This is a genomic window from Planococcus glaciei, from assembly GCF_900099655.1.
GTDB classification, from domain to species: domain Bacteria; phylum Bacillota; class Bacilli; order Bacillales_A; family Planococcaceae; genus Planococcus; species Planococcus glaciei.
On sequence record NZ_FNDC01000005.1, the window covers coordinates 115344 to 173014 of the forward strand.

At 48.7% G+C, this 57671-nt stretch carries 48 protein-coding genes (1 of these 48 only partly in view); 25 read left to right on the plus strand and 23 right to left on the minus strand.

The window, feature by feature from the left end:
- Positions 1-25: 25 nt before the first annotated feature.
- Complete coding sequence (locus BLQ32_RS08480) at positions 26-778, plus strand: class I SAM-dependent methyltransferase (protein ID WP_074510010.1); 753 nt, start codon at positions 26-28, stop codon at positions 776-778.
- A gap of 129 nt (positions 779-907) precedes the next feature.
- Here BLQ32_RS08480 and BLQ32_RS08485 read toward each other — a convergent pair whose 3' ends face one another.
- Both BLQ32_RS08485 and BLQ32_RS08490 read right to left on the minus strand, forming a co-directional pair.
- The gene (locus BLQ32_RS08485) at positions 908-1264 is read right to left on the minus strand and encodes a DUF1801 domain-containing protein (protein WP_074510011.1); all 357 of its coding nucleotides are present in this window, start codon (positions 1262-1264) and stop codon (positions 908-910) included.
- A gap of 12 nt (positions 1265-1276) precedes the next feature.
- On the minus strand, positions 1277-1798 hold the full coding sequence (locus BLQ32_RS08490) for a helix-turn-helix domain-containing protein (protein ID WP_074510012.1): 522 nt from the start codon (positions 1796-1798) through the stop codon (positions 1277-1279).
- Positions 1799-1999: 201 nt separating this feature from the next.
- Between BLQ32_RS08490 and BLQ32_RS08495 the strand changes: the two genes are divergently transcribed.
- The 4 genes from BLQ32_RS08495 (at position 2000) to BLQ32_RS08510 (ending at position 9452) form a co-directional block, all read left to right on the plus strand.
- On the plus strand, positions 2000-3304 hold the full coding sequence (locus BLQ32_RS08495) for an MFS transporter (RefSeq protein WP_074510013.1): 1305 nt from the start codon (positions 2000-2002) through the stop codon (positions 3302-3304).
- Between the two features lie 26 nt (positions 3305-3330).
- Positions 3331-4314, plus strand: a complete 984-nt coding sequence (locus tag BLQ32_RS08500; RefSeq protein ID WP_074510014.1) for an ornithine cyclodeaminase family protein — start codon at positions 3331-3333, stop codon at positions 4312-4314.
- 708 nt (positions 4315-5022) lie between these two features.
- Positions 5023-7800 carry a sensor domain-containing phosphodiesterase gene (locus BLQ32_RS08505; RefSeq protein ID WP_074510015.1) on the plus strand — a complete coding sequence of 926 codons (2778 nt, stop codon included), beginning with the start codon at positions 5023-5025 and terminating at the stop codon, positions 7798-7800.
- Positions 7801-7817: 17 nt separating this feature from the next.
- Entirely contained in the window at positions 7818-9452 is a 1635-nt protein-coding gene (locus BLQ32_RS08510) for a thiamine pyrophosphate-binding protein (protein ID WP_074510016.1), read from the plus strand.
- A gap of 90 nt (positions 9453-9542) precedes the next feature.
- On the opposite strand, the gene BLQ32_RS08515 is transcribed toward BLQ32_RS08510, so the two are convergent.
- Positions 9543-10196, minus strand: a complete 654-nt coding sequence (locus BLQ32_RS08515) for a hypothetical protein (RefSeq protein WP_074510017.1) — start codon at positions 10194-10196, stop codon at positions 9543-9545.
- Positions 10197-10470: 274 nt separating this feature from the next.
- Between BLQ32_RS08515 and BLQ32_RS08520 the strand changes: the two genes are divergently transcribed.
- A complete protein-coding gene (locus tag BLQ32_RS08520) occupies positions 10471-13008 on the plus strand; it encodes a bifunctional diguanylate cyclase/phosphodiesterase (RefSeq protein WP_074510018.1) in 2538 nt (845 codons plus the stop codon).
- A gap of 47 nt (positions 13009-13055) precedes the next feature.
- Here the strand turns inward: BLQ32_RS08520 and BLQ32_RS08525 are convergent, their stop codons facing one another.
- Positions 13056-14210: an endo-1,4-beta-xylanase gene (locus BLQ32_RS08525; protein ID WP_074510019.1), complete on the minus strand. Its 1155-nt coding sequence runs from the start codon at positions 14208-14210 to the stop codon at positions 13056-13058.
- A gap of 375 nt (positions 14211-14585) precedes the next feature.
- On the opposite strand from BLQ32_RS08525, the gene BLQ32_RS08530 reads away from it, so the two are divergent.
- Positions 14586-15032, plus strand: coding sequence for a DUF4385 domain-containing protein (locus tag BLQ32_RS08530; protein ID WP_036802264.1), 447 nt, complete (start codon positions 14586-14588; stop codon positions 15030-15032).
- 144 nt (positions 15033-15176) lie between these two features.
- Positions 15177-16064: a TIGR01777 family oxidoreductase gene (locus BLQ32_RS08535; protein WP_074510020.1), complete on the plus strand. Its 888-nt coding sequence runs from the start codon at positions 15177-15179 to the stop codon at positions 16062-16064.
- Positions 16065-16116: 52 nt separating this feature from the next.
- On the opposite strand, the gene BLQ32_RS08540 is transcribed toward BLQ32_RS08535, so the two are convergent.
- Positions 16117-16581, minus strand: coding sequence for a GNAT family N-acetyltransferase (locus BLQ32_RS08540; protein WP_175557093.1), 465 nt, complete (start codon positions 16579-16581; stop codon positions 16117-16119).
- Between the two features lie 84 nt (positions 16582-16665).
- Entirely contained in the window at positions 16666-17457 is a 792-nt protein-coding gene (locus BLQ32_RS08545) for a DUF817 domain-containing protein (protein ID WP_074510022.1), read from the minus strand.
- A 166-nt stretch (positions 17458-17623) separates the two neighbouring features.
- Here BLQ32_RS08545 and BLQ32_RS08550 point away from each other — a divergent pair, with 166 nt between their 5' ends.
- Positions 17624-18400 carry an alpha/beta fold hydrolase gene (locus tag BLQ32_RS08550; protein WP_074510023.1) on the plus strand — a complete coding sequence of 259 codons (777 nt, stop codon included), beginning with the start codon at positions 17624-17626 and terminating at the stop codon, positions 18398-18400.
- A gap of 221 nt (positions 18401-18621) precedes the next feature.
- Positions 18622-20988 (plus strand): M14 family zinc carboxypeptidase, encoded by a 2367-nt coding sequence (locus BLQ32_RS08555; protein ID WP_074510024.1) that lies wholly within the window; start codon positions 18622-18624, stop codon positions 20986-20988.
- A 479-nt stretch (positions 20989-21467) separates the two neighbouring features.
- Here the strand turns inward: BLQ32_RS08555 and BLQ32_RS08560 are convergent, their stop codons facing one another.
- Positions 21468-23399 carry a S9 family peptidase gene (locus tag BLQ32_RS08560; protein ID WP_074510025.1) on the minus strand — a complete coding sequence of 644 codons (1932 nt, stop codon included), beginning with the start codon at positions 23397-23399 and terminating at the stop codon, positions 21468-21470.
- A 174-nt stretch (positions 23400-23573) separates the two neighbouring features.
- On the opposite strand from BLQ32_RS08560, the gene BLQ32_RS08565 reads away from it, so the two are divergent.
- Positions 23574-24758 carry a CDP-glycerol glycerophosphotransferase family protein gene (locus tag BLQ32_RS08565; protein WP_074510026.1) on the plus strand — a complete coding sequence of 395 codons (1185 nt, stop codon included), beginning with the start codon at positions 23574-23576 and terminating at the stop codon, positions 24756-24758.
- 66 nt (positions 24759-24824) lie between these two features.
- Here BLQ32_RS08565 and ytvA read toward each other — a convergent pair whose 3' ends face one another.
- Together ytvA and BLQ32_RS08575 are read right to left on the minus strand one after the other, a co-directional pair.
- The gene (gene ytvA / locus BLQ32_RS08570) at positions 24825-25607 is read right to left on the minus strand and encodes a YtvA family blue-light photoreceptor (protein WP_074510027.1); all 783 of its coding nucleotides are present in this window, start codon (positions 25605-25607) and stop codon (positions 24825-24827) included.
- Between the two features lie 136 nt (positions 25608-25743).
- Positions 25744-26502, minus strand: coding sequence for an SDR family oxidoreductase (locus tag BLQ32_RS08575; RefSeq protein ID WP_074510028.1), 759 nt, complete (start codon positions 26500-26502; stop codon positions 25744-25746).
- A 141-nt stretch (positions 26503-26643) separates the two neighbouring features.
- Between BLQ32_RS08575 and BLQ32_RS08580 the strand changes: the two genes are divergently transcribed.
- Both BLQ32_RS08580 and BLQ32_RS08585 read left to right on the plus strand, forming a co-directional pair.
- The gene (locus BLQ32_RS08580) at positions 26644-27216 is read left to right on the plus strand and encodes a TetR/AcrR family transcriptional regulator (RefSeq protein ID WP_074510029.1); all 573 of its coding nucleotides are present in this window, start codon (positions 26644-26646) and stop codon (positions 27214-27216) included.
- 256 nt (positions 27217-27472) lie between these two features.
- The gene (locus BLQ32_RS08585; RefSeq protein ID WP_036802286.1) at positions 27473-28258 is read left to right on the plus strand and encodes a TerC family protein; all 786 of its coding nucleotides are present in this window, start codon (positions 27473-27475) and stop codon (positions 28256-28258) included.
- A gap of 119 nt (positions 28259-28377) precedes the next feature.
- Here the strand turns inward: BLQ32_RS08585 and BLQ32_RS08590 are convergent, their stop codons facing one another.
- Complete coding sequence (locus BLQ32_RS08590; protein WP_036802289.1) at positions 28378-28602, minus strand: hypothetical protein; 225 nt, start codon at positions 28600-28602, stop codon at positions 28378-28380.
- Between the two features lie 342 nt (positions 28603-28944).
- Between BLQ32_RS08590 and BLQ32_RS08595 the strand changes: the two genes are divergently transcribed.
- From BLQ32_RS08595 to BLQ32_RS08605, 3 genes are all read left to right on the plus strand, one after another.
- Positions 28945-29652: a Na-translocating system protein MpsC family protein gene (locus BLQ32_RS08595; protein WP_074510030.1), complete on the plus strand. Its 708-nt coding sequence runs from the start codon at positions 28945-28947 to the stop codon at positions 29650-29652.
- Positions 29653-29803: 151 nt separating this feature from the next.
- On the plus strand, positions 29804-30826 hold the full coding sequence (locus BLQ32_RS08600; RefSeq protein ID WP_074510031.1) for a potassium channel family protein: 1023 nt from the start codon (positions 29804-29806) through the stop codon (positions 30824-30826).
- Positions 30827-30968: 142 nt separating this feature from the next.
- A complete protein-coding gene (locus tag BLQ32_RS08605; RefSeq protein ID WP_074510032.1) occupies positions 30969-32444 on the plus strand; it encodes a protein adenylyltransferase SelO in 1476 nt (491 codons plus the stop codon).
- Between the two features lie 529 nt (positions 32445-32973).
- Here the strand turns inward: BLQ32_RS08605 and BLQ32_RS08610 are convergent.
- Positions 32974-33555: a biotin transporter BioY gene (locus BLQ32_RS08610; protein WP_074510033.1), complete on the minus strand. Its 582-nt coding sequence runs from the start codon at positions 33553-33555 to the stop codon at positions 32974-32976.
- Between the two features lie 633 nt (positions 33556-34188).
- Between BLQ32_RS08610 and BLQ32_RS08620 the strand changes: the two genes are divergently transcribed.
- Both BLQ32_RS08620 and BLQ32_RS08625 read left to right on the plus strand, forming a co-directional pair.
- On the plus strand, positions 34189-35814 hold the full coding sequence (locus BLQ32_RS08620) for a glycoside hydrolase family 13 protein (RefSeq protein ID WP_074510035.1): 1626 nt from the start codon (positions 34189-34191) through the stop codon (positions 35812-35814).
- Positions 35815-36032: 218 nt separating this feature from the next.
- The gene (locus BLQ32_RS08625; protein WP_074510036.1) at positions 36033-38015 is read left to right on the plus strand and encodes a penicillin-binding transpeptidase domain-containing protein; all 1983 of its coding nucleotides are present in this window, start codon (positions 36033-36035) and stop codon (positions 38013-38015) included.
- A gap of 292 nt (positions 38016-38307) precedes the next feature.
- Here BLQ32_RS08625 and BLQ32_RS08630 read toward each other — a convergent pair whose 3' ends face one another.
- Positions 38308-38742, minus strand: coding sequence for a WapI family immunity protein (locus BLQ32_RS08630; protein WP_074510037.1), 435 nt, complete (start codon positions 38740-38742; stop codon positions 38308-38310).
- Between the two features lie 226 nt (positions 38743-38968).
- Here BLQ32_RS08630 and BLQ32_RS08635 point away from each other — a divergent pair, with 226 nt between their 5' ends.
- From BLQ32_RS08635 to BLQ32_RS08645, 3 genes are read left to right on the plus strand one after another with little or no spacing between them, the layout of a single operon-like run.
- On the plus strand, positions 38969-39445 hold the full coding sequence (locus tag BLQ32_RS08635; protein ID WP_074510038.1) for a MarR family winged helix-turn-helix transcriptional regulator: 477 nt from the start codon (positions 38969-38971) through the stop codon (positions 39443-39445).
- Positions 39442-41166: an ABC transporter ATP-binding protein gene (locus BLQ32_RS08640; RefSeq protein WP_074510039.1), complete on the plus strand. Its 1725-nt coding sequence runs from the start codon at positions 39442-39444 to the stop codon at positions 41164-41166. Before BLQ32_RS08635 ends, BLQ32_RS08640 begins: the two co-directional genes overlap by 4 nt.
- A complete protein-coding gene (locus BLQ32_RS08645; protein WP_074510040.1) occupies positions 41163-43022 on the plus strand; it encodes an ABC transporter ATP-binding protein in 1860 nt (619 codons plus the stop codon). The genes BLQ32_RS08640 and BLQ32_RS08645 overlap by 4 nt, the downstream gene beginning before the upstream one ends.
- 45 nt (positions 43023-43067) lie before the next feature.
- Here the strand turns inward: BLQ32_RS08645 and BLQ32_RS08650 are convergent, their stop codons facing one another.
- From BLQ32_RS08650 to BLQ32_RS08685, 9 genes are all read right to left on the minus strand, one after another.
- A complete protein-coding gene (locus BLQ32_RS08650; RefSeq protein WP_074510041.1) occupies positions 43068-43907 on the minus strand; it encodes a CPBP family intramembrane glutamic endopeptidase in 840 nt (279 codons plus the stop codon).
- Between the two features lie 80 nt (positions 43908-43987).
- Positions 43988-44863, minus strand: coding sequence for a CPBP family intramembrane glutamic endopeptidase (locus tag BLQ32_RS08655; RefSeq protein WP_074510042.1), 876 nt, complete (start codon positions 44861-44863; stop codon positions 43988-43990).
- Between the two features lie 198 nt (positions 44864-45061).
- Positions 45062-45232 (minus strand): hypothetical protein, encoded by a 171-nt coding sequence (locus tag BLQ32_RS19825; protein WP_157833094.1) that lies wholly within the window; start codon positions 45230-45232, stop codon positions 45062-45064.
- A gap of 260 nt (positions 45233-45492) precedes the next feature.
- Positions 45493-46428, minus strand: coding sequence for a formimidoylglutamase (gene hutG, locus BLQ32_RS08660; RefSeq protein WP_074510078.1), 936 nt, complete (start codon positions 46426-46428; stop codon positions 45493-45495).
- A gap of 183 nt (positions 46429-46611) precedes the next feature.
- Positions 46612-46950, minus strand: coding sequence for a winged helix-turn-helix transcriptional regulator (locus BLQ32_RS08665; protein WP_036802321.1), 339 nt, complete (start codon positions 46948-46950; stop codon positions 46612-46614).
- A gap of 129 nt (positions 46951-47079) precedes the next feature.
- Entirely contained in the window at positions 47080-47469 is a 390-nt protein-coding gene (locus tag BLQ32_RS08670; protein ID WP_036802324.1) for a hypothetical protein, read from the minus strand.
- A gap of 19 nt (positions 47470-47488) precedes the next feature.
- Entirely contained in the window at positions 47489-48880 is a 1392-nt protein-coding gene (locus BLQ32_RS08675) for a sensor histidine kinase (protein WP_074510043.1), read from the minus strand.
- Positions 48877-49548 carry a response regulator transcription factor gene (locus BLQ32_RS08680; RefSeq protein ID WP_074510044.1) on the minus strand — a complete coding sequence of 224 codons (672 nt, stop codon included), beginning with the start codon at positions 49546-49548 and terminating at the stop codon, positions 48877-48879. Before BLQ32_RS08680 ends, BLQ32_RS08675 begins: the two co-directional genes overlap by 4 nt.
- A gap of 75 nt (positions 49549-49623) precedes the next feature.
- Positions 49624-51723 (minus strand): MMPL family transporter, encoded by a 2100-nt coding sequence (locus BLQ32_RS08685; protein WP_074510045.1) that lies wholly within the window; start codon positions 51721-51723, stop codon positions 49624-49626.
- A 389-nt stretch (positions 51724-52112) separates the two neighbouring features.
- On the opposite strand from BLQ32_RS08685, the gene BLQ32_RS08690 reads away from it, so the two are divergent.
- Both BLQ32_RS08690 and BLQ32_RS08695 read left to right on the plus strand, forming a co-directional pair.
- A complete protein-coding gene (locus BLQ32_RS08690) occupies positions 52113-52730 on the plus strand; it encodes a type 1 glutamine amidotransferase family protein (RefSeq protein ID WP_342342116.1) in 618 nt (205 codons plus the stop codon).
- A 145-nt stretch (positions 52731-52875) separates the two neighbouring features.
- Positions 52876-53616, plus strand: coding sequence for a hypothetical protein (locus BLQ32_RS08695; RefSeq protein ID WP_074510046.1), 741 nt, complete (start codon positions 52876-52878; stop codon positions 53614-53616).
- Positions 53617-53674: 58 nt separating this feature from the next.
- Here BLQ32_RS08695 and BLQ32_RS08700 read toward each other — a convergent pair whose 3' ends face one another.
- Together BLQ32_RS08700 and BLQ32_RS19830 are read right to left on the minus strand one after the other, a co-directional pair.
- Entirely contained in the window at positions 53675-53950 is a 276-nt protein-coding gene (locus BLQ32_RS08700) for a hypothetical protein (protein WP_074510047.1), read from the minus strand.
- Between the two features lie 25 nt (positions 53951-53975).
- Positions 53976-54137 (minus strand): hypothetical protein, encoded by a 162-nt coding sequence (locus BLQ32_RS19830; protein ID WP_175557094.1) that lies wholly within the window; start codon positions 54135-54137, stop codon positions 53976-53978.
- 312 nt (positions 54138-54449) lie between these two features.
- On the opposite strand from BLQ32_RS19830, the gene BLQ32_RS08705 reads away from it, so the two are divergent.
- Together BLQ32_RS08705 and BLQ32_RS08710 are read left to right on the plus strand one after the other, a co-directional pair.
- Positions 54450-56012: a response regulator transcription factor gene (locus BLQ32_RS08705; RefSeq protein WP_074510048.1), complete on the plus strand. Its 1563-nt coding sequence runs from the start codon at positions 54450-54452 to the stop codon at positions 56010-56012.
- A protein-coding gene (locus BLQ32_RS08710; protein WP_074510049.1) for a cache domain-containing sensor histidine kinase crosses the window boundary here: on the plus strand, positions 55972-57671 show its 5' portion. Its footprint extends 115 nt past the window's final position; only the first 1700 of its 1815 coding nucleotides appear in the window; its start codon is at positions 55972-55974; its stop codon lies off the right edge, out of view. Before BLQ32_RS08705 ends, BLQ32_RS08710 begins: the two co-directional genes overlap by 41 nt.

Here is a 57671-nt window from a genome sequence, read left to right on the forward strand (position 1 = left end):
GGAAAGAACAAGGGGGACATGTACATTGCTGAATTACTACAGTAAATTATCGACAGAAGTATACGATCTGGACAAACCGGTCGGCAGTTCGTTCGGCGATATCGAGTATTATCTGGAGCGGCTGAAAGGAACAGCTGGGCGGATTTTGGAACCGGCGGTTGGCACAGGGCGCATGATGATTCCGCTGCTCCAAGCCGGATTTGAAGTGGACGGCTTTGATGTATCGCCGGAAATGCTTGCGAAGTGCCGGGACAATTGCCATGTAAGAGGGCTCCGTCCCGAACTGATCGAAGAACGGATGGAGTCGTTTACTGCTGGCCGGAAATACGGGGCGATTATTATCCCAACGGGTACCTTTCTGCTGCTGCATGAACGGGAGCAATCGCTGCAAGCTTTACACAATTTCCATCAACACTTGGAAACCGGCGGCCGGTTCATCGTTGATTTGTATTTGCCGGGGCATATCGAGTTGGAGAAAAGCTCGACGCGCACTTGGACCCTTGAAAACGGGGACACTATGACGCTGGAAAGCAAAAAAGTCGAAGTGGATTGGGTCAACCAATACACCATTTCGCACAATCGCTACGAAAAGTGGCGGGACGGCAAGCTGATCGAAACTGAACTGGAGCGCTTTCCGATGCGCTGGTACGGTGTAGCGGAATTTAAACTGCTGCTGGAACAGACCGGATTTACGGATATCACGATTTCAACCGATTACCGGTACGGGGAGCCTCCGACTGGAGCGGGGCAATGCATCACGTTTGAAGCGGTGAAATAAATCGGCGATTTTGGGCGGCCTGGGCGTAACAGGGTAAAAGTTGGGCATAAACAGCTGCGACTTGGGCATATTCAACCCGAACATGGGCATAACCAACAAAAAAAGGATGGCTCCTGGGAGCCATCCTTTTTAGCGCTGATTAAAATCAATCGCTTCCCAAATCAAGTTTTTAAACGGTCCCGGCTGGATGTCGGCAAGCTTCCGGACGCGGATATGGCGCATCTTCGTGCCATCGCCTTCAAGCAGGCCTTCCCGGTCATCCAGTTGGGCGCCTTGGTAAAAGCCGAAATTGATATGGCTTTTAGCGGTTTGCAGGTAGCATACCAAACCGTCGCGTGAATAAGAAGGTTTGCCCCATTTGATTTCTTCGGTCATGCTCTCGGAAACTTCGAAAATCAAATGGCGCAATTCCATAGCCAGTTGCTGGACATGCTCTGGAAGTTCTTCGATGTATTGGTCGACTGCTGGATTAAGCTGTACGTTCATCGGGCACTCTCCTCATTTCTTTTTGGATGAAACCACCAGAAAGCGCACGTCGCGGTCGGTCAGATTAAACCAGTAATGCGTTTGGCGCGCATCGAACATCGTCGATTGCTGTTCGCCGAGTTCATATTGCCGGCCGTCCACTTCCACGGTCAATACGCCTTCCACGACGAAAATAAATTCATAGCCGTGATGGGCAAACGCGTTGCCTTCGTTTTCCCCGGGATGCAATGTGACAAGAATCGGAGAAAAGTCCGCTTCTTCCACGCCATTCGATAAGTCCTTATAATAAAACCGTTCCAGCCGCATGGCCAGCTCGTCCCGTTCAGTATCGCCTTCCGCAAAGAATGCACTGGGATCCACATTCAAGGCATCGGAAATCTTCCGCAACGATTCCAACGTGACGCTTGATTTTCCCCGTTCCACTTGAGACAGGAAACTGATGGACACACCGGTTTCATCAGCCAATTCTTTTAATGTCATTTTTCGCTTTTTGCGAAGATCTTTCAGCGTAAAGCCAATTGAACTCGTTGGCATAACCATTCCCCGCCTTACTCTAATCGTTCTATCCTTTTCATCAGTCTGCTTTCAAACTGAAGTTCCCTTTATCATAACGTACTTGCCAAAAGCCCACCACTGAAAAAAGTCGTTGACAGAAAATTTGGAACTGAATAAGATAGGAACATGGGAGAAATTGAAGTGCTACTTCAATTCAAACAAACACAAGGGGGAGTCAGTTTGGACAAGAAGCAAACACGGCGGGTATTGACGGCAAGTTTAGTGGGAAGTTCGATTGAATGGTTTGATTATTTTTTATATGGAACAATGGCAGCACTTGTATTTAACCAATTATTTTTCGTCAACGAGGACCCGACAGTCGGGCTGATGCTCGCTTACGCCTCATTTGCATTATCGTTCTTCATCCGTCCGTTTGGCGGCATCATCTTCAGCCATATCGGCGACCGCATTGGGCGCAAGAAAACCTTGGTCATTACGCTAAGCTTGATGGGGCTTGCCACATTCGGCATGGGTCTGCTGCCGACCTATCAGGCAATCGGCATTTGGGCACCCATCCTATTGATCACGCTGCGTTTGGTGCAAGGGCTTGGAATCGGCGGCGAATGGGGAGGCGCGCTATTGCTTGCAACGGAATACGCACCGCCTGAAAGACGCGGATTTTTCGGCAGCATTCCGCAAATGGGCGTTACGATCGGGATGGTCATGGGAACGCTGGCGCTTTGGATCATGACGTTGTTGCCGAACGGGGCATTCATGACATGGGGCTGGCGCGTGCCGTTCATTTTGAGTGCATTCCTGGTTATTTTCGGTTTATGGATCCGTAAAGGCATCGACGAAACACCGGAATTCAAGGCAGTTCAGGCATCAGGCGAAATTCCGAAATTGCCGATTGTCGATACGCTGAAATACCACTGGCGCGAAGTGCTGATTGCAATTGGAGCGAAAGTGGTGGAAACCGCCCCGTTCTATATTTTCGGGACGTTCGTAGTATCGTACGCGACAACGAATCTTGGCTTTTCGCAAACCGCAACACTGGGTTCGGTAATGATTGCGACAGTCATCACAACGATTTTGATTCCGATTATGGGCTCGCTGTCCGATAAAATCGGACGCAAGAAAATGTACATTGCCGGAGCAGTGGCGATGGCGCTTTACGCGTTCCCGTATTTCTGGATGCTGCACCAAGGCTCCGTCCTGCTGCTGGTCGTAGCGACCATTATCGGCCTTGGCATTATCTGGGCACCGATTACTGCCGTTCTCGGCACCATGTTCTCGGAAATTTTTGACGCTAAAGTCCGCTACACAGGTGTTACACTCGGCTACCAGATTGGTGCTGCTCTGGCAGGCGGAACAGCACCACTCGTAGCGACGGCATTGCTTGCAAACTTTGATAATTCTTATGTGCCAGTCGCGATTTACATCATCTTCACTGCACTGATCTCACTTGTTGCTATTTGGGCAGTGAAAGATTTGAGCGGCAAACAGGCAGCACCGAAAGCGGCGGCGAAAGAAAGCCGCGTATAAGCCGCTTTCTTCAAGGGAGGACAACCATGCTCATCATCAATGAACAACAGATTCAGGAATCGTATAATATGGCAGATGCCATCCAAGACGTCACGGCCATTTTGGCGGCAAAACAGCAAGGCAAAATCGACAATCCGCACCGCACCGTTTTGGATTTCCCGGAACGCCAGGCATCGTCCTTGTATATGCCGAGTGCCGATTTAGTGGGCGAAATTGCCGGCGTGAAAGTGGTCACCATCTTTCCGGAAAACCCGGCGCAAGGAAAACCGACGACACAAGGCATGATCCTGTTGTCGGATGCAGCGAACGGTGAACACGTGGCACTCATGACGGCGTCTTACCTGACGCGCTTGCGGACAGGTGCACTAAGCGCCATCGCAACAGAGCGCCTGGCGAGAACGGATAGCCGCGTCCTGACCGTCATCGGTACGGGAGCGATGGCGTTTGAGCAAGTGCTTGGCGTGCTGGAAGTCCGGGCAATCGAGCGCATCATCCTGGTGAATCGAACTCCTGAAAAAGCGGAGGCTTTCGGCGAAAAACTGAAAGCATTCGGCGTTGAAATTCCTTATGAAGTCGAAACGGACGTCCAGAAAGCTGTGAAACAGGCAGACATCCTCTGCTGCGCCACGCGTTCCGATAACCCTGTATTTGATGGAAGGGATTTAAAGCCCGGCACCCACATTAACGGCGTCGGCTCTTATTTGCCAAGCATGCGCGAAGTGGACGAACTCACCGTAGAGCGGGCTGATAAAATCATTGCCGATGATTTAGTTGGCGTAAAAGACGAAGCCGGTGAACTGATCCATTGTGCAGAAAGCAGCGATTGGTCGTTCGATAAGGTATATGCCGAACTTGGCGAACTGGCAGTCGGCGAAAAAGCCGGACGCCAGTCAGCTGAAGAAATCACGTTCTTTAAATCGGTCGGAGCCGCCTATTTTGATCTCGCTGTCGCAAAAGGGGTCTTTGCAAAAGCGAAAGCATCGGATTCCGGAATAGAAGTAGAAATGTAAGAGGCTGTCCGCAAAGTATAAATTAAATGAATAGAAATACATAAAACCAACCGGACCGGCCACTTCGCTTTCCGTGGGCTCAGCTTCAGCCTCCTCGCCGCTTCGCACCTCCGGGGTCTTCAGCTTTCGCTGTCCCACAGGAGTCTTCGTGGCCGAACCGGTTGGGGCGGCTCTCTTTGATATGAAAGTGAACGATAATCCGATTGAAGCCCAACCGTTTAGTTGGAGAAGAAAAGTGGCAACTCTGGATAGCCTTTACGCTGATTATCCAAAGTGGAAGCCGGCGACTCCTGCGGGATAGCGAAGTGCCGAAATCCACTCGGGACGCACGTTCCGAGTTAGTTCGGCGCGAGCCCGCGGAACGCGTCCGGCTGAAACGGAGGATCCGAGATGCCCTGTTGTATGTTCATTCATTTCTTATGCGTAAAAATTCTTTTGTCTACAAACTCAGGCTGTCCGCAAATGCGGACAGCCTTTCGTATTTGCAGGATAATTACTTTTTTATATAGACAAAATGAAATAATCAGTACATTAGGAGGATGTAATTTTCAGCCAAAATAACTATATTCAATGGTAGTATGTGTTAAAAACTTTACAATAAAACAGTAGATTCGTTGCATAAAAGTGTTAAAATAAAGAGATAAAATACATTTATTGGAACGGATTCTGAAATCGAACCGATTAATCATAGAACTGGGGAGCGTATGGATGCGAAAAGAACAGACACGATATTCTCGGCTGGCTCAAATCACCAAATTAATCAATACAAAACTTGAATTGAGAGAAGTGCTTGAACACGTCATCACTGCGATTTCCGAAGAAATTGTACAGTGTGATTCGGTCGGCATTTATTTGCCTGAAGAGAATGGGGATTTCCGCGGCTTTGTCGGCAAACCGGAAATCATAAATGGCATGACATTGGATATGCATTTCATCGATACGGAATATGATTTGTTGGCAAAAGAAGTGATCGAAACAAAGAAAACGATTTACATTCCGGACACCTCCAAAGATGATCGACCGGATCATCGGGCGGTTGCAGGTTTCCAAATTAAATCGTTGCTTGGATTGCCCATCACATATGAAGATGAATTATTTGGTCTGGTGTTTTTATTTGACTATGGAATCCCGATGAATTTAAAAGAAGATGAAATCCAGACGGTGGAAGCTTACGTCAATATGGCGGGCGTTGCCATCCGCAATGCCACCAACTTGACCCGCAAGGAAAACCTGCTGGCTGAAAAACAGGTGCTGCTGGACTTTACGCGGGAATTGTCGATGTGTTCGACAATGCCGCAAGCGCTGGACAAATGCTTTTCCTACGTCGGCGATGTGCTGAACAATTATAATGTCGCCGTCCATCTTTTGGATCCGTTAGCTGAAAAGAAAATTGAACCGGCGACATTGAGCAAAGACAGCGACTGGTCAGAAGAAGACTGGCTGGAAACCCACACCAAGGCTCCGCTAGATCCCGCCAATGACGGGGTGTTCCAGGAAGTGATCCGCACGAAAATGCCTTTGCTCATTCCGAATGTGTTCGAAGATGACCGGCCAAACCATGAAGTCTGCGCCAATTTTGGCATTAAAGGCATGTTCATGATGCCGTTGGTTGCCATGGGAGAAGTACTGGGGGCACTCGCGGTTCCGGAACTGGAAAAAGAGGAACTTTCATTTGCGGAAGCGGACATGCAGCTGGCTCAGTCTTTGGCAGATGCCACCGCGGCCACCTTATCGAATCTGCTGTATATGGAAAAGCAGGAAGTCATCATTGAAGAACGGACTTCGGAAATCCGGATCAAGAACAATGAATTGGAACGGGTAGTAGCCGAACTCGGGAATTTGAGCCGCGAACGGGAGTTGATTTTGAACTCCGCAGGAGACGGATTATTCGGTTTGGATTTGGAAGGGAAAATCACCTTCTGCAATCCTGCCAGCGAATCGATGCTTGGCTATGAATCCGGGGAACTGATCGGCAAAAGCTCCGACATCATTTTCGGCAAGAAAAAGCCGGCGATTTCCGAAACGGCTCTTTTTGAACCGAATCAGCAGTTTTTCAAAAAAGACAAAACGAGCTTTTCCGTGGAATATGTCATTTCTTCTATTAAAGATGGCAGCCGAGTGCTGGGCGAAGTTGTGTCGTTCAAAGACATCTCCGAACGGATGAAACTCGAAGAAGAGATCAAATACTTGGCTTATTATGACAGCTTGACCGATTTGCCGAACCGGGTGCTGCTGAATGACCGTCTGAAACAAATGCTGGATAAATCCAAGGCGAGAGGCAAAAAACTGGCGGTTCTTTATTTGGACCTGGACCGCTTTAAACTGATCAATGATAGCCTGGGGCACAGTTACGGCGACATTTTGCTGCGTGAATCCGCTGAACGCCTGCGGAGAAGCATTCCAAAAGACGCCATTGTATCACGCCAGGGGGGCGATGAGTTTACCATCATTTTGCCGGAAATAAACTGCAAAAAAGATGTGCTGCCGCTCCTCGAGCAAGTCATGGATTCTTTTTCGAAGCCCTACTCGCTTAAAGGGAACGAAGTCTACATCAAAACAAGCATCGGCATCAGCATGTATCCGCAAGACGGAGATACGGCTGAAGTCCTCATTAAAAACGCGGATGCGGCCATGTATAAGTCAAAAGAAAAATCAGGGACGTATTATCACTTTTTTGAAAGCGAAATGAGCAACCGAAACCTTGAAAGCATCAAGTTGGAAAATGCTTTGTATAAAGCCTTGGACAATGATGAGCTCGAGATTTACTACCAGCCTCAAATCGACAGCAAAACGAACACTTTGATCGGTGCCGAAGCGCTGCTCCGCTGGATTCATCCGACAGAAGGCATGGTTTCTCCAGTGAACTTCATTCCGCTGGCAGAAGAAACCGGGCTGATCATTCCAATCGGCAAATGGGTGCTGGAAAATGCGTGCCGGCAATTGACGGAATGGCATGCAGAGGGACATACCGGGCTCAGTATTTCGGTGAATTTGTCCGGACGCCAATTTGAAGAAGACAATTTGGTCTCCATGGTCGAGGCAATCATCAAAGAGCAGAAAATCGATCCGGAATGCCTTCATATCGAACTGACCGAAAATCAATTGATCCGCAACACCGGCGTGACGATCAAAAAAATGAAGGAATTAAAGAAGCTCGGCGTGAAAATTGCCATTGATGATTTTGGCACCGGCTATTCATCGTTGGGGTATTTGAAAAACTTCCCGATCGATGCACTCAAAATCGACCGGTCCTTTGTCCAGGATATCGAACATGACAGCGACAATGCGGCCATTACCGATACCATTATTACATTGGCACAGAACTTGAAACTGAATGTTATCGCAGAAGGGGTGGAGACTCAGGAGCAATTGGATTTCCTGATGTCCAAAGACTGCTATATCATGCAAGGGTTTTTCTTCAGCAAACCGGTCAAAGCATCGGATTTTGCCGAGAAATATTTTATCAACAACAGTACATTACATTAAATCAGGGGGCTTTAAAAATGAAAGCAGTTCGCTCAGTATTGGAGTATTTGCAAGGCATGGGAGTTAAACACGTATTCGGTATTCCAGCAGGTTCCGTCAATGGATTTTTCAATGAGCTTTACGATATGCCTGAAATTACACCAGTTGTCACAAAACACGAAGGCGCTGCCGGCTATATGGCCGCTTCTTATGCCAAATACAGCAATCAATTGAGCGTTTGCATCGGCAGCAGCGGCCCAGGAGGCACAAACCTCGTCACGGGCGCTGCGAATGCCATGCGTGAGCATTTGCCTGTCCTGTTCTTAACCGGTGCCGTCCCGGTGAGTACAATGGGCTTGAATGCGTCGCAGGAATTGGATGCAGATCCGGTATTCAAATCGGTCACCAAATACAGCGTAACGGTTACTGACAGCAAAGACTTGTTGGCTGAAATCGTCAAGGCAGTTGAAATTGCGATTTCCGGCGTACCGGGTCCAGTCCATGTGGCCATGCCGATCGACATCCAGCACAGCCCGGTAGGAGAAGTGAAGATTCCGGCTCCAATAAAGCGGGAAAGCATGACACCAGATCTCGAAGCGATTAAAAAAGCTGCAAAGGAAATGGCAGAACGTAAGAGCGGCTACATTTTTGCAGGGCAGGGCGCTCGAAATTCTACGGAAGCATTGATTGAACTGGCAGAATTGCTCGGCTGGCCGATTATGGTTTCGCCGCAGGCAAAAGGGATTATCCGCCACGACCATCCATTGTTTGCCGGGATTTTCGGTTTTGCCGGAAGCGAGAACGCCTCAACTTTGATGAACGAAGGCGAGGCCAAAACCCTTCTTGTGGTTGGTTCAAGCCTCGGAGAGACAGCGACAAACAATTACAACGCCAATATGGCGCAAGACCGCTTCCTTGTTCAACTCGATTTTGATGCATCGGTCTTTAACCGCAAATACGAAGTGGATGTGCCGGTTTTAGGGGATGTTCAATTAAGCCTGGTATTTTTGATTGAGGAATTGAAGGCGCTTGGGCTAACGGCGAAGCCGCTGAAGCCGCGTGAATTGGCGGAAAAAGAAGAGCTTGAAGAATACAGCACGAAAAACGTTTTGCTGAAGCTTCAGGAATACTTGCCAGCTTCAACGCGCTACACCATCGACATCGGCGAATTTATGGCGTACGTCATCCACCATATGAAAGTGCTCGATGAAGGGACGTTTGACATCAATGTCCATTTCGGAGCTATGGGAAGCGGGCTTAGCGCCGCCATCGGCTCGAAGTTCGCGGAACCGGAGCGCCCGACTGTCGCGATTACGGGAGATGGCTGTTTCTTTATGCACGGCATGGAGATTTTGACGGCAAAAGAATACAATTTGCCGATCCTGTTTGTGGTTATGAACAACGCCCGCCTCGGTATGGTTTACCACGGACACGCGCTGCAGTTTAAAAGGGTCCATGCTTCGTTCGAGCAGGAACCGATCGATATTTCAGCAATGGCAAAAGCGATGAACATCCCGAGCTACCGCATGGACGGCATGGGCGACTTGAATCCGGAAATTCTCGAAAACCTGATGAACATGAACGGCCCGGCAGTCCTGGAAGTGGCGCTTGTCGACAACAACACGCCGCCAATGGGCGACCGCGTAAAATTCTTGTCTTCGTTCGGAAAATAAAAGACACACCAATCAGCGGGCAGTTCTGCCTTTGGTTGTTAAATTGAGATAAAGTAAATCCCCTTTTCAAAAATTGAAAAGGGGATTTTTCTATAACTCGGTATAAGATGCCTGGATGGTCTGATGGATGGCGCCCATGGTTTGGCGCTTGAATTGGTCTGGTACCGAATGGCCGCTTGGGTTGGCGTAATAATAGGCGCCAATTTTTTCGTCATAAGTGAAGCCCAAATTGCTCAAAGCTTGCTGGAGTTCTTCCGGCAGCTGCTCTTTGCCGGTTTTTTCAATAAAATAAGGAGTCGGAATCACTTTTACATCGATGTCGTTTTTTCCAGTATGGACGATAAACAAGTCTTTCTTGTTTTGTACAATCCATTGGTCTTTGGAATAAAGTGAAATTCGCCGTTCATGCAATTGGGAAATGCCTTCAAGGTTGGTGCCGAATATATGGTTCAATACGGCGCGGACTTCTGCCCCTGTTGTCGGTTTGTGGTTTTCTGCTATGTACAGATCCACCGCAGCTGCAGAAAAATCGCTTGCACCTGGAAACGCGACGGCTACACGCTCGGCAAAGTTTTTATCCAGCAAAGGGGCTTTGGATAAATCCAAGCCGTATACTTCGCGGATGACAGCACATATTGCTGGTCCATCAATTTGTTCAGTGGATGCAATGCGCTGATCCATCAACGCTACCTTTGTTAATGCTTTTGCATCTTTTGGAGCTGATTCGGATGACATCTCTCTCATGTTTTATTCCTCCCTGTAAAAAAGAATGGATGCAGTTTCCTATTCATTCCATTATAGCGCAAACGTCCCAGTAAAAATATTCCTCTTTTCAAAAACTGAAGGATAGGCTAATGTAATCTGAAAAGGATATGATTTATACATTGGAACTGCAAAAACGAGCCGAACTTACCCGTAACTTTCACAAAAACCTAGAGACAGTAGATGTAAAATGAAAGCTAGGGAAATGATTTATCCGAACGGTCTCTTTAGTAAAAGAAAAGCGAGCTGAAACGAAATGGTAAACGACAATCGCAATCTTCCGGTTCATACGATCATCAATGCCAGTCCCCATATTATTATTTTGAAAGATCCGGAAGGCCGATGGCTGGAAGCCAGTGAAAAAACGATGCAAATCTTTGGGCTGGATAAAGAATGGGTGATCGGCAAAACGGACGTAGAATTAGGGGATATGTATCCGCATTATAAAGAAGCCGTCTCCTACTTTTTTGATTCCGATCAACGGGCATGGCAAGCGAAAAAACAGATTCAAGCGGTTGAAACCGTTGCCGTTGATGGCATAGATCGCATGTTTGACGTCGTCAAAATTCCGATATACGATTCGGAAGGCATGCCGGAGTCTCTGGTCGTAATGGGCAAGGATATTACGGAAATGCTGGAAAGTGAGCAGATGTATCAATCCTTTTTCACCGACCACCCGGACGGCGTCTATTCTCTTGATAAAGAAGGGCATATTCTGGACCTCAATAAAGAATCCGAAAACATCAGCGGCTACAATAAGAAGGAATTGATCGGCAAGGATTTCCGGATGGTGATTGCACCTGAAGTGCTTGAAGAAGTAAACCGCCGTTTTGAAGAAGTGCTGCAGGGATTGCCGCAATGGTACGAATCCAAAATTCGCAGCAAGGACGGAAAAACGCTGGATATCCAAATCACTACCCTTCCGGCAAAACTAAAAGGAAAAATCATTGGCATCCACGGCATGCTGAAAGACGTGACCGAGAAGAATCAGCTGGAGCAATTGCGAAATGAACAAACAGTGATTTTGTCCAAAATCGCGGCAGGAGAATCATTGGAAGAAATCATGGGGTACCTTACAGGGGCTGTCGAAAAAATTACTCGTGTTATTTGTTCAGTCATGTTTTATGAAAAAGAACACCATTGGCTCCGTTTCGCATATGGACCGAATTTGCCGAAAGCGTTCGCCAAAACAATTGATTACTTTCCAGTCGGCCCGAACTTCGCTTCGTGCGGACATGCCTCGCATACGAAAAAGCTGGCGGTTGCTGCAGATATTGAGGCAAATCTCTCCTGGAAGCCGTGGAGCAAAGAAGCTGCTGCACATGGACTCCGCGCTTGTTGGTCGATGCCCATTCTCTCCGCTGACGGAACGTTGCTTGGGACGTTCGGCGTTTACAGCGGGGAAGCACGGGGACCGCAGGCGATTGAAGTGGATATGTTGACGACATTCAGCTATTTATCGGGACTGGCCATTGAACGCAGCCGGCATGAGGAGAAAATCCAGTTTTTAGCCAATCATGACGCGTTAACGAATTTGCCGAACCTGCGTTATTTTAAAGAAGTTTTTTCAACTGTGCGGGAGCAAACTGATGAGCTGGCGGTCATGTTTATGGATCTTGACCAGTTCAAATCGCTGAACGATACATTCGGCCATAATTTCGGGGATATTTTGCTTCAGGAAATCGCCAAGCGAATTGAAGAAACAATTGGTGAAACCAATATGGTCGCACGGATGGGCGGCGATGAATTCATTCTGTTGATTCGGACGATCACCGACGCGCAGCAGGCGAAAGAAATGGCAGAGCAGATTTTAAAGGCCACAGAACAGCCGCTGATGATTGAAGGGCAGGAGTTTCAAGTGTCGGCCAGCATCGGCATCAGCTTATTCGGCCGGCACGGCACCACCATCGGGCAGCTGATGAAAAATGCGGACGTGGCGATGTACAATGCCAAAGAGACAGGCGGAAACGCCTGCAAAGTCTACGAAACGACAATGGACGATAAAGCCTATGAACTGTATATGTTGAGAGGGGAATTCCGAAAAGCCCTTGAACAGCAGCAGTTTGAGCTTCATTATCAGCCGAAAATCAGTTTGAACACCGGACGCATCACGGGTATGGAAGCATTGGCCCGTTGGCGCCATCCGGAAAAAGGGGATATCAGCCCAGGCGTTTTCATTCCGTTGGCAGAAGAAAGCGGCTTTATCCAGGAACTCGGCAATTGGGTCATCCAGACGGCTTGCCGGCAAGTGAAGGAATGGCGCAAAACAGCAGGGGACGACATCAAAATCGCTGTAAATGTTTCCGTGAAACAGTTTATCAAACAGGATGTAGCGGCTTTCGTGAAGGCCACATTGGAAGAAATGGAGCTGCCGCCGGATTGCCTGGAAATTGAAATCACCGAAAGCGTCCTAAGCAGCCATGAATCTGTCATTCAGCAAGCGGTGAAGAATCTGCAGAAGCTGGGCATCAAAGTATTGATTGATGATTTTGGAACGGGATATGCTTCCATGACTTATTTAAAGCAGTTCCGGGCGGATGCCATCAAAATCGATCAGTCGTTCATCCGGCATTTGCCGAACAACCAGGACGATGCCGCAATCGTTTCGGCGTTGATCACTTTGGCGCAGGCACTGGATATTTGCATTGTCGCAGAAGGCGTCGAAACGAAAGCACAGTTGGATTTCCTGCGGGAAAAGAAATGCTGCGAAGTCCAAGGCTATTATTTCAGCAAGCCGCTGCCAGCAGCGCAAATGTCCAAACTATTAAACCGGCAATTTTCATTTGAACAATAAAAGAGCAGAACCCGTCCGGAAATCCGGCTAGGTTCTGCTTTTCTGTTTTAATCGATGATGGCCCAGTAAGCCGGTTTTACGTTGTAGTACGGGTCAAAGACGAACGGTGCATCTTTTCCGACGCCGTCATTGTATTCTTCCGCACGGTCATCCAGCCACGTGTGGTTGTCTGTGATTCCCCAGAACGTAACATTGCTGATTTTATCATCCAATTCTTCGTACAGTTTGAACAATGCATCGTAGCGTTCCGCTTGAGCCTGGAACACTTCATCCGGAATTTCTTCGTAAGACTTGAACGCGGGACGCGGCGGCCATCCATATAGGCTGACATCCAGTTCTGTGATTTGGTTGTCTAAGCCGAGGCTTGCGAACATATTGATGGAATCTCTCGTTTCCTGAAGAGACGGCCAGCCAAGCTGGATATGCCCCTGGTGGCCTACACCATCAATCGGTACGCCTTGTGCCAGCAATTCTTTTACTAAGTTGTACAAGTGAGTCCGTTTAGATTCCACTTCGGTGTTGTAGTCATTGATGTAAAGCTTCGCGTCTTTTCCGGCAAATCGTCTTGCTGTTTCAAAAGCGACAGCGATGTAGTCGGTGCCTGTGATTTGGTACCAAGGAGATTCGCGCAGCCCTTTATCATTCGGAGCGTACTCGTCGATGACTTCGTTGACGACATCCCACGAATCGACATCATTTTTATAGCGTTTTACAATCGTCTTCACATGCGTTTCCACACGCTTCAGCAATAATTTTTTGTTTTTCTCACGCTGTTTTGGATCGGTTTCATCGACCATTTTCTTGCCTTCTTTATCAAGGAAGAACCATTCCGGCACTTGGCTGTGCCAAATAAGCGTATGGAAGCGAAGGTCCATATCGTTTTCTTTTGCAAACTTCACAATTTTATCGGCTTCTTTAAAGTTGAATTTGCCTTCTTCAGGCTGAATGTTGATCGGCTTCATGATGTTCTCGGCGACAAGGCTGTTGTAATGCTTTTTCAGCATCTCGCCGTCTTTCCCTTCCAGCTGCGAAGTTTCAACCGCAGCACCGATGGTAAAGGATTTTTCATAGCGCTCATCCAGCTCGGCAACATCAAAGGCACTGACAGGGTCCGTAACAGAAGCGGCTCCAGCCATGCCTGACGGAAGCAATAACGCAACAGCTAAACCGGATAAAAGGGGTTTACGTAGAACTTTTAGCATTTTTCGGTCTCCTTTAAACTTAAGTATTTTGTAAAAAAGGCCAATCTAAAAATTGCTATCCAAACCTCCTTTTTCAAAATTTTAGCTGAATGAGAAACGAGTAAGCGTTTTCATTTCAATTCAAAAAATAAAAAACTTACTTCATGTCTCGAAATATATTATAACCACAAAAAGTTAATTCAGTCACTATACAAACAAAGAATATTTAGTATTTTTAGAAAAATGGTTAAAAAGACATGTTTTACCAATGTGGTAAAATGAAATAACAGATGCAGTTCCGGCTTATGGTGGGAAAAGGGATGTTAAAAAGAGTTGGCTGTTCGGCTGCATTTTCTTTTGCAAAAAGGGTATAAAAAGCCAAAGGAGTGAATGTCCATGGCTTTTGATTACGACCTTGACTATGAAAATTTGGATCTCAGAAAACATCCCGAGCTGTACCGAGTGGGCAAAGGCGAGCAGGGCGTGCTGTTGGTGGAACCGTATAAAGGCGAGATTTTGCCGCATTGGCGATTCAAGACGCCTGAGATTGCGCAGGAATCCTGCGACAAAATTTACGAAATGTTTGAGGAATACCGCAAACAAGATGATTTTGTCGGCATGGACATGGCGCGGAAGTTCATCCAGATGGGCTATACACGTGCCCGCCGATACACCAATTACAAAGGCGGACGCAAATACAACGAAGACAGAACGATCAAAGAGCGCCAAATCGATCCGGTCAAAGCGGAGTCGGCGGCCATTTTCAAAAAGAAATGGGACGAGATTCGGGAAGACGAAGATTATTTGCGGCGCAAAAAAGAGCACCAGAAAAAGTATGGATAAAGGCTGCAAGGTCAGCCTTTTTTCTATGCCCGGCACTCAGTAATTCCAGGCAGAGCTTATTTTCCAAAGTCCCGGTTTTCGGGAATCTTGTTGGCGGCTTCTGCGTCCTTTTAACTAATAACAGAAAAGAAATGGGGAGACAATTTGAAAAAGAAAGTGGTAATCGCAGGGGGCACCGGATTTATCGGCCAATACTTGGAAAAGCAGTTCCAGGAACAAGGCTACGAAGTACTGATCATTTCCCGCCAGTCAAACCAGATTTTATGGAATGACCACAGGGGAATTGTCTCCGCTTTGGAAGGGGCGGAAATGGTCATTAACCTGGCCGGCAAGTCGGTCAACTGCCGCTATACCGACAAAAATAAAAAAGAGATTATGGAATCCCGGACGGAAACGACCCGGCTTCTCGGCAATGCAGTCCTGGACTGCGAAAATCCGCCGCCGCTATGGATCAATGCCAGCACAGCAACGCTGTACCGCCATGCAGAAGACCGGCCGATGACAGAAGAAAAAGGGGAAATTGGCAGCGGTTTTTCCGTGGAAGTCGGTCAGGCGTGGGAACAAGCCTTTTTTGCCTTTCAGTTGCCGAAAACCCGCCAGGCAGCACTTCGTCTCGCCATTGTGCTGGGAGATGAAGGAGCTATGGGCCCGTATAAAAACATGGTGCGTTTCGGCCTTGGCGGCAAGCAGGGGAATGGCAAGCAAATGTTCAGCTGGATTCACGTGGAAGACGTCTACCGCATTATTCTTTTCTTGCAGCAACACGAAGAGTTAAGCGGCGTTTTCAATGCATCCGCACCCAATCCGGTTACCAACAAGGAATTCATGGAATCGGTGCGCAAAGTGATGAACCGCAAACTTGGACTGCCGGCGGCGAAGTGGATGCTTTCGGTTGGTGCAGTGGCCATCGGCACAGAAACCGAGCTGATCTTGAAAAGCCGCTGGGTGCTGCCGGAACGCCTGGAACGGGCCGGGTTTGAGTTTAAATACAAAATGCCGGAGCCAGCACTGCGCGAGATTTTAAAGAAATAACTAGTTTAAATAGCATTGGACAAAAGGAACTTCCCAATGGGAGTTCCTTTTGTCATTCCAATTGCAGTTTCAGTCCTTCGTGTGTAGCTTTGAAGCCGAGCTGGCCATAAAAGCGCAAGGCATCTTCCCGCTGCTTGTCCGAAGTGAGTTGGACCATCCGGCAGCCGCGCTCTTTCGCCCGTTCGATTGCCCAGGAAATCATTTGGCGCCCGATTCCTTTGCCGCGGACAGAAGCTGCGGTCCGCACGCCTTCAATGGTCGCCCGCCAACTGCCCTGCCTTACGATATAAGGCGTAAATGTAATTTGCTGGACGCCGACAATCTCGCCGTTTAGGCAGGCAACAATCAGTTCATTGTTTGGATCAGCTTCGATCGCTTCAAAAGCTTGGATATAAAAATTCGGCAGCTGCTGCTCAAAGCGTTCCCGTTCTTTTCCAAGCACATCATCTGCGAGCATTTCCACAATTCGGTCGAGGTCTTCGCGTACAGCGTTTCTGAACTCTACAGCAGTTTCCATCATCCCACTCCTTTTTCTTCCATCGTACCTCACACACCTATATTCGTGAATTCGAAATTAAAGAAGCAAATGCATAAGATTTTCTTATGGTTCATTGATGGAGGGCTGATCTTTTACCCGATACTTCAATAAACTTTTCACCCGCTTCAATTGGGCGACGATGATGACGGAAATGATGACCAATAAAAACCACGAGCTGATTTTGCCGATATGGACGAGCGACCAGGCGGCTTGCTGGTTGGGGTATTGCCAGGCGCCAAGAAACGTCGTCAGGTTTTCGGCTATCCAGATAAAGAAACCAATCAGCAGGAACGACAGGATCAGCGGCATTTTGTAGGTGCTTTGATGGATCCGGAACGTCACAGCGGTCCGGAAGAAAATCACGAACAGCAGCCCTTTTAAAATCCAGCGGAAATCGTAGGTGAAATGATGGGTGAAGAAATTGGCGTAAATCAAAACGGAAATGGCGACGGTGAAGAATGGTTTGGGCCAATCGTAAATTTGGAGGTCCATCCGCCGCCACGCCTGGCAAATATAACTGGCGACACTGGCATACATAAAACCGCTATAGAGCGGGACGCCGAAAAACTTGGAGTAGGCTTCTTCGGGATAACTCCATGAACCCATATGCACTTTGTACAGTTCAAGCCCGAGGCCGATGACGTGGAACACACAGATTACTTTAAATTCATCAAGGGTTTCCAGTTTCGAGGCCAGCATGAATACTTGCGCCGCGATGCAGATGAGCAATATGAAGTCGTAGCGGGGAACGAGCGGAATGTCTACAAACTTTGATAAAGCGAGTGCGGCAAAAATGATGACTGGAAAAAGACAGGACAGTGCTTGAAGATAGCCAAAGCGCAAAAAGTTTCGCATGTGAATGCTCCTTTCCGTTTCTGGAAGAAAGATTTTACATTGAGACGAACGGGCTTCGCTTCATGTTTCCCAGGTTCTCAAAAAAAGAGGCTTGATTCACAGAAAGCGGGTATAGAACAAAAAGATGTACAGTGATTATTACAATTTGCAAAAAGGAGGAAATAGTATGCCAGAATTTAATTCAAACGGTGTCCGCTTGCATTACGAGGAAACAGGGGACGGTGAACCGCTGCTTCTGCTGCATGGGTTAGGCTCAAGCCATTTTATGTTCAAGGAAGAGATGGAGCATTTCAAAAACGGCTACCGCACCGTTGCTATCGATTGCCGCGGGCACGGCCAATCCGATCGGCCGGCCAAGTTCACGCTTAATGACCACATTGAAGATGCCGTAGCACTGCTTGACCATTTAGGCATCGAAAAAGCCCACGTGATGGGCGTGTCGATGGGCAGCTATATTGCCCAGGGCTTAGCGCTTTCGCATCCGGACCGAGTTGGAAAACTCATCTTGGTCGTTTCAAAAGCCCACGGGAAAACTTCGTCCACCCAGGAAATGCTCGTCCGCTATGCAGATGAGCTGGAAGGGATCCCTGAACAAAAGCAAATGGAACACTTGTACAAATATGTCTTTCATAACTTGCCGGCAATTCAAAAATGGCAGGAAGAAATGCTGAAACTTGAACCGGAATTGTCGGTTGCAGAAATGGCAGCGGCAAACAAAGCCATGGAAGGGTTTGATTTTCGGGCAGCACTGCCAACTGTAGCTGCTGAAACTTTAGTAATCAGCGGGTCCCACGATGGCTTGAATCCGCCGGTTAGAGGGAAAGAGTTGGCGTCGCTCATTCCGAATGCCACATATATTAAATTCGAAGGGTCCGGCCATGCCCCAAATGTCGAAGAACCGGAGAAATTCAGAGAAACCATTTCAAATTTTTTAAGACGATAGACTTAAAGCTTAGAGTGAAATCTCTAAGCTTTTTTATTTTATGTAATAAATTTAGTTGGAAAAGAAAATAAGTATTAAAAAAAGAAGGGGAAATAGATGAATTTAATCCTTTAAAAATCTAAATTATTAGTTAATTGTGATTATGGAGTGGACAGGTACATTCGATTATTATTAGAGTTAGTTAATATTTATACAACTAATATCCGACTGGGGGAACATGAATGAAGAAAACGGTTAGCGGGTTACTGGCAGTCAGTTTACTGGCTTCAGCACCATGGTCTTCGGTGCTGGCAGAAGCGCCACAGACTACATACGTAAATGCACTGGAAGAAAAAGACGGCAGTTTGTTCAACAGCGAAAGTTATGACTTTCTGAGATTCTCGAAAGTGGGGGCGGAACTTGAGCGGATCGCCAAGTCTTCGAACCGCGTGAAAGTGGAAGTGGGCGGCACATCGGCTGACGGGCATCCGCTCTACGTCGTGACCATTGCCGACCCTAAGTCAGGCGGCAAATTCGGACAGAACAAAGCACTGCGCAACCAGATGTTTAAAAATCCCAGCAAAGCACAAGACTGGGTGAAGAAAAATCCGGACTTTAAAGTGCCAATCATGATCAACGGTTCCATCCACGGCACGGAGTTTGTCGGAAGCGATGCGGTCATTCAATTGATTGAACGTTTTGCGACCCAAAACGATTCCCAGACCCAAAAAATCCTGGGCAGCAATATCCTTATCTTCAATGTCGTGGCTAACCCGGACGGCCGTGTGGATGCGACGCGCTTTAACAGCGAAGGCATCGATTTGAACCGCGATTTCATCACCCAATCCCAGCCGGAGACCCAACACACGGTCGATTTGATCACGGAATGGAATCCGATGGTGTTCCTGGACACGCATGGCTACGTGAAGAATTATGCGAAAAACAAACAAGGTTTGATTGAACCGTGTACGCCGCCGCACAACCCGAACTACGAATACGATTTGTATAATAAGTGGGCACTTGGACAAGCGGCAGCGATGGAAAGTGAAATCATGAAAAACAAAGCCGGTTACACAGGAACGATTTATAAAGAGATGGTCGGCACTTACGTTCCGCAGCGTGACGATTCAGCAGGATGGGACGACTATCCGCCAATCTTCACTCCGATGTATGCGATGTACCACGGGGCATACGGCCATACCCTGGAAGCGCCGACCAACGATGAAGACGGCGTGAAGTGGATGTACGATGCGGTGATGGGGGCGCTTCAATACGCAACCGACAATAAAGATGCGATGATCACCGACCAGATCGAGATGTTCAAGCGCGGCATCAACTTCGACCACCCGTTCCATGCAGACGGCTTCTTCCCGGAAGCGTATGTGCTGCCGGTCGATGAAAAAGATCCGACGGTAACGGAAAAAGCCGTCAACCACTTGATCCAAAACGGCATTGAAGTGGTGAAAGCTTCAAAAGCCTTTACTGTCGAAGGGAAAACTTATGCCAAAGGTTCGTATATCGTCGACATGGCACAGGCCAAAGCGGGACTTGCGAACACGATGCTGTGGGACGGTGAAGACATCACCAACGACACGCCGGCGATGTATGATATTTCAGCCTGGAGCCTGCCGGAACTTTGGGGCTTCGAAGCAGATCCGGTCCAGACAAAAGTCGCGGTCACTGCAGCGAAAGTCAATGAAGTGAAAGGCCAAGGGTCAGTTACTGGCAAAGGGCCGTTCGTAATTCCAAACTCTTCGGTAAAAGCGGTGGAACTGGTGAATACGCTTCTTCAGCAAGGCGTTGCCGTTAAACGCAGCGAACAAGGCGATTTCTATGTGGAAGCTCCGGCGAACGCGATTTCGGCTGCTGTGAAAGCATCCGGCATCCAAGTGAAGAGCGGAACAGTGCCGGCAGGAGCGGAAAAAATCTCTTCTGTAAAAGTGGCGCTCCTTGAAGACGGCGGCATAGGCAAAGTGCAGTCGCATTCCGGGATGAACCTGGCGCTTGAACGCCTTGGGTTCGATGTGACGGAACTATCTCCTGTTGAAGTGGCAGAAGCAGGGCTTAGCGGCTTTGACGCATTCATCTACAACGGTACGGAAAGCTTGATTTCCACAAACTTAAGCGGGGCGAACAAAGAATTCGGCTTCCAAAATGCCGGGCAATTGGGCAAATTCAAGGCAAATGTCGATGCATTCATCGCTGATGGCGGCAAATACATCGCAGCTGGAGCCGGGGCGTCGCGCGCAACGAAAACGCTCGGTTTGACGACAGCGACTGTCACTACTGGCGGCGGCAACAGCAACGGCATCGTGTCGGTGGATTACGACGGCACTGGCATCACAGCAGGGTACGGCCAGGACGACTATGGCTTCGTATACCGCCCAGCCTGGTACACAGGCGTTGACGCGGATGAAGTGCAAGCGGCATTCGACGACAGCGACTTCTTCCTGGCAGGCCACTGGAAAGGCAACGAAGCGGCATCAGGCAAACCAGTCATCGTCCGTGAAAGCGATAAAGATGTTACTTTGATCGGACTTGAGCCAGGCTTCCGAGACCATACGGATTACCTGTTCCGCTTGATTTCCAACGCGCTTTATACAAAATAACAGACAGAAAAAGGAGCAGCTGAATTTTCAGCTGCTCCTTCAAGTGTATGATTATTTCTTCACTCAGTCGTGTGACAAGCGAAATAGGTTGACACTATTCCTTAATTGCTTTACTGTTAGAGACGCGATGAGCTCGTTTGCGTAAGACGACCAGCAATCCTTCGTTGGAACACGTTGTGGAGCGTGGCTAGGCCGCCGCAAATTTATCGAGACCACTTTGCCTTCGGGCAAAGTGGTTTTTTAGTTGATTTATTTAAGGGATCGGCTATGTCAATAAACAGCATGGTCGAACGTGGCGAAACAGGTTTTTCGGATGCAAATAATAAAATACGCTCAGCGATGGCAGAAATACGCACAGCAAACGTTAAAATACGCACAGCAAGTGAAGAAATACGCTCAACAACGCTTAAAATACGATTCCAGCAGAACATACATAGAAGAAAACGGAGCGGCCCAAATTTCTTGGGCGCTCCGTTTTTTTATGGCCTTAAGTTTTCAATCGGTACCGGTTCGACGGCATCGGCCGGTTCAAAGCCGAAAATTCGGCTATAGAAATACAGCTCGGCTTCAATCGAACGCTTGATGTTTTCTGCGATGCGGAAGCCGTGGCCTTCGCCTTCAAATGCCAAATAAGCGACAGGCAAGCCTTTTTTCCTTAACGCATCGACCATCAGCTCTGCTTGATTCGGCGGAACGATTTTATCTTCGAGCCCTTGCAGGAAAATGATCGGGCAGGACAGCTGATCCGTGAAATTGATGGGTGAGCGGTCGTAATACATTTGTTTCGCTTCCGGGAAAGGTCCGATCAAGCCGTCCGCATAGCGGGATTCGAATTTATGCGTTTCGTTGGTGAACACTTCGAGTTCACTGATGCCGAAATAGCTGGCGCCTGCGCGGTAGACGTCCGTGAAGACGAGCGAGGCCAGGGTCGTATAGCCGCCGGCGCTGCCTCCGACAATAACGGCGCGGTTGCCGTCGACTTCACCTTGTTCCACCAAATATTTTACGGCATTCGCCGAATCCTCCACATCGACAATGCCCCAATTGCCTTTCAGGCGTTCCCGGTATTCCCGGCCGTAGCCGGTCGATCCACCGTAATTGACGTCGACTACCGCAAATCCGCGGCTTGTCCAATACTGGAATTCCAAGTTCAAGGCGGAAGTGGCAGCGCTTGTCGGCCCGCCGTGGACCGTTACGATGAGCGGCGGCTTTTCGCCTGTTGGCGCGGTATAATCCGGATTTTTGGGACGGTAATAAATGCCATAAGCCGTCTTGCCGTGCGCTGTCGGAAATTCAATCGCTTGCGGAATCGATAAATAGTTTGGATCCAAGTCCAAATCTGAAGACACTTTCACGTCCTCCAAACGGCCGTATGCATTCATCTGTACAATGCGAAGTGGATCCGTGGGCGACGCAGCGAGAAAGGCGGCTTCGCTGCCATTGCCATGGATGGAAGAGAACACCGTAAAGCGGCTGTCGACCGGAGCCGATTCGCCGGTTTCAAGGTCGATCTTCGCCAGTCGCCGGTTGCCATTGTGTGAATACGAAGCAAGCACCGTCGTGCCGTTCAAAAAATCATAATCCGACCGGCCGAAAATCCAGCTCGGCCCGCCAAATTCTGCTTCCATAGGGCACACGGTTTCCACTTCACTACCGTTCCAGCGCATGAGGTTCCACCAATTGCTTCGGTCGGAAAGGAAATAAAGTACGCCGTCAGGAGACCAGACCGGCTGGAGAATGGAATCTGCCGGTCCGCCGGCCACCATGCGGGCATTGCTTAGTGAACCATCGTCATTCAAATCAGCAAGCCACAACTGGGTTTCATCCCATGGCATGTTCGGATGGTTCCACGTCAAATACGCCAATTGTTTTGCATCCGGGCTGATCCGTGGATTGGAATAGAAATCATTGCCGGAAGCGACAATCCGTTCATTGCTGCCGTCGAGGTCCATCGCAACAATGGCCGTTTCTGCGGAAATGGCGGATTGGCTATGGTCTTCTCGTATCCAGTATAAGCGCCCGTATGAAGCATCAACTGCCGCATCGGCGTAGCGCAGATCCGGCTCCGAGGTGAGTGTTTGAAATTGCTTTTCCCCTTTTCGGACATACAGCAAATTATCATCAAAATTCGAGAAGTACAAATGGGATTGATGGACGATGAACGGCGCGCCGCCGTATTCGTGGACGCGGGTGCGCACGTTGAAAGGAGCTGGCGTCAGTTCTGTCGTCGATCCGTCGGGTGTTCTTTTCATGACCGTATTCCGTCCGCCTTCTAAGGGACGCTGTTCTAGCCAGTAAAGGTCCGGCCCATCCCAAGCGATACTTAAAAAACCGACCGTGTCTTGGGTGATCAAATCAGGGGTAATCGGTGATTTCCAGCTGCCGTACGGCAAAGTTGCAGGATGGCTCATATCATTTTTCCTCCTCGGCGAGTAAACTTAGTTAAATGGTATTTCTTTATTTTACCAGTCAATCTGTCAGAATTGGTGGAAATCTTATAGTAAATATCTGCCTTTTTCCATAGACAGAAAGCGGGAAGTGTGGAAGAATAGAGCCACAATCCCGATAGAGAAAAGAGGGGGCATATGGAGCTGAAGGGTTACGGAAAAGGCAATTGGATATTGGAATACTTCAAAATTATTCTGGCGTTTATTGCGGCTAAACTGTTTCCGAATACAAGCGGCAAAAAAATTGTGCTGGTCGGCGGCAATCTGGGCGAAAAATACGAAGACAATGCTGCCGTGCTGCACCGGTATTTAATCGATCATTACGCGGATGAAATGAGCATTTACTGGCTTTATGACCCGAATACGGCATATGTAAAAGAACAGAACATCCCAAATGCCATTGCGCTCGGCAGCTGGGAAAACTATGTGCTGTTTTTCCAGGCGGATTATTCGTTCCACGGCCATTCGATTCTGTATGACCTTGCGCCTTTTGCGCCCCATTTTCTGCTTTTGAACGATAAAACAGTCATGACCCACGTCAGCCATGGCATTGAAGGCTTTAAAAAAATCCTGATCCAGAAAGAAGACCTGCCGCAATTAGAGCGGACGGATTTTTTCAATTGCGCCTCGCAATTCGAACGGCGGATCAAACGGAATGAATGGGGAATCCCGGAAGAAAAGCTGATTGTGACCGGCTTTCCGCGTTTTGACCGGTATCCGGCAGATCAGCCGGCCGAACGCGTCAAACGGGTGCTGGTGATGATGACGTGGCGTGAATGGCTCCTTGAATCAGGCACCAAAGAATTCGAACAAAGTGATTACTACCTCAATACGTACGGGCTCCTGCAGCATGAAGGCATCCAAAAACTACTGGAAGAACAGGACATGGAAGTGACCGTTGCGCTCCATCCGTTCATGCAGCGTTTTGAAAAGCATTTCGAAGAAATTTCAAGCGGGCGGATCCGTTTTGTGGCTTTTGAGGAACTGTCCATTTCCAAAGCCATTGAAGAAAACGACATGCTGCTGACCGATATCACGAGCGTCTCCTGGGATTTCCTTTATTTGAACAAACCGATTATCTTTTATTTGTTCGACCAGGAAGACTGGGAAACAAAGCGGGGAATTTACTTGGATTTGAACAAAGACTTGTACGGCTACAAAGCAAAGACGGCAGAAGATGTTTACGGATTTTTGAAAGAGATTACCGGAGGCGTCAATTTCAACAAATGGTACAGCATGGCACCGCAGTTTATCGACTTTTTTGATCAGGACAACTGCAAGCGGCTCACCGATCGAGTGTTTGGAACAAAACGTACAGAATAAAAAAAGCCTCCAGGCGGATGCATTCAGCAAATGCATCCACTTGGAAGCTTATTTTATTGGATAGAATCAACGGATTCCGTTTTGTGAAAATGCCATGGCTTGCTGAATCGATGAAAAAGTCAGCAACGGGCGGCTCTGATCTTGGAGCGTGCCCAATTCGCGCGCAGCTTTTGGGGAAATGCCGGTGACATACAGATGTGTGCCCATCAGTTTCAGGACATCGCGTATGCTCAACAACCCTTCCAGCGGAAATCCTTCTTCCCAATAAAGTCCGGTGACATCAATCATGACGTGTTCAATTCGTTCTTTTTGCACATATAAGCTCAATTTCGAAATTAAAAGGTCAAAGCGATGATGGGTCATGTTGCCGATTAAAGCGACAGCCGCCACGTGGTCCTGCAAAGACAGGATTGGCAGCATAATCTGTTCAATTTCCAATTCTTTTTCGGTCAATTCCTGGCGTTGATTATGTTCCAGTGTAACATCGGTTTGGGTGCCGATAAAATAAAGGGCGCCCATGACTTCCACGGGTTCAATGTGCAGGCGGTTCCAGAAGAGGGATCCGTCCTTGCGGTAATTCTGCAGCGTGACTGTTACGCTTTCTCTAGCTTCGATTGCCGTTCTGATTTTCCGGCGCTCTGTGGGATCTGTTTCTTTTCGCTGGAGGAAACGGCAATTCCGGCCCAACACTTCAGACTGCTGGTAACCGGTCATTTTTTCAAAAGTCCGGTTTGTATAGATGATCGGGTTGTCTTCCTGTGAAGGATCGGTTACGATAGTGGCCACGTTGCTGCCATCCACCATAGCCTCAAGAAGCGTAAGTTGTTCTTCAAAAGCTAAAGTTTTCATCTGAATTACCTCCACCAAGTCTTGCCTTGTTTAATCGCTTATTTATCGTAGCATAACAGCCAGAAAAAACCAAAAACCTGCTTGAACGAGAAAATCTCTCTGTTCAAGCAGGTTTTTTTAGTTATACCCATTTCGATCAATAAGAAGTCCAGCCGCCGTCGACTGTTACGACTTGGCCATTCACAAAGCTTGCTTCATCAGATCCGAGGAATACCGCCAAATTCGCGATTTCTTCCGGTTGGCCGATGCGCGGATTCAATGCCATGCCCAGCTGCTGGCGGCCCATGCCGACTTGGCTGATGTTGCTCATGCTGCTGCCGATATTGGTCGCAACCGCTCCAGGCGCAATGCCGTTCGTGCGGATGTTTTTATCGCCGTACATGAATGCCGTGTTTTTCGTCAAACCAACGACTGCATGCTTGGAAGCTGTGTAAGCGGCTCCGGCACGCCCTCCATAAAGGCCGCCCGCAGAAATGTTGTTGACGATGGCGCCGTGCCCTTGTTCAAGGAACATCGGAATTGCCAAGCGCATCGTGTGCATGACTGCTGTCGTGTTGACCGCAAAGATGCGATCCCAGCGATCGTTTGAAATTTCGCCTACTGGTTCCATGCCGTCCATGATGCCGGCGTTGTTTACCAGAATATCCAATTTGCCGAATGCCTGTTTCGTTTCTTCGAACAGCTGGTTGATGTCTTCTTCCGAAGTAACGTTTGTTTTCACAGCAATTGCTTCAGCCCCTGTTTCTTTAAGGGCATCTGCTACTGCGGTGGCCCCTTCAAGATTCAAATCGGAAACGACGACTTTCGCGCCTTCTTTTGCATAAGCTTCCGCAATCGCTTTTCCCATTCCTGAAGCCGCTCCGGTTACAATTGCAACTTTGCCTTCTAATCTCATCGTAAAAACCTCCTGATTTTTTATTGAACATTTGTCTAATAAAAAGTATAGTAGAGAAAATGAATAGCTTCAATAATCAAATAAATTTATAATGTTCATTAAACAACAGATTTTTAAATTTTGTTTAGTAAGGGGATGGAAATGCTGAAAAGTGATTTGCGGATAACAAAAACCAAACAGGCATTGGAAGAAGCACTGCTTACTTTATTGCAGGAAAAACCGTTGAAGTCCATTTCCATTACCGAGATCTGTCGGCTCGCCAAGATTAACCGCGGTACCTTTTATCTGCATTACGGCCAGATTGAAGACTTGTTTGAGGAATATTACAAAGAAATCATGAAAGACTTAACCGATTCGTACCAGGAACCTTACCGGCATGCCGACATTTTAAATACGAAAAAGTTAAATCCATCAACTATCCGGATTTTCCACCATATTGAAACGTACAAGAACTTTTACCGCATCGTCTTTTCACGGACCGTGCCGATGTCGTATTATTACCTCCTATTCAATCAAGTCCAGGATTTGCTGAAGCGGGATATGGAGCTCAAGTTGAAATCTTCAGTCGATCCCGCCATGCTCAGCGCTTATCAGGCAAACGCCATACTTGGCCTCATTATTGAATGGGGGCGGAACGATTTTCAGCAACCAGCAGAAGATATGAACCTGCTGCTGGTCCGCATTTTGAACATCCAAATAGAAAGCCGTGGGTAAGCGAATCTGCGAGAGTTTTGGATTTCGACATATATTCATTTTCAATAAGCTTAAAAGATGGTATAGTAAAGGTACAACTCAATAGACTTTGACTTTATGTCAAGGGGGAGTAGCTGTAGGGAAACCTATTTCACAGTCGTCATTACATGGTTCGTAGCCATCGGTTGTGATAGCAATCAATTTTGCTTAGCGAGACCTTTGCCTTTTATTAGGCAAGGGTCTTTTTTGTTGGCAAAAAACACAAGGAGGATGAAAGATGGAAGCAATTTTATTGGAGTACGCTTGGGTATTACTGGTTTTGATTGGATTGGAAGGGCTCTTGGCAGCCGATAACGCCGTCGTGATGGCAGTTATGGTGAAGCACTTGCCGAAAGAGCAGCAGAAAAAAGCATTATTTTACGGATTAGCAGGGGCATTTATCTTCCGTTTTGCCGCTTTGTTCATGATCACGTTGTTGGTGAACATCTGGCAGATTCAGGCACTCGGGGCCGCGTATCTATTATTCATCTCGATTAAACACATTTACGATCAGCGAAAAAGTGAAACTGGCCATGCCATTGATGTGGAACCAGAACCGAAAAAAGGTTCCGGCTTCTGGATGACCGTGTTGAAAATTGAAATGGCGGATATCGCGTTTGCGATTGACTCGATGCTCGCAGCGGTAGCGCTTGCTGTTACATTGCCGCATTTGAATGTATTCGGAATGAGCGATATCGGAGGCATCAACTCCGGACAGTTCTTCGTCATGCTTGCCGGTGGATTGATCGGCGTCATCATTATGCGATTCGCTGCACACAAATTCGTTAAGCTTTTGGAAACGTATCCGCAGCTGGAAACAGCCGCATTCGTCATTGTCGGATGGGTAGGGGTCAAACTTCTTGTGATGACGTTGTCACACGAAAAGCTGGGCATCTTGCCGCATGACTTCCCGCACTCGACGCCATGGACGATTACGTTCTGGGTTGTATTGGTCGGCATCGTCGTTGTCGGAGCATTGCTTGGGGTTAAAAAGAAAAAAGAAGAAGAAGCTGAAGCAAAATAAGCAAGAAAATCAAGAGCCTGCTTGGATACCCAAGCAGGCTCTTTCATTTTGTGGTTTTTATCCACTGCGGTGAACATGCCGATAGAAGAGGAAGAAATTTGGGTGGAACGGAAGGGCAGCTAATGCGCCGAATTGATGTAACTTTCCTCATGATGCACCATCAATTGTACAGACGTGCAGTGTGGGCAAACACTATACCCTTTTTGAATTTGGAGTGACTCGATATAAACAGGGCAGTCCTCAAACTCGCGTTTTTCAATCGGTGTCGTTATAAATCCGCACCGGTCTCCGGCATAGACGCGTTGGTGAATCGTTTTTGTTGCATGATCAATTAAATATTTCATTTCCCACACTCCTTTCTACAAGAAAAGGCAAGTATTCTATGGGTGTCTTATCCTTAGCTTACAGAAGTGCTAAAAAGAAGGGTAGTGCCGAAAAGTCTATTTTTATCTGAAAAATCAGATTTTATTTTATAGAAAGGAAATAAATATGGATTTTCTTAAGTCCTTTTGCCTATTCTGTGAGCACATCAAAAGTCCGTTGAGGAGAAACCGTCAATTCAGTGCCGAGTTTTCCTTTTCTTCATGCTGAAGCAAGCCGAATAAAATCCGTATCTAGTCGAAGCCGATTCCTATATAATAGAGCTAAATTAGAAGAACGTTTTCTGAAAGCAAGGGGGCTTTAGAATGGCAAAAGAAAAAACGCTTGAATCGGAAATCGGCAGCTATTTTTCAAACTTGCTGCGGACAAATTTTGGCAAAGGGCCGACGTCGGTTTACGTCACAATTGCTGAACCTTTTATCACGGTTCATTTTCGCGGTTTTATTTCGCCGATGGAGCGGGTGCTGATCAACCAAAAAGAACATCAGCGGATTCTGGAAACCCGAGATTTAATGATGGATGAGTTGAAACCGGACATTATGCTTGAACTAAGCAAGCATTTGAACAACGATGTACAAGAATTGTATGCGGACTGGAACCTTGAAAAAGAAACCGGCATGATTATCAGTGTCTTGAATGGGGATGATTCTGAAGGCTCCATGCCAGTTCCAGAGGATATAGATTTAGAAGCTTTCCGTGGAAAAATCATCGAAGCGAGCAACAAGGCGCAAAAAGCTCCAGGCAGTACCACCATCTATTGGCTGAGTGACCGGACGATTGTCGTGCGGCGCACGGAAATTTTGGTGGAGATTGAAAAGGCACTGATCAAGAATGGATTTGAAGAACAATTGAAATTGGCTAAACGCCCGCTCGAGCATCAAATGCTGCTGGAAGTAGGGATAGAGTCCGTTTTAAACCGCTCCATAGCCGAAACTTTTTTGGATTGGAATTTTGAAAAAGACTTAGGCTTTACCATCTTTTTATTGGAACCCCCAAAAGCGAACGAAACCTGAAAGGGGTCAATGATTGCCGGCATGCAGAACCTCTTGCATGCCGGCAATTTTTTATGCGAAAATCTTCGGATATTGTTAGTAATTCCAAAAGAAAAGGTATAACACTAATACGCCAGGCTTGAAAGCGAACGGCCGATTAGGAGGGTAAGATATGTTCGAGCTGATGAAGAGGGCCGTCAAAATAAATACAGCCAAGTTATTGATTTTTACAGCAATATTTTATGTACTTTCTGCGTTTATCATCCATTACCTTGAACCGGAGGAATTTCCAACGCCCTTTATCGGGTTCTGGTGGGTCATGACGACCGTCACGACCATCGGGTATGGCGATTATGCGCCGCGCACCGTTCCGGGGATGCTGTATGGCATGTTCCTGTATTTGTTCGGCATTGGATTGATCGGGGTCATTCTTGGAAAAATTGTGGATGCGTATTCTTATTTTAGGAGGATGAAAATGCGGGGAAAATTGGATTACAAAGGAAACAATCATTTTCTGCTGATTGGCTGGTCCAAAAGCGTCCAGAAGACAGTGGAAGAAATACTGGCGAATAAAGATGTCGACAACGATGTCGTGCTGATCGATCATTTAAAGGAATCACCGTTCGTACACGAACGGTTCCATTACATCCGCGGCAATCCGACCGATATGGACATACTCCAAAAAGCGAATATTGACAAAGCCAATTCCGTATCAGTATTTGCTTCAGAAAACGAAGACGAAGTGACGACTGACGGAAAAACGCTGTTGGTCGCTCTGGCAATCGAAGAATACGCAGAAGCCCGGAATATTGAAATCTATACCATTGCGGAAATTGTCCACGAAGCACATATCCGAATGTTTCAATACGCCAAGGTTGATGAATTCGTGCTGTCCACGGAATCGTTTCCGCATTTGATGACAAAGGCTTTGCTGCACCACGGTTCCAGCCGGCTGTTTATGAACTTGATCAGCCATGCCCACGGCGAACATATGTGGGAGATCAAACCGGATCCTTCCTGGAAAACGTACGAAGACGCTTTCGAATCGTTGCGGCGCCAAGGGGCAAATTTAATCGCAGACGGCAACGACCTGAGCATCATCCGCCGCATGCACGATGCCATTCCCCCTGACTCCCGCCTGTATGTTATCTGCGATGAAGAAACTTACCGGAAACTGGAGCTGGCACCGCTGTGAGCAAGGAAAAGGCATCTTTGCATCCTAAAAGGGTATAGTAAAAAGAGAAAAGGTGCATCTTAACGGATGCCTTTTGGCAGAGTAAATTCCTCAGGCATGTGATGCACAATAATAGTACGAAAAAAGAAAGAAGGGACATCCTATGACACAGCGACCAGAAAAAACGGAAACCGGGTGGAAGCTTGAAAACAGCTACGCCCGACTCCCGCAAGTGTTTTTTACCCGTCTCCGGCCGGATCCGGTGCAGTCCCCGAAACTTGTGGCATTCAATGAACCGCTCGCAGAAATGCTCGGGCTCGATATAGAAGATTTGAAAAGCGAAAGCGGCACAGCCATCCTGGCAGGCAATGAAATTCCGGAAGGTGCATTTCCATTGGCTCAGGCCTATGCCGGCCATCAATTCGGTTTTTTGACGATGCTTGGCGACGGCCGTGCGGTACTGCTCGGTGAACAGATCACCCCGGGCGGCGAACGGTTTGACATCCAGCTGAAAGGTGCCGGGCGCACCCCTTACTCGCGAGGCGGAGACGGACGTGCAGCCCTTGGGCCGATGCTCCGCGAATACATCATCAGTGAAGCGATGCACGGCCTCGGAATTCCAACGACACGCAGCTTGGCGGTAGTCGCAACAGGAGAAGAAATCCGGCGCGAAACCAGCCTGCCGGGTGCTGTATTGACCCGCGTGGCAGCGAGCCATCTGCGCTTTGGGACATTCCAGTATGCTGCCGGAGTTGGCGATATGGACAAAATCCGGGCGCTTGCGGACTATGCAATCGAGCGCCATTATGCGGACGTGGACCTTGGCGATAACCGCTACCTTGGCTTTTTCAAAGAAGTGGCAAAGCGCCATGCCTCGCTCGTTGCGAAATGGCAGCTCGTCGGCTTTATCCACGGCGTCATGAATACCGACAACATGACAATCAGCGGCGAAACCATTGACTACGGCCCCTGTGCCTTTATGGACATGTACGACCCGGCAACAGTGTTCAGTTCCATTGACCACCAGGGGCGCTATGCTTACGGCAACCAGCCGCAGATTGCCGGCTGGAACTTGGCTCGCTTTGCGGAAACAATGGTTCCGCTGTTCCATGAAGATTCGGAAGAAGCGGTGAAACTTGCGCAAGCGGTATTGTCCGATTACATCAAAGCCTATTACGCGCACTGGTTGGCCGGCATGCGTGCGAAGCTCGGCTTATTCAGCGAAGAAGCGGAAGACGAAGTGCTGGTTGCCGATCTGCTCAATTTGATGAAAGAGTACAATGCGGACTACACAAATACTTTCCGTGCGCTGACGCTTGGTGAGTTCGAAGAAACTTCGCTGTCCGGAAAAGCGGAATTTAACGAGTGGAAAGAACAATGGGAAGCACGGCTTGCACGCCAAGACCAGTCTTTGGATGAAGCACGCCAGTTGATGCGGAGCCACAACCCATCCATCATTCCGCGGAACCACCGCGTGGAAGAAGCACTGGATGCCGCTGTCCAAAGAGGCGACTACAGCGTCATGGAGCGGCTGCTGAACGTACTCGCCGATCCGTTTGCTTATTCCGAAGAACAAAAAGAGTACACGAAATTGCCGCCGGAAGCGCCTGATTCTTATCAGACCTTCTGCGGAACCTGATTATATAGAAGAAAAACGGCTAACACGGGATGGGTTAGCCGTTTAAGCTTATAGACAAAAGAATTTTTACGCATGAGAAGTGAATGAACATACAACAGGAAATACCGGATCCTCCGTTTCAGCCGGACGCGTTCCGCGGGCTCGCGCCGAACTAACTCGGAACATACGTCCCGAGTGGATTTCGGCACTTCGCTATCCCGCTGGAGTCGCCGGCTTTCACTTCGAATCCTAAACATGAAGATTATCTAGAGGTGTCGCTTTTCTTCTTGAGTTGCCTGTTTAAGAGTCAATCGGATTACCATTCACTTTCGGATCAAAGAGAGACGCCCCAACCGGTTCGGCCACGGAGACTCCTGTGGGACCAGCGAAAGCTGAAGGCCCCGCAGGAGCAAAGCGACGAGGAGACTGAGGCTGAGCCCACGGAAAGCGAAGTGGCCGGTCCGGTTGGTTTTATGCATTTCTATTCATTTAAGTTAAACTTTGTCCACAGTCTGAAACGGCTAACCCGGGATGGGTTAGCCGTTTTTTGTCAATTATATTTCTGGATGATTGGACGCAGGCGGAAGGCGAATAGTCCGGCCAGCACGGAAAGGATCAAGTCCTTTGGCAGCGGAACGGCCATCCAAGCCCAAGCCATCTGGTAAGTAAAGCCTTCGGGTGCAGCGAACCATAGTTTGTAGGCCGCATACATCCAGTTGGTGCCGAATCCGTAATTGATGACCAGGCCGACCAGCGCTGCGACGACAAAGCCGGTGCGGGTAGGGAATTTCTTGGCGACCCAGCCGCTTGCCAGTGCAATGAGCACAAACGAAACGATGAAGCCGAATGTCGGGCTGATGATGGTGTCCATGCCGCCTGAGAAGCCCGCGAATACCGGAACGCCGGCAAGCCCGATAAAGGCGTAGACGATCATGGCAAACGCGCCTTTCCGGCTGCCGAGCAAGATGCCTGCTAAGATGGCAAAAAAGGTCTGGAGCGTAATCGGCACACCGCCGATGATAAGGAATGCGGAAATGTTTGCCCCGACGGCCATAAGCGCCGCGAACATGGCGATATGTATTAAGTGCAAAGTCTTGGTATGATTGGATGTTCTGGATGGAGCAGTTGTCATTTTTTTCCCTCCGTTGTTTGGACTAAATTCAGTATAATCAAACATAATATTTGAGTCAACTTAATTTTTAAATAGGTTAACACAAAAAGAATAGAGTTTTCATTAATTTTAAATTAAACCTCTCAGGAAGGAAAAAAATGCGTCATTCGTGTTAGAAATGGCAAATGTTCACTAATTCGTACTAGAGGGAGGTGCCCGATTGCTGTTGAAACATGATATTATGACAAACGGTGAAATTAAGAGCGGTTCAGCACAAGAAGGTTTTTGGCGATTGGACTGAAAGGATCAACTACATAGCACATGAATAACTGAGTCAAGAGAAGAAAGTGGCAGTGCGTGTTTTGTATAAGAAATGCCTAGTGATTCAGAGTTTTTTTGAAACGGAAAAACGTAAAAGAAATCCAAAAAAAAGTTGTTTTTTAGCCATAAAATTATGGTTTAAGGTGCATATCCTGTGGGCAAGCGGGTATGTACTAAAAACCAATAAAATCATTGCTGCTGCCGCTTGGAATTGTTGCAAAGACCCTGGAAAACACAAAAAATAAATGGAGGAAACGGGGCGCGAAACTAGTTTTTAACCTACGCGGTTGATCAAACGCGGATTGTGTGATCGTTTTTAAAGGAGTCAGCGATATGAACAAAAAATGGTGGAAGGAAGCAGTTGCTTATCAAGTGTATCCGCGAAGTTTTAAAGATTCGAATGGCGATGGGCTTGGCGATCTGGCAGGTGTGGCAAGCAAGCTCGATTATTTGCAGGAGCTTGGCATCGACGTCATTTGGATTTGTCCGATGTACCAGTCGCCGAATGATGACAATGGCTACGACATCAGCGATTATCAGGAGATTTTAGACGAGTTTGGGACAATGGAGGACTTTGACCATCTGCTTGATGAAGTGCACAAGCGCGGCATGAAACTCATCATTGATCTGGTCATCAACCATACAAGCGACGAACATCCCTGGTTCCAGGAATCCCGTTCATCAAAAGACAATCCGAAGCGGGACTGGTATATTTGGCGGGACGAACCGACCAACTGGGAAAGCATTTTCGGCGGGCCAGCCTGGGAGTACGACAAAGAGACGAAGCAGTATTACCTGCATTTGTTTTCAAAGAAACAGCCGGACTTGAATTGGGAGAACCCCGAAGTGCGAAAAGCGTTGTACGAAATGGTGAACTGGTGGCTGGACAAAGGCATCGACGGCTACCGGGTGGATGCCATCAGCCACATCAAAAAAGATTTCAGCGACATGCCGGACGATGCTCATCGGGCGTTTATCCCGGCTTGGGAAAAAATGATGAACGTCGAAGGCATCCAGCCGCTGCTTGCTGAACTTCGCGATGAGACGTTTGCGAAATACGACATCATGACGGTCGGAGAAGCAAACGGCGTCAAAGTCGATGACATCGGCGAATGGATCAGCGAAGAAGACGGCAAATTCAATATGGTGTTCCAGTTTGAAGATATGGGGCTGTGGAATGCCGATTCAAAACATGGCATTGATGTCCGCAGGCTGAAAGAAATTCGTTCCCGCTGGCAAAAAGGCGTGGAAGGCAAAGGCTGGAATGCGCTGTTCATTGAAAATCACGACAAACCGCGCGTAGTTTCGACATGGGGCAATGACCGGCAATACTGGCGTGAAAGTGCGACGGCATTCGCCTGCATGTACTTTTTCATGCAAGGCACACCGTTCATTTACCAGGGGCAGGAAATCGGCATGACCAATGCGCCGTTTGAAGAAATCGAGCATTACAACGATGTGCGGACCCACAATCTTTACTTCTACAAACGGCAGACCGGCATGATGCATGATGACGTCATGACGCTCATCAAAGCGACGAGCCGCGACCATTCCCGTACGCCGATGCAATGGGACGCAAGCCCACACGGCGGTTTCTCGACTGCGGAACCTTGGCTCCGGGCCAATCCGAACCACAGTTGGCTGAACGTGGAAGCACAGAAAAACGATCCGCATTCGGTGTTGTCGTTCTATAAACAAATGATCTGGCTGCGCAAGCACATGGAAGTGCTCGTATACGGCCGCTACAATCTTGTAGAAATGGGACACGAATCGGTTTTTGCCTATACACGGGAAGACGAGCACGAAAAAGTCCTCGTTGTAACCAATCTGGGGCAGCATGCCTGCTGGTGGGACGAACCGGAAGACGGCACTTTATTGTTAGCCAATTATAAAGTAATCGATCCCAACCAATTGTACCCTTACGAAGCACGTGTTTATAAAGTGAAACTCAATCAGTGAGGTTTTCCACTGACCGTTAAAGCGGGATAAAGTGAAAAAATGAAACAAAATATAAAGAAAGCTGTCCTACTGAAGGACAGCTTTTTTGCGGAGAAATAGATTTCTTTTGCAAAGTTTCATTCGTAACCGAGTTTATTTTTAATTGAAAATAAAGTGATTTATTCTTTTTCTTATTCGGTAATTATTGGTAATATAAAGGAAGAACTGGAGGTCGGGAAATGAAGAAATACTGGGCAGCAATTTTATTAATCGGAGTGTTTGTGCTTTTGGCAGGCTGTTCGCAGCAGGCCACGCCGGAAGACCGGCTGGCGGCATATATCAATCATTGGAATAAAGGCGAGTATGCCGAAATGTATGACGGATTTTTGAATGACGGCACGAAACAGGCGTATGACAAAGCGCAGTTCGTGGACCGCCAGCAAAAACTGAAAGAAGACTTGGGAATCGATGGGCTGGAAGTGGCTTATACGAAACCGGCAGAAGATGCAAAATGGGAAGAAGAGCAGCCGGCGGATTTTCCGGTGCAGGTCAAAATGAACACACTCGCCGGACCGGTGGAGTTTGAAAAAACGATGGCGCTTCTTCACGAGACGCAAGGCGAAACGGAAGACTGGTTTGTGGAATGGGATCCGTCGTTCATCTTCCCGCAATTGGAGGCCGAAGACGAAATCCGTATCGACCGCATCAAAGCGGTGCGCGGAGAAATCCTGGACCGCACCGGAAAAGGAATCGCCATTAACGGCGGCGGCTACAATATCGGCATTGTGCCCGAAAAATTCACGGACGACAAGAAAAAAGCCGAGCTTGCGAAACTGCTGAACCAGACGGTCGAACAAATCGATGCGAAGCTTGGGCAGGACTGGGTCAAGCCGGAATTGTTTGTGCCGCTTGCAAAAATCGCGCGCAACAATACGGAAGTGCTCGATAAAGCCATTGCCATTCCAGGTGTCGCGGCGCAGCAAACCGCGATGCGGGAATATCCGTACGAAGAAGCGCTTGGGCATTTGTCGGGTTATATCGGCAGCATCACAGCGGAGCAATTGGAAGAACGGAAAGACGAGGGCTACGCAACCGGCGACCAAATCGGGCGCCAAGGCTTGGAGCGGACATTTGAAGAACAGCTCCGCGGCAAAGATGGCATGCGAATCTGGATCGATAAACCGGCAGAAGGCGTGGAGCCGATTACGGTTGCCGAACAACCGGTAACAGACGGAGAAAACATCACGTTGACGATTGATGCGGAACTGCAGAAAAAAGCGTTCGCTTCGATGAAAGGCGAACCGGGAACAGCGGCAGCGGTGAATCCGAAAACGGGAGAAACTTTGGCGCTCGTTTCCTCGCCAAGCTTTGACCCGAACGAATTCACGCTCGGCATCAGCGGCGACCGCTTTAAGGAACTGGAAGCCGATCCGCTGACGCCGTTGTTCAACCGCTTTGCCCAGGCTTATGCACCCGGTTCGACCTTGAAACCGGTGACGGCTGCAATCGGCTTGGAAGCGGGGACCTTGAAGCCTGTAGAAGGCTTGGAGATCAACGGCAAGACGTGGCAAGGCGTTACGCGCCTGCATCCGGAAGCACCGAATCCAATTGATTTGAACAAAGCCTTGGTGTTCTCAGACAATATTTACTTTGCCCAGCAGGCACTCAAAATGGGCAATGAAACCTTTGCCGAAGGCTTGAAGAAATACGGATTCGGGGAAGACATTCCGTTTTCGATGAACTTAGAGGCTTCCCAGATTTCCAATGAAGGCACCATCGATTCGGAAGGCCAGCTCGCAGCGACTTCGTTCGGCCAAGGACAGATGCTGACGAACATCCTGCATTTGGCGACGATGTACGAACCGTTCCTGACTGACGGCATCATGTACAAACCGACGCTTGTGCTGGACGACAAAGATGCGCAGGTGTGGAAAGAAGGCTTGATTTCAGCGGAAAACGCAGCGACGCTCCGCAAAGGCATGCGCAACGTAGTTGTTGACGGCTATGCGCAATCGGCGAACATTCCAGGCGTTGCGCTTGCGGGCAAAACCGGTACAGCCGAACTGAAAGCGGCCGGGGAAGAACGCGGCAAAGAAAACGGCTTTTTCGTCACGTACAACGAAGCCGATCCGACGCTTCTGCTTGCGATGATGGTTGAAAACGTCGAAGACAATGGTGGCAGCGATTATGTGGCCGGCATGGCGGTGGAAGTGTTTAAATAAGAGGGATGATTTTTAGGCTGTCGAGAGGTTCTCGGCAGCTTTTTTGTTTTGTCTAAATGCGTTCATTTGAAGGGAACGGCGATAGAAAGTTGAAAAACTTCGATAAAGTTGTGAGAAACTTCGATAGAAACACTGGAAACTTCGATAGAAAACTTAAATACTTCGATAAGAATAGCCGGAAACGTCGATAAAGGGTTGAGGCTCGTAGCAGAGCATAAAGCGATGTTTCTTTTTAACGCACAAAAAAGCACTGCAGCATGCAGTGCTCAGAAAATGTTTCATATAAAAATCTTCACCGAACTTTCCCAACCACCGGATAAGCTTCCAGCACTGTATCCACTTCGTCGATCAAAATCCGCAGGTAGCTTTGGTCGGACGTGAAGGTGCAGGACAGTTTGGCGCTGTCTCCTGCCGGAAAGCGGGTTTCCAAGTTCCAGATGATCTTGCCAAGGGAGTTCATCGTGCCGGTCAGATGGATGTAGTCATCCAGGTTTTTTAACGTGGCGGTTCCTTTTAAGGCCTCGTTCATGTCGCGCAGTTCATCGGCAAATTCCTTTAATTCATTCGTTCGGAGGTCGGCTTCAAAATGCGCAGTGTATCCGGGGATCTCCAGATGGATGCGGGAAGCGATCCAATTGGCATCCCAATAATCCCGGCTATTCGGGTAATTCCGCTGCAGCACTTCGATTTCCAATTTCGTTTTGTCGCCCAACACAAGAAATTTCAATCTTTTCACCCCGGTCATGATAACTGTTTTAACTTAAGTCTATCAATAATGCACAGAAAAGAATATCGAAAGAAAAAGAAAAAAGCGGTGAGCCAATAAACCTTTGAATGAAGCTCGAAAACCGATCCAACTTTTTGACTCTCTAGATGGATAGGAGTAGATTTAAGCTATCGAAAAAGATGGTTCGAAATGGAACTGTTCGAAAACGGAAGGATGAGCATGGACCATGAAAGAGGAAAATGAAAAGTTAACGCGTTCGATCCAGTTGATGCGGTCATTCCGGAATGTGCAGAAAAACTTGATTTGCCTGGAGCAGCAGACGGCAGCCCGGAATGGGTTGTCGATGCCGCAATACGCAATTTTGATGACGCTTGGAAAATGCAAAGAGATGACGCAGAAGAAGGTAGGGGAAGTGACGTTCCTCCCGAAAAGCACCTTGAGCCAGGCGGTGGATGGCCTGGTTCGTGACGGGTTTTTGGACCGCCGGCAAGTGGAAGACAACCGGCGGGAAATGCAGCTCGCGTTGACCGAAAAAGGCGTGTCGCTTGTCGAAGCAGTCCACCAGCAGGAAGGCGGAAGCCATCAGCGGTTCCAGGAAGCCGTGGAGTCGCTGAGCGATGAACAATACGAAAAACTGCTGGAGATCCACCAGCACATTTCCGCGCATTTGGATGTGCGTGAGTTAGAGGAGCAGCGCAAATGATACGAATTCTAAAAAACTTGAGTGTCTACAAATGGCTTATTGTCGCTGTCACGCTTCTGATTTTTGGCCAGTCGATGGCGGACCTCTTTTTGCCGACATTGATGGCGGACATCATTGACAACGGTGTCGTGAAAGGGAACATCCCTTATATCTGGCAGATCGGCGGCTGGATGCTGTTGATTTCCGCGCTCGGGGCGGTTGCTTCGATTACGGCGAGTTACTATTCATCAAAAGCTGCAATGGGTTTAGGGCGTGACCTTCGCGGCCGCGTGTTCAAGCATGTGGAGAAATTTTCGCTGCAGGAGTTTGACCAGGTCGGCACGGCGTCGCTCATTACCCGGACGACAAACGACATCACACAAATTCAGCAAGTAGTCATGATGATGCTGCGCATGGTCATCAGCGCACCGATCATGCTCGTCGGCGGTTTGATCATGGCGATTTCCCAAGATGCGAAATTGTCGCTGGTCATTGTCGGCGCAATGCCGTTTCTGGCAGGTTCAATCATTTTGATTTTCAGAAAAGCGATGCCGTTGTTCCAGGAAGTGCAAAAGCGGCTCGACCGCCTGAACCTGGTGCTGCGTGAAAACCTGACCGGCATCCGCGTCATCCGGGCGTTCAACCGCGAAACGGAAGAAAAAGCCCGGCTGCAAGGAGCAAACCGCGATTTGACGGACGTCTCTATCCGGGTCAATAAAATCATGGCATTCATGATGCCGGTCATGATGCTCGTCATGAACTTGACGGTTGTGGCGGTTATTTGGTTCGGCGGCATCCGCATTGACAACGGGGCGATGCAAATCGGTGATTTGATGGCCTTTATCCAATACGTCATGATGATCATGTTTGCACTTGTCATGGCGTCGGTCATGTTCGTCATGGTGCCGCGTGCCGCCGTTTCGGCGAACCGCATCAACGAAGTGCTGGATATGAAACCGTCATTCCAGGACTTGGGCAACGATACGGCGGACCATGAACGCGGCACGCTTGAGTTTGAAAACGTGACCTTCAGTTACCCGGGAGCCGAGAAACCCGCGCTGTCGGACATCTCTTTCAAAGCGAAGCCGGGTGAGATCACCGCCATTATCGGTGGGACCGGCTCCGGGAAGTCGACATTGATCAATTTGATTCCGCGTTTTTATGAAATTTCAAGCGGGGCCATCCGGGTCAACGGCGTCGATATCCGGAATGCGTCGCAGGATGAAGTGCGTTCGAAGCTCGGCTTTGTGCCGCAGAAATCGATTCTCTTTACCGGCACGATTGCCGACAACATCCGCTTCGGGAAAGAAGAAGCGACGCAGGCAGAACTTGAACACGCCGTCTCGATTGCACAGGCGACTGAATTTATCAGTGGGCTGAAAGAAGGATACGCGACCGAAATTGAGCAAGGCGGTTCGAACTTGTCGGGCGGCCAGAAGCAGCGTCTCGCGATTGCCCGGGCGCTTGTCCGGAAGCCGGATATTTATATTTTTGACGACAGTTTTTCAGCGCTTGATTTCAAAACGGATGCACGGCTCCGCAAAGCGCTGAAAGATGAAACGAAAAATGCGACGGTCTTGCTGGTGGCGCAGCGCGTCAGCACGGTCGTCGACGCCGACCGCATCATCGTCCTGGAAAACGGGCGGGTTGTCGGCATGGGCACGCACGAAGAATTGATGAACAGCAACGAAGTCTACCGGGAAATCGCCTATTCCCAGTTGTCAGAGGAGGAGATCGCATGAGCAACGAAAAACGGCCTCCAGGCGGCAGACCCGGCGGCGGACACGGCGGGCCTCCAGGCATGAGCATGCCTGCCGAAAAACCGAAAAATTTCAAAGTGACGTTCAGACGGCTCGTCCGGTATTTGAAGCCGCGCAGCAAGCGCTTGACGGTAGTCTTCCTCGCTGCCATTTTAAGTACGGTGTTCTCGATTGTCGGACCGAAACTGACAGGGAACGCCATCACGGAATTGTTCGAAGGGGCATACGGCAAACTGCAGGGAACGCCGGGTGCCGGCATTGATTTTGGCGTCATTGGCGAAATCCTGTTGGTGCTGGCCGGATTGTATATCTTCAGCAGCCTCTTCAGTTATTTGATGCAGTACATCATGTCGACGGTGGCGCAGGATACGGTGTATGACTTGCGCCAGGATGTGAATAAAAAACTCGAGAAGCTGCCTTTGAATTATTTTGACGGCCGGCCAAACGGTGAAACTTTAAGCCGCATGACGAATGACATTGATACCATTGGCAGTACGCTGCAGCAAAGCTTGACGCAATTTATTACGTCGGTTGTGATGTTGGTCGGTATCATTGTCATGATGCTGACGATCAGTCCATTATTGACCTTGATCGCATTTGTTTCATTGCCTCTGTCGCTGTTTGTCATCCAGCCGATCTTGAAGCGGTCGCAGACACAATTCGCCAACCAGCAGCGCTCGCTCGGCGAATTGAACGGCCATATTGAAGAAATGTACACCGGGCATCCGGTGGTGAAGGCATTTGGCCATGAGAAAAAAGCAGTGGCCAAGTTTGAACAAGTGAACGACGAATTGTACGAAGCGGGGCGGCGCGCCCAGTTTATCTCGGGGATCATCATGCCGCTCATGACGTTTATCGGTAACTTCAGCTATGTGGTGATCAGCGTTGTCGGCGGGATTCTCGTGACGCAGCGGGCGATTTCGATCGGGGACATCCAGGCGTTCATCACGTATTCGAAACAGTTTACCCAGCCGATCATGCAAGCGGCGAATATCGCGAACATCGTCCAGTCGACGGTGGCGGCAGCGGAACGTGTCTTTGAACTGCTCGATGAACCGGAAGAACAGAAGGAAGTCGAAGCAGTCAGCCTGGACAGAGCGAAAGGCGCGGTGGTGTTCGAAGGAGTCGACTTCGGCTATGGCGAAGAATTGCTGATCCACGACATGAACATCCGAGTGAAACCGGGGCAGACAGTCGCCATCGTCGGGCCAACGGGTGCCGGCAAGACGACGTTGATCAACCTGTTGATGCGCTTTTATGAATTGAACGCGGGACGGATCCTAATCGACGGTCTGGATACACGCGAAATGTCCCGAAGCTCGCTCCGGCATAGCTTCGGCATGGTGCTGCAGGATACCTGGCTTTTCAACGGCACCATCAAAGACAATATCGCCTACGGCAAAAACGGTGCGACCGACGAAGAAATCTTCGCCGCAGCCGATGCCGCGCATGCGGACCATTTCATCCGTACACTGCCGGACGGCTATGACACCGTGCTGAATGAAGAAGCATCAAATATTTCACAGGGCCAAAAACAGCTCTTGACGATTGCACGCGCCATATTGGCGGACCCGCCGATCATGATTTTGGACGAAGCCACGTCAAGCGTTGATACGCGGACGGAAATCTTCATCCAGCAGGCAATGAACCGGCTGATGGAAGGGCGCACAAGTTTCGTTATTGCGCACCGCCTGTCAACCATCAAAGATGCCGATTTGATTCTCGTGATGGACAAAGGGAATGTCATCGAACAAGGCACCCATACCGAACTGCTTGAGAAAAACGGCTTTTACGCCGATTTGTACAACAGCCAGTTTTCGGAGAAAGTGGCCATTTAATTTGGATAAAAAGAAACCGCTCAACAAGTTGTTGAGCGGTTTTTATTAATTTTTAAACCCTTTTTTATTGAGAAAGACGACTTTCCGGTTCTTTTTCCAAACGTTTTCACGGATCAGCCAAGCGGCAAAGCCGACTAATAATAAGGTGCCGATGGCAAGAACGATGAGGTTCGGCACTGCTTTCTCAGCGATTTCGGACATTTCCTGCACACGCAGTGCTTCCGGCCAAGTTGGGACATAGGCCATCGTGAGCGCATAAAAAGCGTTGTAGGCGATATGCAAAATGATTGGTGCCAGCAAATTCTGCGTTTTCAAATACAGCAAGGCCGCAATGATGCCGAATAGGAACGCGCCAAGAATGTCATCGTGCATCAAGCCGAACAGCAGGCTCGAGATGAACACACCGCCCCAGCGGGAAGTTTTCAGCGCCATCCGCTTCAACAGCACGCCGCGGAAAATGAATTCTTCCGCAATCGGTTCAAGCAAAATCATAATGGCAACCGTGATAGCCAAGTAAAGCGGACTTGCCGGCAGCGGAACCGGCTCCAGCAAATAAGCAGCCCAGCCCGGTGCAATCGACCCGAAGACGTTCAGCTGAAGCCACAAAAAGCCCAGTGAAAAAGCGATTGACCCGACAATCAGCCCAATAACTGCGCCGATCCAGCGTTCGATGCCTTGTGTAAAGGCGAACGTGGACAGCGTCACGCCCTGCAGGCGGAACTGATAGGTAAAGAACCAGGCGGGCACGATCCCGTAAAGAGCCACCGATACCAGGATCCATTCCAAGTCTTCGCTCATCGGGAAAACGGTCGTGGCGTAAATCAGCGAAAGGTAAACAGTCAGGGTAATCCCGACAATGTAACGAAACTTCATTTTCTCAAACATTCGTGCACTCCTTATGTAGAATAAATCCAGTATAGCAGGAGTTTCGGCTTATGGAACTAAAAATATATCCCAAAACGCCGTTAAGGCATTTCGGGATGATCGGGTTCATTCTGCAGGGCTTCCCGTTGTTTTTTTAAGAAGGCCTGGTACTTCTCTTTTTCTTTTTTCTTGTTCAAGCTTTGCGCCAGCCGCAGGATGACCGCGAAGATCAGGATGCTGGTGACGAACAGGACAATCGCATTCGGCACGGCTTTCGTGTAGATGTCCGCGCTTTCCATCACGGTCAGCCATTCGGGCCAGCCGGGGCTGATGAACATCAAACCGACAACAAGCGAGTTATGGAAGATGTGCAGCAAAATCGGAATCAGCAGATTGTCCGTCAGCAAATACAAAATCGACGCCGTCACGCCGAACAAGAACGCGCCGAAAAAGTCCATGTGGAGCATCCCGAACAACAGGCTCGATGTCCCGATTCCTTCCCACATCGACGTCTTGGAAATCAGCCGTTTTAGGAGAAGCCCGCGGAACATGAATTCTTCCGCAATGGGTCCAATCACTGCAACAATGAGCGATACAGTGATTAGATATGCAGTGTTGTCTGGAAACGGTGCCCGCTCGAGAAGTGAGTCGACCATCCAGGGAGCGACCGGCATCAAGACGCGCAGCTGCAGCCAAAGCATCGCCATGGAAAAAAACGTCGACAAAGTGACAAGGCCGGCGAGCGGCAACAACCAACGCGAAGCGCCTTTTAAGAACACGACGCGCGACAGCGGCACTTGCTGCTTTTGAAACTGCCGCCCGAAATACAGGACCGGCACAATCACATAAAAGGTCAGCTGGATGCCGACATCCAAGACGAGCGGATTTGGCGAAAGCTGCACCAGTATAAAGGCGGCAATCAGTATTCCGAAAAACATCCAGCGGACAAAGTCACGGGTCCTCATTTCTTCAAACATGCTATGCACCGCCTCTCAGGTTGACCTAAGGCAAGCGAGAAAAGTAAGCATCAGCGACAGAGGTGTTTAGTTACTTATATTTTACCCGAAAATGGGAAGACTAACTATTTTGGAGGAAGTTTGGAGGAGGAAAAATTCTCATTTTTGCGGAAGGAAAAACCGCCCGGAACCGGACGGTTTTCTGTTATGTATGAATGCTTAAAGGCCTTTTTGCTGAAGTTCCAGCTTCTTCTGTTCCAGCGCAATCTTGTCGCGCTCCAGCTGGATTTTCGCTATGTTCACTTGTGCTTTCGTGCGCATGTCAAAACCGATAAGCACCAGAAAGGCAAGACCAAGTATAGCCGCCAATGCAAATAATCCGATTTCCATGGAATCCCTCCTTCATAAAAGACTTCTGCTTATTCTACGGAAGAGAGGGGCAGAAGTTTCAGGTTGATTTGTGGGGCAGAAGCGTATTTTTGTTGTCGCCGAGCGTATATGCGGAGTTATGGAGCGTATTTTAACCTTAGCTGAGCGTATTCTTTAGACAACCGAGCGTATTCTAAAAACGAAACCGCAAACCCTTTAAAAGACAGATGCCCAAACATAAAAAACGCACCAGCTAAGTTCAGCTGGTGCACTAAAAAGATTTAATTGAACGCAGCCATCACTTCGGCTACCAAATACGCTGCAAGCTTTGTGGTCTTGCCGTTCTCGTCAATTGTCGGATTGACGTCGGAGATATCGAAGCTTTGCACTTTTGGGTTGGCGACGATGTGCCATAGCAATTGCCGCACGACGACTGGTTCAAGCCCGAACGGTGACGCGTCGACGATGCTCGGGGCATGGAACGATGATAGGGATTCCATGCAGAAGCTGACGATAATGTGGTCGTGCTTCTCGCAAAATGCATCGATGACGTTTTGCGTGCTTTGCAAGTCGCGCAGCGCAAGGTCTTCCGCAAGCACATACTGCGCGCCGAGCTTGTCAGCCTGATTGAATATGGCGCGCGTGTTGCCGAGCGGCTGGACGCCGAGCACCAGGTAGCCGGCATTGTCATCCGACTCCAGGATCTGCTTGAACATCGTGCCGGCATGCGGGCGATCCGACTCCTGCAGATCGAAATTGGAATCGATGCTGATGATGCCGATTTTCGCATCAGCGCCGAAAAAGCGCCGCGCTCCCCAATAATGGCCGTAAGTGGTTTCGTGTCCGCCGCCGAGGATGATCGGCGTCGATCCGCAGCGCAGCAAATTGCTGACGTGTTCGCCCAGTTCCCGCTGCGCTTTTTCCATCTTGCCATCTTTTTGCATCACGGTGCCGGAATCAATAAGCGGGCGCCCGCCCAAATGATCGGGCAATTGCGCCAGCTGGCTCCGGATCTGGTCCGGTGCTTCGGCAGCTCCGGCCTGTCCGCCGCTGCGCTGGACGCCTTCATCGCATTCAAAGCCGAGGATGGAAAAAGAGCCTTTCGGCGCCTCGATGCTGCTCACGAATTCGACGCTTTGGTGAAAGCGGAAACTATCCCGGTCTGACTCGCTGTCGATCGGTCCGTGCCAAAAATGCTTTCTCGGTAATTTATACAAATAGAACACCTCGAGTAAATATATTATAAAGCTTCATCTTCCTATTGTAATGAATTTCAGGGAGCTGTGCATGAAAACATTCCCCAAACGGAAAAGAACAAAAAAGGAAAGCCGCCAATGCGGCGGCTTTCCTTCTGATTTATTTGGTCGATCTGCTTTTTGATTCAAAAAGAACCAATCCCATTAAGAGGATTCCTTGTCAGTTTGGCGTTCGATTTCCATGTACTGCCGAGCCCATTGCTGCAAGGGCTGGAGGCTGTCTGCCAAAGCGCTGCCTTTTTCGGTCAGGCGATACATGGCTCCGGATGCACCGCTTTCCACGGCTTTCTCAACCAGGCCTTCTTCTGCAAGTTCGGAAAGCTTCAGCGACAGCGATCTGGAGGTAATGCCCTTGATGTCGCGCTTGATGTCCGAGAAACGCGCTGTCTGATTTTCACATAGCGATAAATAATGGACGAGCTGTCCGGTCCATTTTTTCCCGAGCACCTGAAAAGACGCTTCTATATATGGAGAGACTTTCATTTTTATCACTCCTTAACAAAATTGCGAACACTTAAAGATAATCTAAGTATAAAAAGTATACTACTGGGGCGGAGTCAGATGAAAACGACCTCTTCCAAGTTTTGCACCCTGGAAAAGGCCTATCCACTTTTACTCTTTTTCCGTCAAGAACGAAATGACCACAAACAACAGGAAAGCAAGCAAGAGCAATGATCCGCCGATGATGAACAGAATCATCACCAATGTTTCATTCCAATTGAACGGATTCAAGTTGTAAATCCACATGCCGGCCGTTAAGCCGAATGCGCCGGCCATGGCGAGGACGCTGTGGACGGCAACCAATTTCTTGTACTTGACCGTATAGACGCGGTAGAAAATGCCCCAGGCAAATACCGATAGCCAGCCGACGACTAAGATGTGGGCGTGGACGGGGCGCAGCGAATAATCCATTTCGCCCGCCATTTGTGAACCAAGAAATGTGCCAATAAAGCCAAAAATGGCTGCGAACTGGATCAAGCGTAGACTCCAGGTTTTTTCCATAGTAAGAACCTCCAGTAAGTTAATGTTTCGTTTCCGGAGACGGGAAGGTGATGGTAAATTCGCTTCCTTCTCCGGAGTGGCTTTGGACTCCGATCGTTCCGCCGTGCAGCGTGACAATTTGCTGGACGATGGACAAACCGAGCCCGGTGCCGTCGTTTTTGCGTGCCGCATCAACGCGGTAAAAGCGCTCGAACAGCTGCGGGATGGCGTCTTCCGCAATGCCGATGCCGCTGTCTTTGAACGACACCGCTATCCCATTATCAGTCGAACGCAAGTTGATTTCAATACTGCCGCCGGGTTTATTGTACTTGATGGCATTGGTCAGCAGGTTGTCCCAGACGTTTTGGAGCAGTTCCGCATCCCCGTGGAATAAAACCGGGGCCAGCTTGTATGAGATGTCGATGTCTTCCTCTTCCAGGCGCCAGCGGTATTTCTGGATAACGCTTTTCAGACTTTCATCGAGGCGAAACTCGGCAGCTTTCATCGGGTAGGCGCCTTGGTCAAGCGAAGTCAGCAGCAGCAATTGCCGCGTCAGGCTGGACAGCCGTTTCGCTTCCTGGTCGATGATCGACGTGTAGGCGAGGCGGTCGCTGTCTGACAGGTCCGGCGACTTTAACAGGTCTGCATAGCCCTGGATGTTCATGAGCGGCGACTGGAAATCGTGCGAGACGTTATTGATGAACGATTTCCGCGCGAGATCGTTGTGCTTCAATTGCGTCTGCATCAAGTTGAAGCTTTCCGACAGCTGGCCGATCTCGTCGTTGCGCTTGATTTCCAGCGGGTAGCTGTAGTTTTCGCGTGCAATGTAGCGGGTCGCTTCGGTCAATTGGACAATCGGGCGTGTCAATTGGCGGGCCATCCAGATCATGCCAAGAATGCTGACAATGCCGATGGCGCCGACAAACCCGATCAGGACGGCGTGGATATCGGTCGCGACAAGTTTCGTGTCCTGCCGGATGAAAAGTCCGTAGGTTTCATCCTCAAACGTAAACGGCACCCCGACCGTGTTATGAAGCTTGTTCGAGAAATGGGAAATCATGAAAATTTTGCCCGAAAAATCATCCAGGCCGGTATACATTACGCCGTCGGATATGACGCGATCGGCTTCCTGCGGCAACGCTGTGTCGTCAAACGCGTCCCCGTAAAAGGTTTTCCCGCCGCTGCTGTCGACGACCGCAATCTGGTAGCCGAGCTTCGCCACCGCTTCCAAGTACCGGTCAAAGCTTTCTTTCGAATACGGCACATAATTGACCGTCGACACAATTTCTCCTGCGACGGCTATGTTTTTCTCAATTTCCTGTTCTTTTGTGACCGTCAAATAGAAAAAGTTGGCGATGGCAAAGCCGATCAAAATGGAAATGGCCAGGATGAACAGCGTAGAAACGATAAATTGGCGGTACAGCGACTTCATTTCGGCGCCTCGAGTTTATAGCCGATGCCGCGCAGTGTATGGATTTCGACATTGGCGCCGTAGCGCTTCAGCCGGTCCCGTATACGGTTGATATGGGTGTTCAAGGTCATTTCATTGCCTTCGTTGTCTTCGCCCCAAACCTGTTCCATCAACAGGCTGCGGGGCGTCGCCATATTGGCGCGCGCCGCCAGGACCGACAGGATTTCGAATTCCTTCAGCGGCAGGATCAAAGTTTCATGGTCGATGGCCACTTCGAAATTGCGGCGGTTGATCGACAGATTGCCGGCGTTCAGATTTTCCTGCAGGGAACGCTCGGAACGCCGGAGTACGACTGCGACGCGGAACAACAGCTCGCGCGGTTCAAACGGTTTGACCATATAATCTTCGGACCCGGACAGGAAGCCTTTTTCCTTGTCGTCAAGCTGCCCCTTTGCCGTCAGCAGAATTACCGGGATCTCCAGCTCCTGCGTCAGGATTCGGGTCAATTCAAACCCATCCATTCCGGGCATCATGACGTCGACAATGGCCAAGTCGACGGTGAGCTCTTCAAGCAGCAGGAGCGCCTGTTCCGCGTCACTTGCCTTGTAGACGGTATAGCCTTCCTTGCCGAGATGAATCGCGACCAGCTGCTGAATATAAAGGTCGTCGTCCACGACGAGTATTTTCATTGGAATTCCTCCCCATCAATAGAAAGCCCGGCATAATTGGTAGCCGGGCTATCAGCTCATTCCATTATGCAGGGTTTACTTGTCTTTTTCAAAAAACAAAATCAGGGCCGGAAGCAGCATGCCGCGCACGAGGAACGTATCGATCAGGATCCCAATGGATACCATAAAGCCAAAGACGAACAAATCGGCGATCGGCATCGTCGTAAGGGCTGCGAATGTTGCCGCCAGGATGATTCCGGCGCTTGAAATCACGCCGCCGGTATTGCGGATCGCCACTTCGAGCGCGTCTTTCACTTTGCGGGTTTTCCGCTCTTCCATAAAGCGCGATACCAGGATGATGTTGTAGTCAATGCCGAGTGCGACCAGGAAGATGAACGCATAGACCGGCACGCGCGTACTGATGGCATCAAACCCGAACAGCACATCGATAAGGAAAATTCCCAAGCCTAGCGCTGATACATAAGAGAATAGGATCGTTGCCATCATATAGAACGGCATTTTCCATGAACGGGTCAGGACAAACAAGAGCACCAGAATCAAAATCGTTTCAAGCGCTACGATTTTGTAGATGTCGCTGTTGTTGACATTGCGTTCGTCCACCAGTTTTGGCGTAATGCCGCCGAAATGCGTTTCGCCGTCAATTCCCGCTTCTTCAAGAAGGGCTGCACTGTCATCCCGCAAGTTTTCTACGAAATCAAGCGCTTCTGTTGTATACGGGTTAATGGATAAGGCTAAGTTGTATTTCACGGCTTCGCCGTTTTCGGTTTGGCCGGAAAGACGGGCAGAGGCAATTTCGTCGTAAGCTGTCAATTGCTCAGAAAGAGCAGCAGCTGCTTCTTCCGAAATCGGCTCATCGCTGACGACCAATAAAGTAGAAGGCGCGATTTCGCCTTTTTCGAATTTCTCTTCGACAATTTCATAGCCGACGCGTGATGGCATATCATCCGGGAATGATTTCACGGTGTCGAATTCAAATTCCAGGTTGATAACATTGATGGCCGAGATGATCATCAAAATTGCGACAAGGCCACCGGACAATACAGGTTTGTTGACGACAAATTTCGCAACTGGCCCCCAGATGCCGTGCTTGACGTTTTTCGCGTCGCCGTATTTCGGCACTTTCGGCCAGAACGCTTTACGGCCGAACAGTGTGAAGAGTGCTGGCACTAATGTAATCGACGCAATCATGATGACAAATACCGCAGTCCCGAAAATCGGTGCGAAGTTCGCGTAGTCGCGGAAGTCCGCAAAGAATAGGACAAGCATTGCTGCAAGTACGGTGCCGCCTGCGAAGAAGACCGGTTCACCGGTTGCGCGCATGGCGTATTTCATCGCTTCGTATTTGCTTTCATAATGGTTCAGTTCTTCGCGATAGCGGGAGAACACGAACAGGGAGTAATCGATGACGGCTGCGAACAACAAAATGCTCATAATCGACGTCGTCTGGCTTGTCAGTTCCAAGCCGCCTTTGCCCATGAAGGCAAGAATCTGGTTGACCACTTGATAGACAATCGCCGTTGCCAACAGCGGAATAATGGCAAGTAATGGTGAACGGTAAATCACGATCAACAGAACCAGGATAATCAAAACAGTCGCGATCAAGAGCACGAAGTCCGCTTCTTCAAACAGTTTCACCGTATCGCCTGCAATGCCGGCCGGTCCTGTGATGTAGAATTCCATGTTGTCAAAATCAGCGGCAATGTCGCTGCCAATTTCGGAAGCTTCATCGTTGATCTCCGCGAAGTCGGCGCTGCCAAGCCCTGCTTGGAGCGTCATCGGGATGATCATCGTCGTGTTGTCTTCGGAATAAAAGCCTGCCAAAGCAGGGGGCGGAAGCTGGCTGATGTCGACAATCGAGTCGATGCCTTCAATCTTAGCGTCCGTAATGCCTGCCAGGATGTCCTGGACGGCTGTTAAATCGACGTCGCCTTCCGCGTTATGGAAGACGAGGATGCCGGGGGTTCCCTGGTCATCCGGGAAATACTCTTTCAGTTTCTGGTCCGCGATGATCGACTGTGCGTCATCCGGCAGCGACTGGAAGTTTGCGACTTTGTAGTCGTTCAGACTGGGTCCGAATGTCAAGACGACTGCGAGAACGATCCAGGCAATGATGGTGATCCACATGCCGCGTTTCGTGGAGACCCAGTCGGTGATCGGGTTTAAGAACTTATTCATGTTTGCCACTCCTCTTTTAGTTTAAAAATGATACCTCCGTTATGATAACGGACGAATATAAATTGAATATCAATTTTTGATGGCAGGAGTTTGAACAGTTGTGTGGCTCCAGCGAATTCATCCGGCTGTTAACTTGGACCGAACGTATTTTAACCTTTATCGAGCGTATTTTAACCTTTATCGAGCGTATTTTAACCTTTATCGAGCATATTTTAACCTTTACTGAGCGTATTTCCGGAAAACCGGCCGTATTTTTTAGTGCGGGCCTAAAAGGTGCGCCGGTATTGGGTAACCAGGGTTCCAGAGGCTTCTTTCAAATTCGGCGAAATGCTATAATGCAGGTAAATAAAGCTTCGACAATAGAGTTTATCTCGAAAGGAGAGAGCGGAATGAGCGGAATGAGCGTGAAGGAAGTGCTGTTTGTGGTGTTGGAGGAGTATGCGGATTGGGAAGCGGCGTCAATTGCTGCGGCGTTGAACGAAGAACCGGAAACGGGCGAGCGGAAATACCGAGTGAAGACGGTGTCGCTTTCGAAAGATCCGGTAACGTCGATTGGCGGGTTCCGAGTGGTGCCGGATTATACGGTGGACGAAGTGGGCAACGATTTTGCGGGGCTCGTGTTAATCGGCGGGAATTCGTGGCATAAAGAGGAGAGCAAGGCGGTCATGGCGCTGGTGCAAAAGGCGCTCGATGCCCATAAAGTCCTCGGTGCCATTTGCGGGGCAACGGAATTTCTTGGCATGAACGGCGTTTTGAATAATATTCAGCATACGGGCAACCGTTTGGATGAACTACAGGAAGCGGCTGGCGAAAATTACACGAATGCAGCCCGTTATGTGGAGCAGCAGGCAGTCCGTGACGGCAACATCATCACCGCAAACGGCTCGGCGTTCCTGGAATTCGGCAAAGAAGTGATGACGGCGCTCGAGTCGGCTCCGCAAGAAGAAATTGACGAATGGTATGAGTTTTTCAAGAGCGGGTATTATGAGTTTATGCAAAATAAGTAAGGGCTGAACCGTAGTCGCTGGGCTGCGGTTTTTTAGGCCAAATTTAAATGATAAACGCCGAATTCATCCATCAAGGCGATTGTTTACGCGTTATCAAGGTTATCCGATATTCATTCCCAAGACGATTTTCCGAAGGGGTGGGGCCATGTTTATTCCAAGTCTGCTTGTCATCATCGGTTTTATGATTGTGCACATCTTTACGAATGCCATCAAGCGCTTGGAGAAGCGGATGACGAACCGGCTTGTGTCGCTCGTTTCGGGCGGCTCCATCGCTTACGTTTTGCTGCATCTGGTGCCCGAACTGACGCATTACCAGGACGTTGCACATGAAGCGGCCTTGGTTCCCTGGCTTGAAAAAGTGGACTATGTGACGTATATGTCGGCGCTGCTCGGTGTCGCGGTTTTTTACGGCATCAATCAGTTGAGCGAGAAATCCGAGCGGGAAAACCGGCGGAAAGAGAATCTGACGCGGCCATCCGTGTCGGTCTTCGCTCTTGAAATCAGCGCTTTTGCTTTGTACAATGGTTTGATCGGCTATTTGCTTCAGGAGCTGAGCGGCGACAATATTGCTGCTTATGTGGTTTACTTTATCGTCTTTTCGTTCCATTTTATCGCCAATAACCGCATTCTCCATTTGACGCACGAAGACCTCTATACGCGGATCGGGAGATGGGTGCTGGCTTTTTCAGTTTTAACCGGATGGATTCTATACGAGGTGACGCATGCCAGTGACTTGACCTTAGCGTTCATGTCGTCGTTTCTGACGGGCGGTGTGGTCTTGAACATCCTGAACGACGAACTGCCGGAAGAACGGGAAAGCAGTTTTCCCGCGTTTATCGTAGGCATGATCTTTATCGCGGTTTTGCTGCAAGTGATTATTGTATGAATGAAGAACAGTAAAACCGCAGTCCAGTGGCTGCGGTTTTAGTATGAGTTTTTATGGTTCAACGCAAAGCCCGCTGCGCCAAATGTTCATCTTCCTTTGTTACATAAAAATCGTATTGCGCATTGTTGATCTCCGCGTTTTTCGCAAACGGCACGGCGCTTCGTTCGCCGCCGCCAAAAGCCATATCCATCATGCTGATATTTGATTTCCGCACAACGTCAAAGGAAATACCGTGCGCGCTGAATTTACTGGCGGCGCTATAATACCGTTCGTTGCCGAACGCAGTGTGGACCAGGCATTTCTTTTTCATGAACAAAAAGCGAATCAATCCCATCCCGACCAAGCCCCTTTCTGAAAAACTACCTTCGCCGGAGTTCCTCCGCAATTTCTTTTAACAGTGCATTCCGCTCGTTTGCCAAACTGAATGCTTTCGCCACTAGATAAATCACCACTGCAAATAATACAAAATAGAACACCATCATAAACATCGACAAAGACACCATGTATTCCAGATTGATCACCGTCCTTACCTATATTACGCAGCAAGTTTCCAAATGTTTCAATAAAAGGCGATAACTTAAAACGATGGGAAGCCTGCTTGTGTCCCAGTTCCTCCGAATGAATTGGAAGACAAACCGAATAATGCTGTTTCAGGGTGCTTTTTTACTGTCTGGGAACTCTATTCGCCTGAATGAATAGGACCGAAAAATCGACATCTGACAATAAAAAGATGATACTATGTCTGTAGATTAATGCGAGTGAACACCGGTTTACCCGACACAAAGAGAGAAAAAATGGATGTCTAAAGGGTTAAATGCGAAGGGGGCACGTTCATGGGAGAAGCATGCAAAGTTCTGATTGTTGATGATGAAATGCTGATCCGGCAGGGAATCATCAATTACATCGAGTGGGAACAAGAAGGATTTCAAATTGTCGGAGAAGCTTCAAATGGAAAAGAAGCAATGCAGATGATCGCGGAATTTTCTCCGCATATTGTTATTACGGATATCGTCATGCCGATTATGGACGGCATCGATTTGGTGAGAGAAGCGAAATTGGCATTTCCGGAAATCGAAATCATTGTGCTGAGCAGTTTTGAAAACTTCGATTATGTGCGTTCGACGTTCCAAAACGGAGTTGCTGATTATATATTGAAGCCGAAATTGAATGGCCCTGAATTATTGCGGATCTTAAACAAGGCAGCGAGCCGGATTCCGGATCTGCACCACGCCGCATCATTGATAGAACCGAAACGCTCAACTGAAGAAGTGTTGGAGCAGCTGATTCTCGGGTATGGCCTGTCCGCAGACATGGATAGCTTGTCTGCAGCCTTCACGGGCAGCCAGTTTATGTTGGCGAGCGTACAGGGAGGAAATTTGGAACGCTCTCAACTGAAAGCGGCTTTCGAGCACGCCCTGCCTGAAGAAGCGTCCGTTTTCGTGCTGGATTCGGGCGAATCCGATGCGCTGCTTTTGTTCAATTTTAATCCGGGGCAGCTGGATTGGATCAAACAAGCCGTCGAAACCCTGGCAAGCAAAAACCGGGATGGCGTGTGGATGCTGGGCAAACCGTTCGATGGCATCGGCGATTTGAAAAGAGTGCATGATGAAAACCTATTGATAATGAAAAAGTATTTGTTTTACTTGCCGGAGCAGACCTTCTTTACGTTTGATGGGCTGCCGGAAGAAAAGGCAAAACAAGCCACTTTTGATTTGAACCACTTTATCGACATGTTCAAAGACCGCTTGTTCAATGCGGCGTTTACCTATCTGGAAAACCATGCCGATTACTTGGCAGGGCGTTACAGCAACGACAGTTTTGAATTCAAGTCGTTTTTAGGCAATGTCGTTTTCAATATCATTGTGCTGCTGGATACGATGAAATACGATATCCAGGAACTCGAGCAAAAAAAATACAGCTATTTCACGAAGATCAACGAAGCCGCTCATGTAAACGAAGCACTGGATGAGCTCAATGGCTTTCTTGGGGAAGTGCGTGAAATCCTGCTTTCAGAAGACAAGGGAAGCGAACAGGCCAAAAACCTGAATCTCATTCTCGCGTATATTGAGCAGCATTTTACAGAACCCCTGCGGCTATCGGAAATTGCCGGCCATTTTCACTTTAATGCCTCGTACTTGTCGTCTTATTTCAGCACGCACCATAAGGAAGGGTTCAGCGAATACTTGAACCGCGTCCGGATCAAGAAATCGATGGAGCTTTTAGAAAACAGCACCGTCTCGATTTCAAACATCAGCGGCATGGTCGGGTATTCAGAGCACAGCTATTACTGCAAGGTGTTTAAACGCATTACCGGGATGTCTCCAGGCAGTTACCGAAAGGAGATCCAAGCCCAGCATGAAAATGAAGAAAAAGGCGTTTCTCATCTTAAGAAATAACAGCCTGTTCATTAAGATGTTCCTGATCATGGTGATCAGCATCGTGGCGGTCTCACTGTTGATCACTTTCAGTTCCATCCGCATGTCCTCCAATTTGTTTATGGACACGTTCAGCATTTCCAATACGAAGGCGCTGGAGCAGATCGAGATAAGGTTTGAAGACTACAGCTTCGCCATCGTCAATGCGATGAACGAAGTGCAGAACAACGGCACCATCAAAAGGGTACTGACCCAGCAAAACGAAAGTGCGATTGAAACGTCGAAATCCTACCACGACATCAGCCGGCAGATCGAACGCATTTACCCGACGGTGGAAGCGTATGACGCCAACATGATCGTGCTCGGGCGAAATGAGCGCCTGTACAATATGAACTATTCAAATTGGCCGGTTTCCTGGGAAGTGCTGCGAAACCATCCGATTACCGAAGCTGCGTTCAATGAGCCAAACCGGCTGCTTTATCAATTTATGCCGTCCACTTCTTTCAACGACAAACCGATGCTTGTGGCGACAAAAGCGCTGATGGAACGGTCGACCGGTGAAATTTACGGCGTGCTGTATTTCCCGATCCGCGAAGAGGATTGGAAAGAGCTTTACGAGGGGTATACGAGCACTGAAAACAAAGTGCTGCTTGTCGACAGAACCGGCAAAATCGTTTCCAGCAACCAGGAAGAAATGATCGGGCAGGAAACACCGGAACTTTTGTCAATGGCAAAAGAAGTTGAAAACGAAGAAGTGGAATTCAAAGATGTTCAGGTGTTCGATACCGATTACTTGCTGATGTCGCAGTACTTGCCGACCTATGATTTGTATTTGGTGAATCTGGTGGACAAAGACGCGGTGCTGGAAAATTTGATCAACACCAAAGAAATTCTGCTGATCAGCCTCGGCATCGTCTTGCTCGCTGTTATCGTAGTGTTCATCATCTCGCGGCGGATGACCAATTCGATCAGCCGGCTGGTCAAACAAATCTCGACAATCGCCAAATACGATTTCAACAAGCCGGTTGCTGAAACAGGCGGCTACGAGGCAAAGAAAATTGCCAACGCGTTCAACTACATGCTCAACGAGTTGCAGGAGTATGTAGACTTGGTCGTCCAAGCCGAACAAAAGCAGCGCAGCGCGGAATTGATGGCGCTGCAGCATCAGATCAACCCGCATTTTCTGTATAATACGCTGGCTTCCATCAAATTTATGGTCCAGCAAGGCAAACAGGAAAAAGCGACCGATATGATCCATGCACTGATTTCGTTATTGCAAAATGCCCTCAGCAATGTGGACCAAACCATCACCGTGGAACAGGAGATAACGGATCTGAAAAACTACGTCTTGATCAACCAGGCACGCTACGGCAACGGCATCAAAGTGAATTTCTTCATTTCGCCGGACTGCCTGGATTGCCAGCTGCCGAAATTGATTTTGCAGCCGTTCATCGAAAATGCCTTTTTCCATGCATTCAACGAGAAAAAAGAAGGCTTCGTCCAAATTCTGGTGTCGCAAAAACACGGCAACCTGGTCTGTGAAATCGTGGATAACGGCGACGGCATGGAGATAAAAGGCGACCACACAAAAGAAGACATCAAAGAGAAACGCCATCTTTTCAGCGGCATCGGCATTCGCAATGTCCATGAACGCATCCAGATGATTTACGGGGAAGAATA

Coding starts and splice junctions, on each gene's coding strand:
- BLQ32_RS08555 (WP_074510024.1), top strand. CDS start 18,622: ATGAAGAAAACGGTTAGCGGGTTACTGGCAGTCAGTTTACTGGCTTCA.
- BLQ32_RS19825 (WP_157833094.1), bottom strand. CDS start 45,232: ATGGAAATCGGATTATTTGCATTGGCGGCTATACTTGGTCTTGCCTTT.
- BLQ32_RS08490 (WP_074510012.1), bottom strand. CDS start 1,798: ATGCCAACGAGTTCAATTGGCTTTACGCTGAAAGATCTTCGCAAAAAG.
- ytvA (WP_074510027.1), bottom strand. CDS start 25,607: ATGAAAACTTTAGCTTTTGAAGAACAACTTACGCTTCTTGAGGCTATG.
- BLQ32_RS08595 (WP_074510030.1), top strand. CDS start 28,945: ATGGCAAAAGAAAAAACGCTTGAATCGGAAATCGGCAGCTATTTTTCA.
- BLQ32_RS08700 (WP_074510047.1), bottom strand. CDS start 53,950: ATGGGATTGATTCGCTTTTTGTTCATGAAAAAGAAATGCCTGGTCCAC.
- BLQ32_RS08635 (WP_074510038.1), top strand. CDS start 38,969: ATGAAAGAGGAAAATGAAAAGTTAACGCGTTCGATCCAGTTGATGCGG.
- BLQ32_RS08540 (WP_175557093.1), bottom strand. CDS start 16,581: ATGGAAACTGCTGTAGAGTTCAGAAACGCTGTACGCGAAGACCTCGAC.
- BLQ32_RS08665 (WP_036802321.1), bottom strand. CDS start 46,950: ATGAAAGTCTCTCCATATATAGAAGCGTCTTTTCAGGTGCTCGGGAAA.
- BLQ32_RS08585 (WP_036802286.1), top strand. CDS start 27,473: ATGGAAGCAATTTTATTGGAGTACGCTTGGGTATTACTGGTTTTGATT.
- BLQ32_RS08655 (WP_074510042.1), bottom strand. CDS start 44,863: ATGTTTGAAGAAATGAGGACCCGTGACTTTGTCCGCTGGATGTTTTTC.
- BLQ32_RS08690 (WP_342342116.1), top strand. CDS start 52,113: ATGAGCGGAATGAGCGTGAAGGAAGTGCTGTTTGTGGTGTTGGAGGAG.
- BLQ32_RS08600 (WP_074510031.1), top strand. CDS start 29,804: ATGTTCGAGCTGATGAAGAGGGCCGTCAAAATAAATACAGCCAAGTTA.
- BLQ32_RS08515 (WP_074510017.1), bottom strand. CDS start 10,196: ATGAGAGAGATGTCATCCGAATCAGCTCCAAAAGATGCAAAAGCATTA.
- BLQ32_RS08580 (WP_074510029.1), top strand. CDS start 26,644: ATGCTGAAAAGTGATTTGCGGATAACAAAAACCAAACAGGCATTGGAA.
- BLQ32_RS08675 (WP_074510043.1), bottom strand. CDS start 48,880: ATGAAGTCGCTGTACCGCCAATTTATCGTTTCTACGCTGTTCATCCTG.
- BLQ32_RS08510 (WP_074510016.1), top strand. CDS start 7,818: ATGAAAGCAGTTCGCTCAGTATTGGAGTATTTGCAAGGCATGGGAGTT.
- BLQ32_RS08695 (WP_074510046.1), top strand. CDS start 52,876: ATGTTTATTCCAAGTCTGCTTGTCATCATCGGTTTTATGATTGTGCAC.
- BLQ32_RS08650 (WP_074510041.1), bottom strand. CDS start 43,907: ATGTTTGAGAAAATGAAGTTTCGTTACATTGTCGGGATTACCCTGACT.
- BLQ32_RS08550 (WP_074510023.1), top strand. CDS start 17,624: ATGCCAGAATTTAATTCAAACGGTGTCCGCTTGCATTACGAGGAAACA.
- BLQ32_RS08505 (WP_074510015.1), top strand. CDS start 5,023: ATGCGAAAAGAACAGACACGATATTCTCGGCTGGCTCAAATCACCAAA.
- BLQ32_RS08610 (WP_074510033.1), bottom strand. CDS start 33,555: ATGACAACTGCTCCATCCAGAACATCCAATCATACCAAGACTTTGCAC.
- BLQ32_RS08545 (WP_074510022.1), bottom strand. CDS start 17,457: ATGCGAAACTTTTTGCGCTTTGGCTATCTTCAAGCACTGTCCTGTCTT.
- BLQ32_RS08705 (WP_074510048.1), top strand. CDS start 54,450: ATGGGAGAAGCATGCAAAGTTCTGATTGTTGATGATGAAATGCTGATC.
- BLQ32_RS08565 (WP_074510026.1), top strand. CDS start 23,574: ATGGAGCTGAAGGGTTACGGAAAAGGCAATTGGATATTGGAATACTTC.
- BLQ32_RS08605 (WP_074510032.1), top strand. CDS start 30,969: ATGACACAGCGACCAGAAAAAACGGAAACCGGGTGGAAGCTTGAAAAC.
- BLQ32_RS08525 (WP_074510019.1), bottom strand. CDS start 14,210: ATGCTAAAAGTTCTACGTAAACCCCTTTTATCCGGTTTAGCTGTTGCG.
- BLQ32_RS08670 (WP_036802324.1), bottom strand. CDS start 47,469: ATGGAAAAAACCTGGAGTCTACGCTTGATCCAGTTCGCAGCCATTTTT.
- BLQ32_RS08530 (WP_036802264.1), top strand. CDS start 14,586: ATGGCTTTTGATTACGACCTTGACTATGAAAATTTGGATCTCAGAAAA.
- BLQ32_RS08590 (WP_036802289.1), bottom strand. CDS start 28,602: ATGAAATATTTAATTGATCATGCAACAAAAACGATTCACCAACGCGTC.
- BLQ32_RS08560 (WP_074510025.1), bottom strand. CDS start 23,399: ATGAGCCATCCTGCAACTTTGCCGTACGGCAGCTGGAAATCACCGATT.
- BLQ32_RS08485 (WP_074510011.1), bottom strand. CDS start 1,264: ATGAACGTACAGCTTAATCCAGCAGTCGACCAATACATCGAAGAACTT.
- BLQ32_RS08620 (WP_074510035.1), top strand. CDS start 34,189: ATGAACAAAAAATGGTGGAAGGAAGCAGTTGCTTATCAAGTGTATCCG.
- BLQ32_RS08520 (WP_074510018.1), top strand. CDS start 10,471: ATGGTAAACGACAATCGCAATCTTCCGGTTCATACGATCATCAATGCC.
- BLQ32_RS08645 (WP_074510040.1), top strand. CDS start 41,163: ATGAGCAACGAAAAACGGCCTCCAGGCGGCAGACCCGGCGGCGGACAC.
- BLQ32_RS08625 (WP_074510036.1), top strand. CDS start 36,033: ATGAAGAAATACTGGGCAGCAATTTTATTAATCGGAGTGTTTGTGCTT.
- BLQ32_RS08685 (WP_074510045.1), bottom strand. CDS start 51,723: ATGAATAAGTTCTTAAACCCGATCACCGACTGGGTCTCCACGAAACGC.
- BLQ32_RS08680 (WP_074510044.1), bottom strand. CDS start 49,548: ATGAAAATACTCGTCGTGGACGACGACCTTTATATTCAGCAGCTGGTC.
- BLQ32_RS08500 (WP_074510014.1), top strand. CDS start 3,331: ATGCTCATCATCAATGAACAACAGATTCAGGAATCGTATAATATGGCA.
- BLQ32_RS08640 (WP_074510039.1), top strand. CDS start 39,442: ATGATACGAATTCTAAAAAACTTGAGTGTCTACAAATGGCTTATTGTC.
- BLQ32_RS08575 (WP_074510028.1), bottom strand. CDS start 26,502: ATGAGATTAGAAGGCAAAGTTGCAATTGTAACCGGAGCGGCTTCAGGA.